The organism is Acidovorax sp. 100 (genome assembly GCF_003688355.1).
Taxonomy (GTDB): domain Bacteria; phylum Pseudomonadota; class Gammaproteobacteria; order Burkholderiales; family Burkholderiaceae_C; genus Acidovorax; species Acidovorax delafieldii.
Genome location: NZ_REFD01000002.1, coordinates 171094 through 224637 on the forward strand (window position 1 = coordinate 171094; position 53544 = coordinate 224637).

Annotated in this window: 48 protein-coding genes and 3 pseudogenes (1 of these 51 only partly in view); 42 read left to right on the forward strand and 9 right to left on the reverse strand. The window is 57.7% G+C overall.

The genetic code is table 11. The annotated features are described in order from the left end of the window. The 22 genes from C8C96_RS24340 to C8C96_RS24460 all read left to right on the forward strand — a co-directional run. Positions 1-476, forward strand: the 3' portion of a protein-coding gene (locus tag C8C96_RS24340; protein WP_147455754.1) for a hypothetical protein. It extends 292 nt beyond the left edge of the window; only the last 476 of its 768 coding nucleotides appear in the window; its start codon lies beyond the left edge, outside the window; its stop codon occupies positions 474-476. A gap of 188 nt (positions 477-664) precedes the next feature. Beyond that, a complete protein-coding gene (locus tag C8C96_RS24345) occupies positions 665-1054 on the forward strand; it encodes a hypothetical protein (RefSeq protein WP_147455755.1) in 390 nt (129 codons plus the stop codon). Between the two features lie 133 nt (positions 1055-1187). Continuing rightward, positions 1188-1868 carry a site-specific integrase gene (locus tag C8C96_RS24350; RefSeq protein ID WP_121944292.1) on the forward strand — a complete coding sequence of 227 codons (681 nt, stop codon included), beginning with the start codon at positions 1188-1190 and terminating at the stop codon, positions 1866-1868. Between the two features lie 306 nt (positions 1869-2174). Beyond that, complete coding sequence (locus tag C8C96_RS24950; protein WP_158605802.1) at positions 2175-2333, forward strand: hypothetical protein; 159 nt, start codon at positions 2175-2177, stop codon at positions 2331-2333. 623 nt (positions 2334-2956) lie between these two features. Then, on the forward strand, positions 2957-3319 hold the full coding sequence (locus tag C8C96_RS24355; RefSeq protein ID WP_233584428.1) for a DUF6283 family protein: 363 nt from the start codon (positions 2957-2959) through the stop codon (positions 3317-3319). A gap of 93 nt (positions 3320-3412) precedes the next feature. Then, on the forward strand, positions 3413-3913 hold the full coding sequence (locus tag C8C96_RS24360) for a hypothetical protein (RefSeq protein ID WP_121944294.1): 501 nt from the start codon (positions 3413-3415) through the stop codon (positions 3911-3913). A 1799-nt stretch (positions 3914-5712) separates the two neighbouring features. Then, the gene (locus C8C96_RS24380; protein WP_008903582.1) at positions 5713-6063 is read left to right on the forward strand and encodes a transposase; all 351 of its coding nucleotides are present in this window, start codon (positions 5713-5715) and stop codon (positions 6061-6063) included. Continuing rightward, positions 6060-6407, forward strand: a complete 348-nt coding sequence (tnpB, locus tag C8C96_RS24385; protein ID WP_008903583.1) for an IS66 family insertion sequence element accessory protein TnpB — start codon at positions 6060-6062, stop codon at positions 6405-6407. The genes C8C96_RS24380 and tnpB overlap by 4 nt, the downstream gene beginning before the upstream one ends. 63 nt (positions 6408-6470) lie before the next feature. Then, the gene (locus tag C8C96_RS24390) at positions 6471-8042 is read left to right on the forward strand and encodes an IS66 family transposase (protein WP_034693102.1); all 1572 of its coding nucleotides are present in this window, start codon (positions 6471-6473) and stop codon (positions 8040-8042) included. Further along, a complete protein-coding gene (locus C8C96_RS24395) occupies positions 8039-8560 on the forward strand; it encodes a hypothetical protein (RefSeq protein ID WP_008903585.1) in 522 nt (173 codons plus the stop codon). Before C8C96_RS24390 ends, C8C96_RS24395 begins: the two co-directional genes overlap by 4 nt. Before the next feature lie 291 nt (positions 8561-8851). Further along, positions 8852-9988 carry a toxic anion resistance protein gene (locus C8C96_RS24405; RefSeq protein WP_121944298.1) on the forward strand — a complete coding sequence of 379 codons (1137 nt, stop codon included), beginning with the start codon at positions 8852-8854 and terminating at the stop codon, positions 9986-9988. A gap of 98 nt (positions 9989-10086) precedes the next feature. Then, a complete protein-coding gene (locus C8C96_RS24810) occupies positions 10087-10800 on the forward strand; it encodes a hypothetical protein (protein WP_147455756.1) in 714 nt (237 codons plus the stop codon). A gap of 400 nt (positions 10801-11200) precedes the next feature. Continuing rightward, positions 11201-11623: a hypothetical protein gene (locus tag C8C96_RS24815; RefSeq protein ID WP_147455757.1), complete on the forward strand. Its 423-nt coding sequence runs from the start codon at positions 11201-11203 to the stop codon at positions 11621-11623. Positions 11624-12089: 466 nt separating this feature from the next. Beyond that, positions 12090-12596 carry a hypothetical protein gene (locus C8C96_RS25250; RefSeq protein ID WP_233584418.1) on the forward strand — a complete coding sequence of 169 codons (507 nt, stop codon included), beginning with the start codon at positions 12090-12092 and terminating at the stop codon, positions 12594-12596. Between the two features lie 693 nt (positions 12597-13289). Beyond that, positions 13290-13598 carry a hypothetical protein gene (locus C8C96_RS24425; protein WP_121944301.1) on the forward strand — a complete coding sequence of 103 codons (309 nt, stop codon included), beginning with the start codon at positions 13290-13292 and terminating at the stop codon, positions 13596-13598. A gap of 71 nt (positions 13599-13669) precedes the next feature. Next, complete coding sequence (locus C8C96_RS24430) at positions 13670-15562, forward strand: DUF4942 domain-containing protein (RefSeq protein WP_121944302.1); 1893 nt, start codon at positions 13670-13672, stop codon at positions 15560-15562. Positions 15563-15855: 293 nt separating this feature from the next. Further along, a complete protein-coding gene (locus C8C96_RS24435) occupies positions 15856-16524 on the forward strand; it encodes a hypothetical protein (protein WP_147455758.1) in 669 nt (222 codons plus the stop codon). Positions 16525-16596: 72 nt separating this feature from the next. Then, the gene (locus C8C96_RS24440) at positions 16597-16875 is read left to right on the forward strand and encodes a hypothetical protein (protein WP_147455759.1); all 279 of its coding nucleotides are present in this window, start codon (positions 16597-16599) and stop codon (positions 16873-16875) included. Further along, on the forward strand, positions 16859-17473 hold the full coding sequence (locus C8C96_RS24445; RefSeq protein WP_121944305.1) for an AAA family ATPase: 615 nt from the start codon (positions 16859-16861) through the stop codon (positions 17471-17473). The genes C8C96_RS24440 and C8C96_RS24445 overlap by 17 nt, the downstream gene beginning before the upstream one ends. Positions 17474-17571: 98 nt before the next feature. Then, a complete protein-coding gene (locus C8C96_RS24450) occupies positions 17572-18204 on the forward strand; it encodes a hypothetical protein (RefSeq protein ID WP_121944306.1) in 633 nt (210 codons plus the stop codon). Between the two features lie 469 nt (positions 18205-18673). Continuing rightward, positions 18674-20398, forward strand: a complete 1725-nt coding sequence (locus C8C96_RS24455; RefSeq protein ID WP_121944307.1) for a hypothetical protein — start codon at positions 18674-18676, stop codon at positions 20396-20398. 327 nt (positions 20399-20725) lie between these two features. After that, the gene (locus tag C8C96_RS24460) at positions 20726-21772 is read left to right on the forward strand and encodes a tyrosine-type recombinase/integrase (protein WP_121944308.1); all 1047 of its coding nucleotides are present in this window, start codon (positions 20726-20728) and stop codon (positions 21770-21772) included. A 15-nt stretch (positions 21773-21787) separates the two neighbouring features. On the opposite strand, the gene C8C96_RS24465 is transcribed toward C8C96_RS24460, so the two are convergent. Continuing rightward, positions 21788-24163, reverse strand: coding sequence for a tyrosine-type recombinase/integrase (locus tag C8C96_RS24465; protein WP_147455760.1), 2376 nt, complete (start codon positions 24161-24163; stop codon positions 21788-21790). A gap of 308 nt (positions 24164-24471) precedes the next feature. On the opposite strand from C8C96_RS24465, the gene C8C96_RS24470 reads away from it, so the two are divergent. The 5 genes from C8C96_RS24470 (at position 24472) to C8C96_RS24490 (ending at position 27144) form a co-directional block, all read left to right on the forward strand. Next, positions 24472-24876 carry a hypothetical protein gene (locus C8C96_RS24470; RefSeq protein WP_147455761.1) on the forward strand — a complete coding sequence of 135 codons (405 nt, stop codon included), beginning with the start codon at positions 24472-24474 and terminating at the stop codon, positions 24874-24876. 23 nt (positions 24877-24899) lie between these two features. Continuing rightward, on the forward strand, positions 24900-25370 hold the full coding sequence (locus C8C96_RS24475; protein ID WP_060985853.1) for a hypothetical protein: 471 nt from the start codon (positions 24900-24902) through the stop codon (positions 25368-25370). Positions 25371-25383: 13 nt separating this feature from the next. Further along, the gene (locus C8C96_RS24480) at positions 25384-25962 is read left to right on the forward strand and encodes an RES family NAD+ phosphorylase (protein ID WP_121944311.1); all 579 of its coding nucleotides are present in this window, start codon (positions 25384-25386) and stop codon (positions 25960-25962) included. Between the two features lie 16 nt (positions 25963-25978). Beyond that, positions 25979-26509, forward strand: a complete 531-nt coding sequence (locus C8C96_RS24485) for a chlororespiratory reduction 6 domain-containing protein (protein WP_121944312.1) — start codon at positions 25979-25981, stop codon at positions 26507-26509. A gap of 128 nt (positions 26510-26637) precedes the next feature. Then, positions 26638-27144: a helix-turn-helix domain-containing protein gene (locus C8C96_RS24490; RefSeq protein ID WP_121944313.1), complete on the forward strand. Its 507-nt coding sequence runs from the start codon at positions 26638-26640 to the stop codon at positions 27142-27144. On the opposite strand, the gene C8C96_RS24495 is transcribed toward C8C96_RS24490, so the two are convergent. After that, positions 27132-28103: a hypothetical protein gene (locus tag C8C96_RS24495; protein WP_147455762.1), complete on the reverse strand. Its 972-nt coding sequence runs from the start codon at positions 28101-28103 to the stop codon at positions 27132-27134. The two genes, C8C96_RS24490 and C8C96_RS24495, sit on opposite strands and share 13 nt — an antisense overlap. 315 nt (positions 28104-28418) lie before the next feature. Here C8C96_RS24495 and C8C96_RS24500 point away from each other — a divergent pair, with 315 nt between their 5' ends. Then, complete coding sequence (locus C8C96_RS24500) at positions 28419-31334, forward strand: Tn3-like element IS1071 family transposase (RefSeq protein ID WP_003049965.1); 2916 nt, start codon at positions 28419-28421, stop codon at positions 31332-31334. 112 nt (positions 31335-31446) lie between these two features. On the opposite strand, the gene C8C96_RS24505 is transcribed toward C8C96_RS24500, so the two are convergent. The 5 genes from C8C96_RS24505 to C8C96_RS24520 form a co-directional block, all read right to left on the reverse strand. Further along, complete coding sequence (locus C8C96_RS24505) at positions 31447-33666, reverse strand: hypothetical protein (RefSeq protein WP_147455763.1); 2220 nt, start codon at positions 33664-33666, stop codon at positions 31447-31449. A 5-nt stretch (positions 33667-33671) separates the two neighbouring features. After that, the gene (locus C8C96_RS24510) at positions 33672-35504 is read right to left on the reverse strand and encodes a sigma factor-like helix-turn-helix DNA-binding protein (RefSeq protein WP_158605803.1); all 1833 of its coding nucleotides are present in this window, start codon (positions 35502-35504) and stop codon (positions 33672-33674) included. Between the two features lie 586 nt (positions 35505-36090). After that, entirely contained in the window at positions 36091-36489 is a 399-nt protein-coding gene (locus C8C96_RS24515) for a hypothetical protein (RefSeq protein WP_147455764.1), read from the reverse strand. 4 nt (positions 36490-36493) lie between these two features. Further along, positions 36494-37099, reverse strand: coding sequence for a hypothetical protein (locus tag C8C96_RS24820; protein WP_147455765.1), 606 nt, complete (start codon positions 37097-37099; stop codon positions 36494-36496). Then, positions 37096-38091: a ParM/StbA family protein gene (locus C8C96_RS24520; protein ID WP_121944318.1), complete on the reverse strand. Its 996-nt coding sequence runs from the start codon at positions 38089-38091 to the stop codon at positions 37096-37098. Before C8C96_RS24520 ends, C8C96_RS24820 begins: the two co-directional genes overlap by 4 nt. 406 nt (positions 38092-38497) lie before the next feature. Here C8C96_RS24520 and mobI point away from each other — a divergent pair, with 406 nt between their 5' ends. Next, a complete protein-coding gene (mobI, locus tag C8C96_RS24525) occupies positions 38498-39112 on the forward strand; it encodes a conjugative transfer protein MobI(A/C) (RefSeq protein ID WP_147455766.1) in 615 nt (204 codons plus the stop codon). Between the two features lie 1520 nt (positions 39113-40632). Here mobI and C8C96_RS24535 read toward each other — a convergent pair. Next, positions 40633-41928 (reverse strand): Y-family DNA polymerase, encoded by a 1296-nt coding sequence (locus C8C96_RS24535; RefSeq protein WP_121944332.1) that lies wholly within the window; start codon positions 41926-41928, stop codon positions 40633-40635. A gap of 7 nt (positions 41929-41935) precedes the next feature. Further along, positions 41936-42355 carry a LexA family transcriptional regulator gene (locus C8C96_RS24540; protein WP_233584430.1) on the reverse strand — a complete coding sequence of 140 codons (420 nt, stop codon included), beginning with the start codon at positions 42353-42355 and terminating at the stop codon, positions 41936-41938. A 478-nt stretch (positions 42356-42833) separates the two neighbouring features. On the opposite strand from C8C96_RS24540, the gene C8C96_RS24545 reads away from it, so the two are divergent. From C8C96_RS24545 to C8C96_RS25265, 13 genes and pseudogenes are all read left to right on the forward strand, one after another. After that, positions 42834-43973: a hypothetical protein gene (locus C8C96_RS24545; RefSeq protein WP_121943784.1), complete on the forward strand. Its 1140-nt coding sequence runs from the start codon at positions 42834-42836 to the stop codon at positions 43971-43973. Between the two features lie 28 nt (positions 43974-44001). Then, on the forward strand, positions 44002-44946 hold the full coding sequence (locus C8C96_RS24550) for a patatin-like phospholipase family protein (protein ID WP_121943785.1): 945 nt from the start codon (positions 44002-44004) through the stop codon (positions 44944-44946). Between the two features lie 13 nt (positions 44947-44959). Then, positions 44960-45853, forward strand: a complete 894-nt coding sequence (locus C8C96_RS24555) for a nucleotidyltransferase (RefSeq protein WP_199737511.1) — start codon at positions 44960-44962, stop codon at positions 45851-45853. Between the two features lie 548 nt (positions 45854-46401). Then, positions 46402-46773, forward strand: a complete 372-nt coding sequence (locus C8C96_RS24560) for a hypothetical protein (RefSeq protein ID WP_056637592.1) — start codon at positions 46402-46404, stop codon at positions 46771-46773. A gap of 45 nt (positions 46774-46818) precedes the next feature. Next, the gene (locus C8C96_RS24565) at positions 46819-47349 is read left to right on the forward strand and encodes a DUF4148 domain-containing protein (RefSeq protein WP_056637596.1); all 531 of its coding nucleotides are present in this window, start codon (positions 46819-46821) and stop codon (positions 47347-47349) included. A gap of 64 nt (positions 47350-47413) precedes the next feature. After that, a complete protein-coding gene (gene czcI / locus C8C96_RS25490) occupies positions 47414-47779 on the forward strand; it encodes a cation efflux protein, CzcI family (RefSeq protein WP_343736098.1) in 366 nt (121 codons plus the stop codon). Positions 47780-47933: 154 nt separating this feature from the next. After that, entirely contained in the window at positions 47934-49292 is a 1359-nt protein-coding gene (locus tag C8C96_RS24570) for a TolC family protein (protein ID WP_056637599.1), read from the forward strand. Between the two features lie 8 nt (positions 49293-49300). Then, positions 49301-50903, forward strand: a pseudogene (locus C8C96_RS24575) (efflux RND transporter periplasmic adaptor subunit). 84 nt (positions 50904-50987) lie between these two features. Then, a pseudogene (locus C8C96_RS25320) lies at positions 50988-51509 on the forward strand (efflux RND transporter permease subunit); the annotation flags it as partial. 121 nt (positions 51510-51630) lie between these two features. Then, positions 51631-52242, forward strand: a complete 612-nt coding sequence (locus C8C96_RS25325; RefSeq protein WP_255424934.1) for an efflux RND transporter permease subunit — start codon at positions 51631-51633, stop codon at positions 52240-52242. 1 nt (position 52243) lies between these two features. Continuing rightward, positions 52244-52732 carry an efflux RND transporter permease subunit gene (locus tag C8C96_RS25330; RefSeq protein WP_255424931.1) on the forward strand — a complete coding sequence of 163 codons (489 nt, stop codon included), beginning with the start codon at positions 52244-52246 and terminating at the stop codon, positions 52730-52732. Beyond that, positions 52689-53153, forward strand: coding sequence for an efflux RND transporter permease subunit (locus C8C96_RS25335; RefSeq protein WP_255424932.1), 465 nt, complete (start codon positions 52689-52691; stop codon positions 53151-53153). Before C8C96_RS25330 ends, C8C96_RS25335 begins: the two co-directional genes overlap by 44 nt. Before the next feature lie 239 nt (positions 53154-53392). Continuing rightward, a pseudogene (locus tag C8C96_RS25265) lies at positions 53393-53544 on the forward strand (efflux RND transporter permease subunit); the annotation flags it as partial.

Genomic DNA, 53544 nt, shown 5'->3' on the forward strand with positions numbered 1-53544 from the left:
ATCATGCGCTCGCGGGTTTCTACATGGGCTATTCAGGTGCTCGGTATCCGCAGCAGATGCCAGTGGAATTGGGCGGGCAGTTTGCGCAGCAGCACCTCGAAGTAGAGATTGACCTTGATGTCGTTGAAGCGCTCATCCAGAACAATCCCCCAGGCCCCTTTGGGAACTCCCGACAGGTCATCTTCGATTTGCTGGAGGTCGAGCACATCGCTCGCAAACGGCGCTGGAAGCGCGTGGATCTGGCCAAGTGGCGTTCGGCTGGCTTGACGTGGCCATTGGTTCGCTTGGAACGGGCACCCCCAGTAGCACCAAGGCCCTTGGTGGCCACCTACCGAGTGTCCGAGCGTCACGCACGGTTGTTGCGTCTGTTTGACCAGGCCGACGAAGCGGGCAAGGGGCGCATCGAACAGGCTGCGGAATCTGCTGTGTCTGCTGCGTTTGCCGTGTCTGCTGAATCGGGTATTAGCGCGCTATGAAGTTTGCAGGGCGACTTTTGCGTCAAGTGAGCGTCTCCGGCAGTGGAGCGGGCTGGAGCTTGGATGCTGAAACTTGGATCTACCGAGCCACGAGCTGGACTGATGAAGCCCTGGAGCATTTGGGGCCTTGCCCAGATCCTGTGAGGGTGGTCATGGATGCACCGGGGAGGCGGGCGACCCGTGTATCGGTGTATGACCGCAATCTGCTGCTTGTGACGATGGAGCGCCCCCCGCTGGCCGCAAGGGATGATGGCTTCTTCTGGCGTTCAGTGCGTGTCGAGTGGCGGGCCCGCATTGCGGGAGATCGCCGGCACTTGGCGACATCTTTGATGATGCATGTCGGCGGTAACCCAAGCATCCATGACACGCATGGTGCAACACACATCGGCTACTCCTACGATCACGAGCGACCGGGCAAGACTTTTGTTTATCCTGAGTGGCCACCCAAGACCGCAGTGCTTTTCCTGCGAATCGAGCGCGCACACGAGCCCCGCGAAGCCATCATCGACATATCGCCAACAGCGGCGCGATGGGGCGAGGTGATCGCCCCCACCATCAGTCTGCAGTTTGTGCCGTAGCCAGTGATCTGGGGGCAGGCCCCGCCTTCCGTCTTTCCTCTATGTCGAGGAACTGCGCGGGATATGATCGAAAAAGAGCCTGCACCGGTCTCTCTCTGCTTTTCGTCCACACCATCGAATTACAGAGAGCCGCATGACCGAGATCACTCGCGCAAAGACCCTGCACCAAGGGCAATTCACCCGCCTCATCAAAATCACCCAGGCCACCTCTCGGTACCCGGAACGTGATGTTCTTGTGCTGATGCTGGGGCACCACTGCGGCATGCGCATCACCGAGATTTCGCGCCTGACCGTGGCCGATGTGATGCATGCGTCTGGCAAGCTGCGCAGCGAGATCAGCATGCGCGAAGCGATCACAAAGGGGTGTCGCCAGCGATGCGCGTACCTGGCCTCCAAGCCAGCCATCAACGCCCTGGAGGCCTACCTGAAGTACCGGATCGAGCGCGGCATCGGCACAGTCGTCGGCTCAGGTCCGTACAGTGGCTTGCTGCCGCATCAGCCGTTGATCTACAGCAGCCGGGGCGACGGTATGTCCCAGAACACCAAGCGGCGAGTGCTTGAGACTGGCGAAGAAAAAGCCTACCGGGCATGCGACTCGCTGCAGGCGCATGTGACCAGGCTGTACCAGCGCGCAGGCATCAAGGGCGGTTCCAGCCATTCTGGTCGCCGCACGTTCGCCAGCAGAGTGCTGGCCACAACGGGCGACATGGAGGCCGTTGCCCAACTCCTTGGGCACTCCAGCATCGACTGCTCACAGCGATACGTGGATATCAATGAGGAGACCATCTGCGACATGTTCGCGAATGCTGTTTAGCTTAACGGCTGGATGTGTATCATCGGGGCTATGAACAAACACCAGTTTGATTTTCTTGCACGCAAGCTGCGATCAAAGGAGCCAGCGATCAGCGCTGCGCGGCTCGTTCTTCTTCACGGAGTTCCCCCAGCAGAGGCCGCAAAGTCCACCGGCATCAGCATTCAGTCGCTTTCACGCAGTCTGAAGTCGTTTAGGGAGATGCACACGGAGATTGTGAATCTCTACTGTGAGCCATCAAAAGATGCTTGACACTTAACGGCTAGAGGATAACAATAGAGCCTCAAACGCAGTCTAGGACATCAGACCATGAAGCCAACAACACTGACCAAGAGCGAATGCGTTCGCCGCGCTCGCAACCTGAACCAGCAGGCGGTTTCATACCGCTTGGGCGGCCAGATGAAGTGGGCTCGTGAACTGGTGCAGAAGCGCAAGCAGTACATGGCCGCAGCGCGGCTTTTTGCTTAACCGAGGCAAGGACGCTAACCATGATTCGGACCAAAGAGCAGCTGGTCACAGCCCTTGGCAACGGGAAGCGCTTGCATGGACATGCGGGTTCGCGTCCTTCGGCTCCATGGAGATACGAGGTTGATGGCGTGACTGTCCATGGGAACGCATTCCACGCTGCGGACAAGGCTGGTTTGCTTGCCTGCGTGGTAAGGCACTGGAACCACAGCACATACCGCGCAAAGCGCGCCCCAAAGGCCACGGCCTGAACCAAGGAAAGACATGGGGCAAATCCACACTCTTACGGTTTCGACATGCAGGCTTGATGCCGGTTGTAGAGCCACGTTGACGACAATGCTGAACAATGGGTGGACCAAGGCGCACACGCCGTATACGACAACCCAAAATGTTCTCTCGCTCGCTGAACTGGGCCACTTACTCCAGCACGGTGGGTTGCCTTTGCAATCGGGGCCCATTTCAACGCTTCAGAGCTACTCATCTCCACGGTTTGGCCCCGGCGCTGGCACCGATGTTTCCTTCCAACTGAACGTTGATCTTGTATAGGAAACCGAATCGTGTCTCGCACAACCCGTATCACGAACATTCGGCCTGCTGGCCTGAACGATCGCGGAGAAGACCATCAGGTGGTCTCTGTTGCCGGCGGCAGTGGGAGTTATCGTCGAACACCTTGCCCCAATTGCCCGTGGCGGATTGACGCTGTTGGTGAGTTCCCTGCAGAAGCCTTCAGACACTCTGCGCGTACAGCATATGACATGGCAAAAGAGTCATTCGCGTGCCATGCTTCGGGCTCAGATAAGCCGGCGACGTGTGCAGGCTTCCTCTTGCGTGGAGCAGATCACAACCTGGGCATTCGATTGAGGCGAATGAAGGACGAACTCATGGAGGTTTGCGATGGTGGTCACGAGTTGCATGAGAACTATCGTGCAATGGCCATTGCCAATGGTGTACCAGCGGATGATCCCGTTTTGGCAGCGTGCCGCGATTGAGCAAGGAAAACATACATGGCCCGCGTTGGCCATGTCTAGGCTCCAGCGCCAAGGTCTGCACCTTGGCATTGCAGCTTGAACAAGGACACAGCAATGGCGCGTATTTCTGGACCGTATGAAGGCTTCTACATCGCCGCGAGAGCGCAACAGATCGAAAGCGGATGGATGGGTGAGGCGAGAGTGTTCTCTGAACGCCCTACCACTTTCGATGACCAATCGTCTGTGGCGAAGTTGGGTGGAGACCACAGCAATTCGCCAAGTGAGTTGGATGCGGTTGAGAACGCCGAACGGGTTGCCCGGGATTGGATCATGACTAACCAACGGCTGTATGTGCAATTTGAGTTGGCGAGATCAGTCTATGCCTGGCACCAAGTTCTGTTGGTTACCACGGCCCACATGGATCGTCGCTTCGTTGCGCAGAAAATTGAAGAGGCAACAGTCAAGTTTGTCGAGAATGGTGGTGTCGCAAAGACCGGGGTTGGCCCCTTAGGTGACAAAGGCCCGGTACTTGAAACCAGTGACGGCAATGAGGTCCCGTACTCAGCTGGAAGTACGCTGGCTGTTCATTACGGCCAGATATTGCGCTCGCGATAGGTGGACATTCTCAAGGGAAAGCCGTATATGTATAAGCCAATTGACGACTCCCCTTCCAAGTTCGTTCGATTTAGAAACGCTGTCATAAAGGAACTACTCAATTCGTATGTTGTTTCCGAAGAAGAGGTTGAACAACTCCTACATGGAGAACTGGACTTACTTTATGACCTCTTTGACGATGGATCGGTTGAAGGTGCTGCTGCCGTCTTGGCTGTATTAAACGACTTGGCTGACAAATAGGAAATCTGTCATGAAGTGTCAGTACGGTTTCGGTCTTTTGAGCGCACTGCTGGTCGCTTTTTTGGCCGTGGTCGCAGCGACCACTGTCTATGCAACCTGGGGACCGGTGTACGAAGTGCAATGCGTAGAGCCATCGGTCCATGAGCTTGAGGGGGCCAAGAGAATCAACGAACTGGTGTCCAGTCCGTTTGGTGACGAGTACATGCCGAAACCGAAATGCTCAAAGGTATTTGTACGTTGAGTCAATGGAAATCACGGTTAGAGAGTATGAAAAAAAACAGTCTTGCACGGTGGAGGGCTTGGTACTGGCTTACATGCGCGTCTCTAGGGGCTGATTTGCGCCTGTCGAGTAGTTAGGCCGAAGAATGCGCGTAACACTTTACATATGCATAGTGACTCCCTTCATTCCGACGATCTGATCCAGGTAAGTGCTGATGGAAAGACGGTTTGGATTCACTCGCCAAATGATGGGTCCACCGTGGGTCGGTTTTCAAAAAAATTCGGCATGGATGTTCACACAACCGTTTCAGAGCAACTTCAAGGAGCAGGTCAATGTCTATGCTGTACCCACGAACCTCCTACTAAATACGAGTGGGAGCATTTCGTTCGGCTGATGCACGAGCATCACGGGATCATCGTTCCTACTGATCTGATCGATTTCCAATAATGAGTATCTTGATCAGCACATGGCAATGCTGGTGACGTGTCAGATCCCCCTTGAGGAATCGGACGCGCGAGTCTAAACGTCACGTTTTTCCTTGCTTTTCGCCCCCCTTTCGCAGGGTCTGGCTCTTCACAATCCTCTTTACTGCATCGGCGGGACAGCACGCAGCAGGACCTTCAGCACTGTCGGTCGGCGGTGGTCTGCTAGACCGAAGCCCAAAGTTCGACTGGAGCTAGAGAATGGAAATAGAAGAACTGAAGAGTGTTGTTCTGCCAGCGCTTTTCGACCAGCCAACCAAAATTGGAGAGTACGGCGCGACGGAAAGTAATGTTGAAGTCCTGAATGACATCTCAAACCTCATGGAAAGCGGGGCGGTTGGAGCCCTAGCCGGTCATATCTCCGAAATCGTTTCAAAGCTGACAGACGCTGACCCAGAGAAAGTGGCCAAAAAGACGAATTGGCTTGGGAAGTTTTTGGGCAACGAAGTTGAACGCCAGGTTCGCTACCAAGTCGCGCGTAAAGCGCTGGACGAACTGCTCTTGGATGCTGAGGTCGTGGCTCAACGAGTCAAGGACACACTGACCTCTATAGAAGTGCTCATAAAGAGCCACGGAATGGAGACGCAACGTCTTCGCAGGCTCATTCAAGCTGGCCGTGAATATCTCGATGAAAACCCACAAGTTGGAGTAGCGAACACAGGCGAACTCCAATTTGATAAGCCACGCGAGCGATTTGCCCGGAAACTGGCCAACCTAGCAACGCTCCTTGCCTCGCACGAGAGTAAGCGTGGCCCCAAGGCCCTTCTTGTGAGGAGCGGAGGGTCAATGCAGGATATGTCCATATGCAAGACAGTGGACACACCCCAGAGTGGAACGGCCCGACGGTGGAGCGAGTCATGCGCAACGGCAAGCGCATCTACGTCTCGGCCTTCAAGGCCTGGCTGGTGGAGCAAGCGCTCAAGCCAGAGGTTTCGGTTGCCGGCCTGGCACTTCGCCACGGTGTCAACGCCAACCAGCTTCGCAGCTGGATGAAACTCGAGCACTGGCAGTCCTCACCTCATACGTTGTTGCCGGTCACGGTCGTCGCAGACGCTCGGCCAGCTGAGGTGGTGGCCACCACAAACGCTCGTCAGCCAACCCAACCCAAGGGGGTGATGGAGATTGAGGTGGGCGGCACTGTCATCCGTCTGCGCGGCCCAGTGGATACCGAGCAACTCAAGGCGGTGCTGGCCGTGGTGCGCGCATGATCGGTTTGCCAGCGAACACGCGGGTGTGGATCGTGGCCGGCCACACCGACATGCGCAAAGGCTTCGACGGTTTGGCGGCAATGGTCCAAGGAGCTTTGAGCGAGAACCCGTTCAGTGGCCACGTCTTTGTCTTTCGCGGCCGGCGCGGCGACATCCTCAAAGTGCTGTGGTTTGATGGCCAAGGTTTGCTGCTGCTGAGCAAGCGGCTCGAACGCGGCCGCTTTGTCTGGCCGCAAGCTGCATCCGGCGGCGTGTCTCTGACCTCAGCCCAACTCTCGATGCTGCTTGAAGGCATCGACTGGCGCATGCCGGCGCGCACGCACCGTCCCGATCTGGCGGCGTAAAGCTTGGCAGTTGCGGGTCATTCCCGATGAGGTGAGACAGCAGAGTTGGGCATACTCAAAACCGTGCCGACGCCCCATCAACCGCCCCAGAACATCGACGAATTGCTGCGCATCATCGCGGCGCGCGACAGCGAGGTGGCCCTGCTCAAGTTGATGGTCGACAAACTCAAATTGCAACTGCTGCGCCGGGTTCGCTCCGAATTCGGTACCTCCAGCGAACAGTGGTCGGCGCAGATGCCTTTGATCGATGGTGGCGAGACCGCGATGGTCACTCGAGCCAAGGCCGCATCTGCACCGGCCCCCGCCAATGACCCGCAGATCGACCGCAGTCTGCCCGCGCACCTGCCGCGCGATGTTCGGGAGCACCTGCCCGAGATCAGCGACACGCACCAGGACACAAATGGCCAGTCCTGCGGGTGCACCGCTTGTGGCGCTCGACTGCGTAAGATAGGACAGGATGTCTCCGAACAACTGGAGTACGTGCCTGCCCACTTCAAGGTGATCCGGCATGTGCGTCCCAAGCTGGCCTGCGTGGCGTGCCATGCCATCTTCCAGGCCAGCGCACCCAGCCGCCCCATAGCGCGCGGACTGGCCGGTGCCGGCCTGCTGGCCCATGTGCTGGTGTCCAAGTACTGTGACCATTTGCCTCTCTACCGCCAAAGCGGCATTTACGCCCGCAGCGGTGTTGAGCTGGACCGCTCAACGCTGGCCGGCTGGGTTGACCAGGCCGGTCAATTGCTTGATCCCCTGGTGGCCGCACTGGGGCGCTACACCCTGGCGGCTGCCAAGATTCATGCCGACGACACCCCCGTGCCGGTGCTGCAGCCCGGGCGCGGCAAGACCAAGACGGGGCGCTTGTGGGTGTACGTCAGAGATGACCGTCCGATCGGCTCAAGTGCGCCACCGTCGGCCTGGTACCAGTACACCCCAGATCGCAAAGGCGAGCATCCAGAGCGCCACTTGAAGAAATATCGCGGCATTCTCCAGGCGGATGCCTATGGCGGCTGGGGCAAGCTGTACGCCTCAGGACAGATCACCGAGGCAGCATGCTGGGCGCACGCGCGCCGACCGTGGTGGGACCTGTACCTGAGCAGCGGCAAAGACGAGACGTCTATCGCAGCACAGGCGCTCAGACGCATTGCCGATCTGTATGCCATCGAGCGTGACATTCGGGGAAAGCCTCCCGACATTCGACAGGCCCAACGCCAGGCGCGTGCCGGGCCGCTGCTGCAGGAGATGCACGTCTGGTTGAGCCAGTTGGTTGGTCGGGTGTCGGCCAAATCGGAGTTGGCCAAAGCCATTGGCTATAGCCTGACACGCTGGCAGGCTCTGACGCGGTATTGCCAAGATGGGCGCATCGAGATGGACAACAACGCAGCAGAGCGGGCATTGCGCGGGGTGGCTTTGGGACGGGGCAACTACCTGTTCATGGGATCGGATGCCGGCGGCGAGCAAGCGGCGGCGATCTACAGCCTGGTGCAAACCGCCAAACTCAACGGGATTGACCCCGAGGCCTACTTGCGGGAGGTGCTCGGCCGCATAGCCGACCACCCCATCAACCGCATTGATGAGTTGCTGCCCTGGAACCTGATGCGGCAGTCCCGTCAGGCGGATCAACAACGCAAGGCGGCATGAGCGTGTCTGGCATTGACCCGCGGGTGCTGGACGCCCTGCAGAACGCAAGCAGCCTGGAGCTGTTCCAGCTCAGCACGCTGATCGAGCGGCTGCTGGCCGACCCACGCCGCATCATTGCCGTGCGCAAGGACATGAACCTGGGTCAAACCGTGCGCTTTGTGGACTGGCGCGATGGCAGTCTGCGAGAAGGCAAGGTGGTGGCCATGCGTGACACGCAGGTCACGTTGCAAGACCTGCGCGAGCGCAAAGAGTGGAAGTTGCCTTACGCCGCGATCGAACCGCCCTTGCCCGATCCTGCAACACGCCCTCAAGCTGTGGCGCCAGAGCCGCCGGCCGCCCCCCGACCGACGCGCAACGACTTTCGCTGCGGCGAGAAGGTCGCCTTTGAGGACAAGTACCTGCAGACCGTGGTGGGCACCATCGTGCGCATCAACAGCCGCACTGCAACCATCGACCCCGGTGATGGCACGCAGTGGCGCGTAGGCTTCGGCTTGCTGCGACACATCCTGGACGTCTGACTATCCCATAAGGACCTCGTCAAGAGGGTGCTGAGCTGACGCTTACGCACGAGATGAGCGTGACACAGATGATGCTCACGCGTGCCCAAGCGGTGGACATGCTCGATAGATTCACTGAGACCTCTAGTGTCTTGGTGCCCGTCTGGCGCCAGCACACCCTCGCCCTCATCTCAACGAAAAGCATGAGCCCATCGATGGTGGCTGAGGCAAGCAAAGCGCACCAGGCCTTGATGCGCAGCCTTTCTCAGAGCCTCGAAGGCATTGAACACTAAACAGACTCAGGATTCGACTATGACCAACGCCCTTCAGACCGCTTCATCCGAAAAATTCCAACTCAGCGCCACCACTCTCAAGGAACTCGGCCTTCAAGACTCCGACGCTGGTGACGTTCGCCAGGTGGCCCAGAAGATTCAACCATCAAATCCAGCGTCAGTTTCTGAATTTGGACGTGCAGTTGCAGAGCACACTTCGCGCTACGCAGACAGCCTGCTCGATCAGGTGCGTAATCGGGATCTGGATGAAGCTGGTGTGAAGTTAACTCAGGTCGTAAACATAGCTCGCTCGTTGAATGTCGGCCCGCTCTCGGATAAGCGATCACGACTGCCGGTAATTGGACCTCTGCTCGATAAATTCCGACTTCGCACATCGAATCTGATGAGTCAATTTGACACTACTCGTAGTCAAATTGAAGCGTTGATTGAAGAGGTTAAAACCACACAAACTAATATTCAACAGCGTAATGCTGGCCTCGAAGACATGTTCTCTTCAGTGCGAGATGAGCACAGGCTGCTAGGTATTCATATTGCTGCTGGACGCTTACGCCTTGATGAATTGCGCGAATTGGCCCAAGAGCAGCGCAGCGACATTGGGAATGATCCTGGACGAGTCCAGGCTTTGTCAGATCTGGACGCTGTGATCGCAAATCTGGACAAGCGCATTGGAGACTTGGTGGCGCTCCAGCACTCTGCGATGCAGAGCTTGCCGACCATTCGCATGGTTCAAGCGGCGAACACGATGCTGGTTGATAAATTTCACACTATTCGTGAAATTACTGTTCCGGCGTGGAAAAGGCAGTTCATGCTTTCATTGACACTGAATGAGCAAAAGAATGCCGTTCAGTTGGCAACCCATATTGATAATACGACAAACGATCTTTTGAAAAGAAATGCTGAGTTACTTCATCGCAATTCTGTCGAAACAGCCAAAGCTAACCAGCGCCTTGTTATCGACGTTGAAACGCTGAAGGATGTGCAGAACACTCTGATCAAAACTGTCGAGGATGTCATAAAAATTCAACAGAGTGGCGTAGATCAGCGAAAGAATGCAGAGCGTCAAATCGAAGCGATGCGAGCCGATCTGCGCGCTCGATTGACCCGCAATCCTGGCAAGGAGCAAATTGCCTCCGAGGTCACCGATGAGCGTATTTGATCCGGTAGTTGCGCAACAAATTGATGTTTTGCGGCAAAGCAATGCAAATGTGAAAAGAATCGTGAAGCTTACTGCGCGCAGAAACCGGATTATATAAAATGCCTAGAAAGAAACGCAAAAGCCCACCAGTTTCCTTTCGCGAAATTCTGCATACCGGCTCCGGGATTAAAAATGCCACCATAGCGAAGCAACTGGAATGGCTGGATCTGCGTGGTGCATATCTTCAGCGTGCTGGTTGGTTCGGGTTCGCCTTGATCGCGTTGGCGATTGCATTTACCTTACTGCATCGTGAATGGGTCCCAGGCGAAACGACCAAAATCTACTATCCAGCACCGCTGCAAGTCTTGTTTAATGTTGAGCTTGCGCATGGTGTGCGGAGGCCCACCGAAAACCTCATCAGGCGCGCAGAGGCTGGTGATGTAAGTGATGTCAAAGCAATACTTTCCGAAAAGAAGCTCCTGGCGCAAGGGTATGCTCATTTGCTTCTCTTTCAAGTGGCTAAACAATCAAATTCTTCACTTGCCGGGATAGATCTGCCTCTTGCAGCTAAATATGCCTTTGACAATAAGGAGGTGCCAACTGAAGTACAGATAAACATTGAGTTGGCTGCATTTGGCGAGGTTAAAAGTGTGCGTGCCATAGATAGGTACAAAGAGCTAAAAGAAGTTGTTGATTCAAAGGTATATCGAAAAAGGAACGCAATCATCTTTTCATCAGTAGGCGGAATTGTCTCACTTTTACTTCTATTGGTTGGGGGTTTGCTTCAATTCAAATCTCGCAGGATTTCAACTCTTCTCAAAGCCTTGCAGTGAAGAAAGATCAGAAATGAAAATCGAAGCTAGTGTCACGCTGTAAGAATTTGAAGAAATGGAGACTGATGCAGATAGGTTGTCTTAATCAATCCGCTATGTGATTGAGGGGGGGTATAAAAGATGAGACAGGTACCTTGTATTTGTCGGGGGTGGCCCTTGCTGTTCACGTTAAGAATGATCAATAGATTCATCAAAACTGCTCACAACTGCGAAAACCCGTCTACTGCTTACTTGTGCTGGCACTGCCGTAAGGGGGGCTGCTTGTGGATTTCTGGAGTCCTTCGCAGACCTCCTCTCTCTTGGCTGTATAGTCAAAAGTTCGTGACAGATGTAGGCTGAAATGTAGGCGGGCTCTAGTCGGACCATCCTATCGAATTTATAACCACCAAAGGGGACTGCCGTGAGCGCTGAAAATAAAGTATCAACAGAGTCTGTTTTGCAAGATGCGCTGCTTCTTTTGGATGAGGTGTCGTCGTATCTGAAACGGCTTCCTACCGTTCCTGTTACTCTGCAATTGGCTCGGAAGGTGGATGGTTTCACCGCAGATCCTCACCGAAGAACGGCCATCCGAATTGCAAAAGAGACTGCATCGGAGCTTGAGATGAGGAGTCAGACGCGCTCTGCTGTAACATTCACCCCGGCCGGGTTGCCATTGATTAAAGTCGCAGTGAATGGTGATGTCGTCAGGATTTCCCTTGCAGAAACTTTTGCAAAACATGCCGATGTTGGGAGAAATATAGACAATGGATTAGTCAATACTGCCATACGTCAACTTGAGTCTGGAGTCGAACTAACACTTGATCAGAAGAAGCTTGATTTCTGACCGAGACAATTCAAATTCAAAATGGTCAATAGGATTTACTGCGATAGAGATGGTCTTGCCCATCCATGCAGGGCAGGGCAGTTTTGACGCCAACCGACGCTTCAGGTGGAGGATCACTTGCAGACAGCGGGCTCGGCCAGAAGTACCAGGGTGTGCGTGGCGTAGAACGCCCCAGGCGATCTGGAAGGTCGTTACACCGATTGCTACCTTGCTTCGGTGGACATCCACTACCCCTCGGATACAATGAGGAACGGTCCATGGGGCCCATGAAAAGTGACTTCGAAAGCTGAGCATCCTTCGATGCTTCCGAAGACACTTTTTTGGTGAACGGGGTAATCCTGTCCATCTTGAACCTCGCAACCACCGAGGAAAACGTGGCCATCAGTGAGGTTCGCCTCACAAACTTCAACCTTCGCGGGGCACTTCCCCGTGTGGGTGTGCTCCGCGCTAACGCTAGGAGCACTTTATGGAAATCCGTTACTGGTTTCAGGCCGCAGGCCTTCAATACGAGGACTATCGCCATAGTCCTATCTATCGCGCACATTGCGTGACAGCCAACTTTATGGCGCGCTGCCTGCGAGACCGGGGAGAGCGCTTGAATGCTTGGATGCCAGACAACGCTGCGTCACGCTTTCGAATGCTTCGCCCTCATCGCACCGATGGGGCAAATGCATTGCGCCGGCAAGTAGCTGCCATGGTCCGCGCTGAGCGACGCAGAATCCGTCAATACGGCCATGTGATGCGAAGCCTTCCTCCTGAAGCAAATAGCGCCTACCTGGCAGCTCATGCTGAGGCATCGAAGGCTTTAGCGCGTGGCGAAATTCGCGCCTTCTCTGTTTGCAATGATGTGGCCCTCGGCCGCGTGATTCACTACGAGACACACCAAGGCTGGATGCCAGATCCCGTCTACAGCGATCTGCATGACGACAGCACGCAGCAAGAAGCTGTGTTCGAGTCTTCAGCTGGGTTCTGATTCCTGAGCACTTCACCTGCTTTCTGAGCGCCCTGGTCGATGACTGGGGCTTTTCAGTCGGCTGTCTCCCTCAACGGGCCTATACCGCCTTTGAGGGGGTGTAGGCCATCTGTCCTACGCCATATGGAAGTTCTCGATCTCAATCCAGCCATGCTTGTTCGTGCCCCCTCCACAACCTCTGCAGAGGAGCATCCCGATGCTTCCCAGAAAGTGGCCATTCTGAAGTGCTGCTGCTGCGGCGGTTTCACGCGCGGTCGCCAATTCAGCAACCAAGATCTGGGCTTCGGCCTTGGCTCTTGCTGCGTCGAATTTGTGAGGCCTCGTGTAGATGACATGGAGGCAACCTATGGAGTCCTTGGAGTCCACTACTTTGCAGCCGTGCCCGCGCCAACGCCCGCACCACTTCCACCAGAACCCCTGCGCCGATAGGCCCATGTAGCGCCCCTTGGCTACCTGGTGCGCATCGGCTCACTCTGGTTTTCAAGTCAAAGAAGCTCAGGCTTCTTTGCATGCCACCTTCGATGAGGAGGGCATGCAAAGACGCTTTGAACGGCAACAGGTAATCTGTTCCGACAAACCTCTGAGCTGTGGAGGACATCACAGCATCCAAAGCAGAACTTGTTCTGCGACATCAACCCTGACGGGCGTTCGCTGCCCGAGGGGTCAGCACGTCTGTCTCATTCAGGAGGCAGTATGCAAATTTCGGAATCTCGATCCATCGAAGACGCCAAGCGCATCGTTGCGCAGCTATCTTTTGGCGCCCGTATCACCCCTTGGGAGGCAAGCAATGCACCCCAGTGGGAATACGCTGATTTCATCGTTGGTGATCACACCCTGCGTGTCGGTGTTTCGACTGGGGGAGTGATTTCTTTCAACGGTGACCCTTTCACTCTGTCGAAGCGCCAGATGTGTGTGACCTACGAGACTGCTCGTCAGTCTCTTGCGGAACGTCTTGCCCAAAAGGTCCTGCAGAGCAGGCCTGTTGGCGCGGCAATTCAGTAATCATTTTTCCAACCCCTGCGGGACCTTCTTCCCGCATTGGGGGGTGGTCTCGCTTACCCAAGGAGATCACCATGAGAGATCAGCTTCAGTATTACCCCACTGGCGTGCGCACTGCAGCAAAGGCCTGGGCCAAGTTTCGACGGCCTGTCCGTCACCTGTGCGACCCGAGCGCCGGCAAAGGGCACCTGATTCGCCATGCCCAAGAGGGCTTCCCTGGCGTACCCGACGATGAGTTGCCATGGGTAGCTGAGATCGAGGACACCGAGTTACAGGAGGGTCGATTTAGAACGCGCCTGCGCGACTACGCGCGGATGAAGTTCTCCAACCTGAAAGAGGTATCTGCGATTGAGATTGACATGCAGCATCACTCGTCGCTGAAGGAGTTGGGCGCCAAGATCATTGGCTACGACTTCCTTCAGGTCAGTAGCCTGGCAACGGTGTCAAATCTGATCATGAACCCCCCATTCCAGCAGGGATGTGCTCATGTGCTTCACGCCTGGGATGTCCTCTACGACGCTGAGTTGGTGGCCATCATCAACGCAGAGACCATTCGAAATCCGTTCTCCCAAGATCGGCAGCGCCTCTGCTCTTTGATTGAAAGCCATGGGTCCGTGGAGTTTCTTCAAGACGAGTTCACTGACGAGGTTGAGAGAACGACCAGCGTTGAAATCGCGCTGATCTACTTGGAGAAGATTCCCGGCCAGTACCTGGATGTCGATGCGTTGATGGGAAACCTGAAGCGGGGAGACAACCGGTACAGCGAGATCGATGTGGACACCTGCAATGCACTCGCACTGCCAGGAAATTTCATCCAAGACACATGCTTTCGCTTTGAACAAGCGGTTGCAGCAGCACGCCGCGCGAGTGAAGCTATCGCCATTTCCGATCACCTATCCGCAGGGTTGGGTGTGACCTTGGAGGAGATGCAAACCAAGGGTGTGGGAAGCGACTTCCGAGAGGTCTCTGGATCGATACGAGAAGCCGCCAACAATGACTTCAAAGTCCGGTATGACGACCTCAAAAAACGGGCGTGGGCGCAAATTCTGCGATCAACGTTGTTGACTGACAAGCTGAGCAATCAGGCGCGTCGCAAGGTCGAGGCCTCCTCTCAAGAGATCTACAACCTGGAGTTCAACGCGGCCAACATCCACGGCTTTTTGAGTGGGGTTGCACAGTCTCTCGGCGACATCTACCAGGAGATGATCCTGATGCTGTTTGACAGCATCATCGAGCGCTCTTCGGACAACGCGGTTTTCTACAAGAGCTGGAAGTCAAATCAGAAGCATCGGATTGGGATGAGACTGCGCAAAACGCGTTTCATTCTTCCAAGGTTTCGGGTCGGCTTCTCAAAAAACTTGGACTATGAAGACGAGCGGTTTTTGGCCGACATCGACAAAGCCTTTCACTACCTCCATGGTGGAGTAGGGGAGTTCGACGGTTTGGTTCAAGCGTGTCGAAAGAATCCTCTTGGAACGGGTGAGCGCTTCAGTTCGCGGTACTTCGAGTTTCGCCACTACAAAGCCGGGACCATGCACTTCTACCCTAAATCGGAGGAGGTCATGAACAAGCTCAACCGCTTTGTCGGCAGGCTCAGGAACTGGCTACCAGGTGACATGGAGGAGGCCAACAGTGACTTCAAAAAGCAGTACGAGAAGGGTGAGTCCTTCACGGAGGAGTATCTGGCAGCGTGCCGAAATGCTCGCACCAGTTACTACGACCGGGACAACCAGGCGTACAAGCTTCTGCGAATCGTGCAGGGCAAGGATTTCGGCGAGGGAACTCCTGAGCTGGATCGACTTGAACAGGCCATTGACCTGATTCACGAAAAGCATGGTTTGCACTGTGGTCCTGCCCTTACCGGCTCGACTGCTTCTACGGCCATCGCTTACCAACCGCAAATTGAAGAAGGTGCTACTCGCTCTACTACGAACGAGCCTGAGCAACTGCTTCTTTTGGCGGCTTGACCCTTACAGCCTAGAGATAGGCTGATTTCCGGCGCAGATGCTCACCTCACGGTGTGCGTCTGCGGCTGGGCCTCCTCAATCGAGAGGAGGGTTTTCAGAGGGCTCCACGAGTCCTGTGAAAACCTGATTTTTCACCCTAGCGTAATGCTCAGGTGCAAAGCGGAGTTGACCGCGCCATTCCGGCAATCAACATCACCGTCCTGATTCAGGGCATTTCACCCTCAAACGAGGGTTTCACCGTCCGCAAGGTACTTCCCTTGTGGGGGACCTGGCGGCTCACCTGTGAGGTTCCTATGACGATTTATCTTGGCTCCACGCCATGCGAAGAAGAGTGCGCTTCCGTTGGCGATGAACACTACCAATCAGATGCTCGCATCGAGATCGGTGCGTACATCGACCAACTCAATCGGACCTTCCATTTCCACCGCAGTGATCTGGGGATCATCTTTCGGAAGAAACGAGAGCCACATGATTTCGGCGGCTACTACGAGGTAGTCGTGGATTTCGAAGGCTTCAACTGGCTCAGCTCACCGCTGGCCTATGTCATCGAAGAGCACACGCCGACAGAGTGGGATGTGATTGCCCTGCAGGAGATCATCTTGCGGACAGTCTCGACCCATTTCCAACCGGAAGATCTTGGCCTTGACGGGCCTCTTGCTTGGATGAAGACGCCAGTGGTCTCTGTGCCGCAAGGGCGCCGGATGCTGGACCTTGTTCGCAAGGTCCGTACTGGGCGCTGTGTCTCCACCAATGAAGTGTCGGCAAACCTTGCGCTAGATCCAGCAGAGGAGACCTCGGAGCAAGCAGGCACACAGCAATTTGTTGTGGTGCTTGACGACCGCTCTGAGCGGCATTCCTTAACTGAGTTTGAATGCACTGCGCCTAGCGCCGAGCTGGCCATCGAACAGGCGAAATCCACTCATCCAAGCAGTGAAGTGCTGATGCACTTTACGCGCGGATAAACCATCTCTCACCACCCCAACGGGCACACAGTCCGTTGGGACTGGTGCCTTCATTTCTGAAGGAGCTACATGATGAATTTCCTGCTTGAGCGAGGGATCACCTTGACCAGGAGACCCAAACGGCTTACTCTGCACCGCATGAGCAAAGCACAAGCAACGGCTTTCGGTTTGAACACCGCCCAATTGGCAGACCTTGCCAAACAGGCTGTTCGCGAAGCCGTGGCTAAGAACGTCCAGGCGGGCGTTCCAACGACCATTCTTCTCGATGGCCGAGTGCAGACGCTCGATGCGACTGACCCACGGCTGATACCGCTCGTGACTGGTCGGAGCGTCAATGTCCGCGCGTCGTAGCGGACCAAAAGAACCCCCTGTACTCACCGTTTTTGCTGGGCCGAATGGCTCAGGAAAATCAACTCTGACCAGCAAGCTTGTGTCTCAGTCTCGCATTGGCATTCTTGTCAACGCGGATGAGATTGCAGCGCGCATGGCTAGCGATGCAGGACTCGTGTCTGCTTCGGCCGACATGCAGTACAAAGCTGCTGTTGCGGCCGAGGCAATGCGCTGGTCATTGCTAGAGCAGGGGGTTTCGTTCACCACCGAAACGGTCATGTCAGATGAATCCCGATGGCTCAAGTTCTTTGTGAAGGCGCGCTCGTGCGGCTTCTTCATGAACCTGTTCTTCGTCACTACATCTGACCCGGCCATCAATGTGCATCGTGTCGCCGAGCGTGTTCTCCATGGGGGACATTCGGTAGATGCGGAGAAAATCGTGTCGCGCTATCACAAGACGCACGCTTTCCTTCCTCATGCACTTGCGTTGTTTGACCAGGCCTGGCTGTTTGACAACAGTCTTGAACCTGACCTGGTTCTTCAAAAAACAGTTGAGGAGGGGCTCACGGCGGTTGTTCCACGCGAACAGTTGCCAGCATGGGCCAACACCTTGATTTAGGCCCTACTGGGCTTTCCTGGGCCCTTCGCGGCCCAATCACAACCCTTGCGGGCGTGCATCCCGCCTGGGATGCCGCTCGCTCCTTCTTGGAGATTTCAATGAGCATTTCAAACTATCACCTTCCCGCCGACCCCTACGCTGACTGGAAGGGCAGCGAGGCGCCTGGCTACGTGCCAACGGCTCGCCAGCAACCGCTTCTCGATGCTTTTGCAGCCGCGCGTGCTTCGGGACTGCGCTACACCGCAGATATCGCTCAGTTTGTGAGCAAGCAACTTTGCTTGACTGCTGAGGTCCTTGGACGGAACACGACCAATGTAGATGGTGGCGACTTCGGGCATGACTTGTTTTATGCCCGCTCGTGCTATGAGGCCATGCGTAAGCGTCAGAGCCAGATCGATGCCGCTGCTGTCATGGGCAACCTGCCAGTGGATTTGCCTCTGGGCGTCCTGGTCTTCAATGACCACAAACGCACCACTGGGGTGGTCGTCGTTGATTCCTCCGATCCTGAGCACATCCGACTGCGTGGCACACGCGGTAAATTGCGCCTGGAGTTCACCACTGATGCAGTCAGCATCAAGGGTGCCATAGAGCGCGCAGCTAGCAAGGGCTTGCGCAAGGACTCATTTGAGGTCTTTGTTGCAGGCCTGGCCACATCGGCTTCGGTTGAAGCTGATTTTGTGAAATGTGCGGAATCGGCACCCTCCGATTGCGACCTTTTCGCCACCTGCTGAGGCTCGGATATGAAGAAGTCCCCTGCCTCTCTCACTTACCGCAAGGCCCTGGACCGTGCCAAGACTTGCTTGTACATCGGGAGACCGGTCGAAGGTGATGATTTCAGTCCTCTTGAGATCGCAGTCGCTCAGATGCTCATTCATCAGCGACGACACCCGGACGTTTTGCAGCTTCGCCTGTCACGATTCACTCCTGACTCTCGCTCACGCATTCGCCTCTATCCCTTGCTTGCGAGGTGATTGAGTCACTGCGTTGACCTAACCCCTCGTGCTTGGCACGGGGGGCTTTCCACAGCACCCTTTGCGGATGCTCTGGAAAGCCAGAATTAGCCCCCCTGCGTAATGCTGGAGGGATATGCGGTCACTGCCCGCGCCATTGGCAAAGCAGCTTCGGCGTAAGCCATAACCCACCCATTCGGGGCACCAGCTCCGAGGGGAGAGGTGTCTCGGTTTCATTACGGAGGCACCTATGCAAACTCAAGATCTCTTCGAGGTCGAAAAAGCGGCCGACACTCAACACTCACTGGTCCAGTTCTCACGAGAACAGCCAATGGACCGCGCTATGCGGCTCATCCGCGAGGTGTTTGATGAACGTCACATTGCCGTTTGGGCGTACAGCGGGGGCAAAGATTCGAGCGCGACGGCTTGCTTGTTGCTCACAGTTGCTGCGGACTATCGGCGTAGGGGGCTCAGCCTCCCGCCGATCTATGTGACTCACAGCTCTACCGGGGTTGAAAATCCTGTTGTCGCAGCCTTGGCGATGGCCGAACTCACAAAGATGAAAGCCTTTGCTGCAAAGCACGACTTCACACTCATTGTGCTAACGGGCGAGCCGGATCTGAACTCAAGCTGGCCTGGGCGCGTACTCACGGGGCGAGCCCTTCCAACCTATCCGTCATCCCCCACGATGGACTGTAGTCAGTCATGGAAAGTTGACGTGGGCCAGCGATTGCTGAAAGAGGCAATGATCAAGGCTGACGGCCACAAGGGCTGGAATAGACCTGTCGTGATGACTGGGGTTCGTTCTGGCGAATCTGCAGCGCGCGACGTGCGAATTGCCGCAAGGCGCGAGCATGGGGATGGGATCTGGTCAAACTCTGATGGAGATCTTCGGTTGACACCCATCTTCTCGTTCAGCACGGACGATGTGTGGGAAACCCTTGGCTATGCTGCTGCAGGTTTATTGGAGTCCTACTCGGACTTTTCTGAGGTGATCGAGTTTTACCGAGACGCCGGCGGCGGCTGCGTGGTGCTCTCTGCTGATGCAGTACGGGGCTCTTCGACTCCCTGTTCCACGCGCAGCGGCTGCTGGTCATGTACTCGGGCTGGGAAGACTGATCGTTCTGCCGAGCAATTGGTCGAGTCGAACCCAACCAAGTACGGACAACTGAAGCCGTTGAATCGGCTCAGAACATACCTGGTGAACATTCAATACGACTGGTCACTACGGAATCATCTTGGACGCACCATTGCCAAGGATGGTCACATTGAAGTAGTTGCCGACGCCTTCACACCGGAGACGTTACGCAAACTACTGATTTACACCCTGACTGCTGAGAGGCTGTCAGGTGTACCGATCATCTCGGCTGCTCAGCTGATCCTCATTGACGCCAAATGGTCTGCCAGCGCATTTTTCCCCCCCTTCACGGCCATCAAGACCTACTTTGATGTTGTGGATCGGCGGATGTACGAGCAGGCGCCTGAAGTGCCTTATATGCCACCATCACCAGTACCAAGAGTCGGCCGCATTTTCGTCGGCGAGGATTGGTATCAAGTGACGGGTATCAACAGCATGGCTGGAATGCGAGATCCGCTCATGGAGTTGCATCACGAGTCTTGTGACATCAAGCTGAAGGCGTTGAAGAACGGGGCTCTTGTCTGCGACTACGAGGAGGGGCGTAAGCGCGCCGTGGACGAAGATGGAGCCATGGACTTCCTGGCCTTTCTTGCGGAGGACTACATTCGGGATTACTGTCGTGACGACAACCCGGATTGGACAGAGGGGTACCGCATATACCAGCGGCTAGGCATCCTCACCAATGGACTTGGCCACAGCCGCATGATGGACGAGATCCTGAGGCGTAGCCAATGGCTGCAGTCAAAGGATCTTCATGGCCAGCGCAGCGTTGATGAACTCAAGGCTCGCTGCACTGTGCTTTATGAGTCCCAAGCAGCTCTTTTCGATTGCGTTTAAGCTATTGATTGTTGCTTTTTCTACCAATATAAAACCGGCGCACCACTTACGTGGGCGCCGGTTTTTTTTCGCCTGTACCAGTAATAAGAAAATTTGGATTACATGCACCGGCCATTCCCGGCGTTAGATAGGTCGTCAGTTGTAGGGAATTACAACTAAATCAAAGCATTGATCGCAATAGGGGCACTGCACAACACCCGCAATTGCGTGCAATCTTACAGGTCAATTGAGGCTCTTACCCGAAGCGCTTTTGCAACAGCGGATGGACCCTCTGTCGTGTTCTCGCAATTGCTCATAGCACAATAAGTCACGACAATTCAGTTGATCATGAATTCCAAAGTCGAATTGAGCGCAGATGAGTTTTTCGAGCAATGGCTAGAGCATTGCGCGAATGATGACCAGCGGGCCATCAACGACTTTGTTTTCTACAGGTACTTTTGGATATCTTGGACCAAGTTTTTGACAACCGGTGGGGACAAGGAAAACCCCAGGTGGGTTCACTGGACTGATGCAGACCCCGTACTGGTCAAGGGTTATCTCGCTTCCGGTATCGAGACTCGCGCCAACGGCGACACCAAAATCAGCGTGATCACCGAGCGTCGGTACTGGCGCCTGCTGGAGCGGGTGTATGACTACGCTGTGGAGCGCGGGTTGGTTGCAGAAAATCCTGCTGCTGGCATTGCCGACAAGGAAAAGCCTCCTTCTGAAGATCCCAAAGGGGCCATCCTGTCGCCCGTTGTCTGGGAGCAGTGCTTCAAGATCCTACGAGATGGCTCCGAAGATGCTGCGGGCCTGAAGGCCATCGACATCCGCAACCGAGCGCTTTTGCTGGTGCTTTTTGAGTTGGGGCTCACCTCCGCTGAAATCCGCGCGCTTACAGTCGAGTCCTTCGTAGACGGCGTGGCAGGGAAGGGCGCCTCGATCCGCATTACCTCGGGTGGCGTCAACCAACTGCGCACGATGGTCGTGTCCGACGAAGTGCGCTCGGCCATCAAATCCTGGCTGCAGGTGAAGGCGACAGCGGGCAAACACGCTTTGGCACCAGCACTTTTCAGCTCGCAGACGGGCAAACCGATGACCGACGAAAACCTGCTGGTGCTCGTGCGCGCGCATCTGCTTGCTGCCAGTCGAGCCGCTGGCCAAGATGACCCGGTTCGCGCTGGGCCGCAGATCGTCAGGAACACCAGGCTGGTGCAATGGATGCTGTCTGGCATGCCCCAGCCGGAAGTGGCACTTCGCGCTGGTCTCAAAAACGTCCGGGGGCTCCTGCATCTGCGCCTGCATCTGCCTGACGGTCCCCGCCTGGAACTCGCACGCGCGTCCAGCCGAAAAGACGACGAACCGCTGCGCCCCGTTCTCCAGCGGTTGGCCTGAGCAACCCGCTGGGGCTCAGATACTGGTCTTCATCTTGTCCACCGCCCTGATGCGCTCTCCCATGCCGGCCTTCACATAGATAGCGGTGGTGTTGATGTTCTTGTGCCCGAGCAACTCCTGCACCACACTGAGGTTTCCACCAGCCGCCTCCAGCGCTTTGTGCGCGTAGGTGTGGCGCAGCCAGTGGGTCGAAGCCCGCATGAAGGGCGCCTTCCCTTCACCCGCCATCTCGTGGGCATTGTCGGAGCAGATTTTGAAGAAGCTCTTGAGGATGGTGTACAGCATGTGACTGGACAAGGCCCCATGCTCATTGACCGTGTACTTGATCTTGCCCACCTCGGCCTCGCGTTCGATCTCGATGGTGGGCAGCGCCTTGTTGGAGCGCAAAGCCATCTGCGCGCGTTCAATGGCCAATCCCTTGTCTCTGGTGGAGATCCATCGATCATCCAGCACGCCGATCAGCGGCTGGTCTTCAGGTTTGACCTGGGTGAACAGCGCGAGCTTGCCCTGAGCCATCAGCTCTTCGCGGTCCTTGCGGTGCTCACGCAGCGCTTGCATCGTGGCCGTGTTCAGGGGGACCGTGCGTTTGCGCATGCCTTTGCCCAAGACTTCCAACACTCGGGACTCCACGCCACGTTCCAGGGCTCGGTCGGTTTGCACATGGGCCCACCGCGCTTGCGCCACTTCCGCCCGTCGCAGCCCAGCGTTCTCGATCAGCCGAAACAGGGCGCGCAGCCTGCGCTTGGCGGGTCCATCCGGCAGATCTGCGAACGTGTCACCCACCACCTGCAGGTCGGCCTCCGTGAAGGATCGGAACACATCCATCCTCACCTCATCGCGCTTTTGCCCGTCCACCGCCAGGGCTGCGTTGGCACTGATGTACCCTGATTTCTTCCAGTGCGTGTACATGGCCCGCACGGCGGAGAAAGTCACGTTCAGACTCTGGGCGTTGAGGGGGCCACGCAGAGGTCTCCATCCATCGGTGTATTTCTGCTTTGTGCCTTTGGCCACTTGCACCCAATGCTCTGGCGGGTTGATGAGGAAATTCTTGAACGCAAAGAAATCGTCTTCCGTGAGGGACGACAGCGCCCGCTTGCGTTCATGAATGGCCCAGAGGATCAATCGTTCTATGGCCCGTTGATAGGCTTCTTGGGTGTGCGGTGACTTTTGCTGGATCTTTCTGAACCAGGCCTGTACCGCGTCAACATCATTCGACGCTTCCATCGTATTGGCCGCGAGTGCCCGGAACACTCCGTCGCTCCCGTCCAATTCTTCTGGCCACAGCATCGATGTCAGAGGCTGCATCTCATAGGGCGAAGAGATCTGCAGTTCACGGCTGTTGGCCAACGCGGGGAGTCGCGAAAGACCTGGTGCCGGCGTCAGCGTCCAGCGATGCAGCCAGGCCAGCAGGTTTTCTGCCCGCCTGACGCCGTAGCCAGGCAGTTCGTCGTACCAGCTGTCGCCCTTCAACGAGATCCAGTCCACCAGGTTTCCCAGCGTGATCACGCCCGCCTTGCCCAGTGCCTCCTTCTGACTACCGGACATTACAACCCACTGTTCGACGCGGTGAGCGCGCTCGGGCTTGGTGCCCAGGTGTTCATCCAGCCAGTTGATCGCATGCAAGACATCCGCCATCCGCTCGGCCGCACTGCGGCCTGCCTGAAGCACCTGCACCGCCCCGGTCTGTATTGAGGGTTTGGTCTCGGGCGTGATGGGGATCTCTACCTGACTCGGGGAGGGCGCCAGGTCGGGAGCAGGTTCGGCCCTTGCTTCTGCCAGGGCCTCCTCGTACCGCTCGATCAGCTCAGCCTCCGAGAACATGTCCGGGTCGAACTGGGCCGCGAACTCTTCCAAGCTGAGCACCTTGGGTGCCTTCTCCGTCACGGGTTGGGCCTGCACGGCGATGTCCACTTGTCCACTGGTGGGCGCTGGAGGCTCGGTGTTGCTACCGGGTAACCCAACCGGCACTGCGATCACTATGGTCTGGTGGTCCCTGAGGACCCTCACCATAGCGCGGGCCTCTTGGGACTGCTCGATGCCGTTGGCTGCAGCCTCAATCCGGTCCAAAAGTTCCTGGTACTTCTTGACGAGCGCTGGACGCTCGGGCGCACGACCCGGCCACAGCATGTACTGGCGAGCTGCTACAGTGAGATCCACACCTTGGGCGATGGCGCGCAGCATCGCGAACTCGTCGGCCGTCGCATTGTTGTGGGCGATCCGGGTCTGCGAACCTGGTGGGCGTCCGCGTCGGCGAGCCGGTTGGACGCGCTGCGCGGGCTCCAGCGGCTGGCCACCGTCCAGATCCACAACCGCCAGTTTTCCGGGCTCGGGGAGGGCGCCGGATTCGGCGGGCGGTTGCGCTTCAGGAATTTCGGGCGTAGAGTGGGTCATGACCTTGAAAGACGAATTGTCCTCGTGCACTAGCGGCTTGGCCAACTGGCCGCAGCGCCAGCCCAGCCGGAACAACTAAGCGAAAAAGGAGCGGGAAGTCCCCTCCTATTTTTTTGAGCCTCGTTTAATGCTCCATAATGGATATTATGGAACAGTAAATATTAAATGTAAAACGATTCCGAAGCGCCAAAAACTTAACGAACTTAACGGATTGATCGGGCGCACTCAATTCAACGTAGCTATCCAATCTTGCGAAGTTTTCAGGAGCGATGTACAGTTCCCCTTGGATGCACCGGCCTGGACGAGCGATGTCCAGCCAGCGACCACAGGAGAACGAGATGCTTGTTTGGATAGACGGCCCGAGTGGGCCTAGCGCACCTGCAGCGCCTAATCACTACGCGATCATTCGCCGCAACGGCAACCTGGTTCCCTTTGAACCGCAGTTGATTGCTCAGGCCATGATGAAAGTGTTCCTGGCCGTGCATCAGACGATGCGCACGGGTAGCACCTGGAACACGCTTTCTTTCCTGCGCAACCCACCGTCCAGCCCCGTCTCCCAGTGGTACAGCCCCGAACGCCTGGAGGTCCGCCTTGCGAAGAGGGGCGGTGGTGCGCGCCTGAGCGCACGGCGCCGCAACAACACAGACCTTCGCGACGGATCTACTTCTGGCACCTTCTCGGCGGCAAAGCCCAACCTGCGCAACGCGCCATAAGCGCACCACGGTTTGAAATTCCCATGAACACCCTGTCCATTTCCTCACCGTTTGCCCACCGCAATGCCCCAGACCTCTCGCAGGCGTCTCCTGATCCCTACGCGACAGCGGCCCAGTCTGCCGCTGTCTTGCGCTCGGGGGCGCAGTACCGCCGCGAGCGCATGGAAGCCGACGACATGATCACGACCGACGACGCTGCACTGCTGGCGGGCGCCAGCCGGGTGACCATCAACGCCTGGATCAAGTCGCGCCGCTGCATCGGGGTTTCCCACCTGCGCCGGGGTTTCAAATTGCCACGCTGGCAGTTCGAACCCAACCTGTGGCCCATCCTGCAGCCCTTGGCATCGGCCCTTGGCGCGTCCGATGGCTGGCAGGTGCTCACCTTCCTGGAGACGCCGGCATCGGCCTTGGACGGTCAGACACCCCGCGCCGCACTTGAGCAGGGCGTCCCAGCGAAACACATCCTGGCATTGGCAACGGCTGAGGCTCACTGAATGACCTCGCCCCATGAACCTGACAGACCTCAATCCGCCGTTCATTGAACTTCCCGACCGCCAAACTTGGCACCGCATCCAGCGCACCAGCTGGCGCAAAGACAGCGTGCGCACGCGCGGGTTCATCCTCCCGCCCTTCGGTGTTCCCTCCGGCCGCTTCGATCTGTCCGACGAACCCACCGCCTACCTCGCCGATAGCGAGTTGACCTCGTGCTACGAGGCGCTCTTTCGGCGGGACACGCGCAGCTACACCCTGGATCAACTCCGGCAGCGCTCACTAGTCGCCTTTCGCACGGCGGCAGGCATGCGCCTTGTCGATCTGCGTGGGCTGGAGGAGAACTACCCTGTGCTGCAATCTCTGCGTTACGAGACCACGCAGGCCTTTGCCGCCGACGCCCGGAAGGCCGGTGCCCATGGTGTCATGTACGCATCCGCGCAGCACCCCTACCATTCCTGCGTCTGCCTGTTTGAACGCGGTGTGGCCAGCATGACCAAGGTCTCAAGCACACCGCTCGTGCAACCCGGCAGTGATCGCCTCCACCTCAGCGTTCTGCGCGCAGCACTGGGCTCCCAAGTGGCCATCGTCTCGTAAATCAGGAGCGCAACCCATGCCCATGACCCCCAAGCCGTCAGTTCTCCGCACCGATGCCGCTGGCCTTGCCGCCTTTGAGGGTGACGCTCTGCTGGTGTTGGAGATCTCCAAGCGCGAGATTGAAACCGCCAACATCGCCAGCGCTTTGGAACGTCTCCATGCAATCGCGGAGTCCAGAGAGACCGCCCTTCGCTACCAGGAGTGCCTGGTCATCCAGGTGGTGGGTTACGACACCGACCCGCGCGAGCTGGCGGAAATCCCCGAGGTGCGCGCCTTCTTTGCCCGCCTCGCCAAAGAGTGGCCCCACTGGATGTGGTTCCTGCACAGGCGTGTAGGCGCGATCCATCTGCTGATGGCGCTGCTTTGCAAGGTCAAAATCCATCGCCGGGGGGCCAGTACAGGGACCGAGTTTCTTGACCGCTACGAGCTTGCCGCCCAGATGGCAGACCTGTTTCAACGCGGCAACGCCATGTTCGAGGCGTTCGGAATCAGCGAAGGTGAGGCCGAAGCTTCATGCGAGAGCGCTTGCGCTGAATTGGTCCCCTAGAAGACACCTGCCCAGGCTTCACTAGATGGTCAAACCAACAGGATCGCAGGGACACCAGACCTCGCGCGATATCAGCGGATCTTCTGGGCTCGTGTGCCCACTACCATTTCCAAAAGATTGAACCGCCCATGACAACAAAAACCGACTTGTCGCCTGAATCGGAACCCGCAAAGGCCGACAACAGCAGCTCCTTTGGGCGGCGACTGAAATTGGAGAGGCTCAGGCGACAGCTATCTCAGCAGGAAGTGGCGACACATTGCGGCGTCGCGAGGACAACGCAGAACAGCTATGAAAATGACAAACGCTCACCAGGTTTGGACTACGTGCAAAAACTTGGAGAGCTAGGATTCAATCTCCCCTACCTGCTGAACGCAAAACCACCGCCGCCATCTATTTCAGAGGGGCTTCAGGCAACCCCTGAGGCACTTGGGAACGCGTACCGCATCGTTGACGAATTCTGTGTAGACAGCGCTGGCAATCGATTTCCCCTGGAAAGTAGGCTTCAATTCTTTCAGCTTTTGTGCATGACCATGCACGAAGACTGTAGAAAAGATTCGACCATGGGCACGCTGCGAGATGCGATCAAGAAATTGCCCGCGAAAGGATCTCCCGAGCGAAAAGGTCAGTCCTGGTAGACGGACACACGCCGCAGCGTTTTCCCCAAAACGACCACCTCCACACTGCCGACCGTGTAGCCACCGAGCTGCCATCGGCGGCTTCCATCTGACGCCCGCTGCTGCTCCCCAAAGGCACCTGCCATCCGCTGCTCGAACGCAGACATGTCCTCGGCCGTGACGCTGCAGGTGACACCCACCATGCCCCGGCGCGGCTGGAAGTCGAATTGCACGGGCCGATCCACTGAGCAGGGAATGAAGCCGTCGCTCAAGCGGATCGGCGGCTGCATGCCGGCCTGGTAGCCCATGCCACACCCGATACCGCCTCCAAACGAATAGGCACTGCAGTTGCGGACATCGAAGCCATAGAGATCACCAGCTTCTCTGGGCGACATCCCCAGCGGCGCTGCAACCGACACGCCAGCCTCATCACCAGGCTTGGCGATGTAGACCATCTGGGCCGAACCGCAGCCAGGGTACAGCCGCACCTTGTAGCTGGTACCGTCCTTGAGCTGGCTGGACACGTCGAAGAACCCCTCCTTCGAAAACGAGGTCTTTACGTTCCACGGACCCTCATGTTCCAGCACCTTGCTGATGGCCTCGATCAGGCTGGACTCACGGCAGGAGCCGCTTTGGGTCGCGGCGAACCAGGTTGCCTTGGCCTGCGCCGATTTCGTCACGTCATCGGCGCAGCGCAGCCAAGACTTGTCCGAGTTGGCGGCGGCATAGGGCCCCCAGCACCACCCACGGGATTCAGCCATCTCCTCCGCAAGGTTCGCGCGGCTGCACGGAGATCCTGGCTTGTCCGAATCCTGTGTCGCCGCGCGGCACTCTACCCGCTGGTGCAGGGCCTCGGCCTGCAGCTTTTCGTCGCTCATGGCGCCGTAGGCCTTGCGCACATCTTCGACGGTCGTTTCGCCGCAACCGGTCAGCACCAAAGCTGCGGCCGACACCAAAGGCAAGAGGACAGGAAGTTTCATTGGGCTGGACGGTAAGGGGAAGTGGCGAGCTTAGCCCGGAGCGTGCTCAACAAGCGCCCGCTGGCGTCCAGTTCGGTGAAGTCGTTCACGCTGCCCGTCAAAAAAAAGGCGAGCGCAAAGAGGCGCGAGGTGGACCCGCGCTATCAGCGTCAGGCCAGCCACCCCAGCTTGGGGTCTCCTCGTTTTCAGTGCAATAAGTGACGGTACGCAAAGCTAGCACTGGCGCGGGGGTGGTCTGGGTAGACCGTTGATTTCATTGACTTTCCTGTTCGCTTTGTAAACGGGTATGGTGGCCTCCCACTTTTGAGGTTCACGATGCAGGGTTGGCACACAACGTTTTTGGGGATGCGTGGGCTCCCCCGCGATATCAGCGACTTCGAGATGAAGGCATTTTTCACCTTCGATGGTGCCGAGCGCGACGCAATCAATGCACGCCGAGGTGATTCCCACAAGCTTGGTCTGGCGCTCCATATTGGTTTCCTGCGCATGAGTGGGCGTTTGCTCGGTGCCTTTCGGGTAATTCCAGTAGCCTTGTGGCGCCACCTTGGCAACGAGCTTGGCATTGCAGCACCAGAAGTCGCCTCGCTGAGAGCCATGTATGAACGCGGGCGCACGCTATTCGATCACCAACAAGTAGCCTGCACGGTCCTTGGATTCCAGTGGATGAGCGAGCACCAGCGCCGCTCACTGGTACGTGAACTGCGCGACGAAGTGGCGCGCTGCGCCGACCGCGATCAGCTACTCGTGCGGGCGCGTCAATGGCTGTACAAGAACAAGCTGGTGATCGTGCACGAGCGGGCAATTCGGACACTGATTGCGGCGGCACTTGCCCAGCTTGAAGTTGAAACAGGCACCGCCATCGCCGCCAGCGTTGATCCAGCAACACTTGATCGCTGGCGAGCCTCAGTTTCAGAGCTGCGCCCAGATGGACAAACCCAGCAGAGTTGGCTATGGGCTGCACCGGCGAAACACTCAACCCGCCAAATCAGCGAGGTACTGGAGCGCATCGACCTGCTTTACACGCTGGACGTTCATAAGCACCTGGCAGACATCCCCGATCTCATCTTGCGCCGCTACGCGCGCCGACTTGTCTCCAGGCCGCCCTCAGCCGGAGCCAAGATCAAAGAGCCAGCGCGCACCGTGGAGGTCGCATGCTTTCTTCGGTATTGCCTGTTCACCACCACAGACCAGTTGATCCTTATGGTGCAGCGCCGGATCGCCGATCTGTGGCGTCAGGCTGCCGCCGATGTCCCCGCTACCGTCAATTGGGCCGCAATGTACAAAACGCTGCTCGGCGAACTTGTTGCCTTGAGCGCGCAAGGTGCGGTGCCAGATGCTGAGTTGCGTGCCCGTCTTGAAGCCTTGATCACCGAAACCCAGAAACGCAAACCACCGAGCAGGGCCTCCCTGGTCCGCGAGGGATTGATTGATGGAATTCGCCCCGTGCGGTCGTTGCTCGTCGCCATTGCAAAGCTGCCCTGGCAGGCCACCGGCGAGCATCCTGCCATCGAGTACCTTGCCAAGCTGCAAGCTTTATATCTCAAAGGATCCAGAAAGCTGCCAGTTGAAGTGGTGGCACCAAGTCTGGGAATGATCTGGCAGGTTTCGATCTCCAGCCCAGACCGGGAACGGGCGTTTCAGGCGTTGGAGGTGGCCACCCTGTTTGCCCTGCGCCGCGCGGTGCGCAATGGCTCGGTCTGGATTGAGCACAGCCTGAGCTTTCGGGGTCGTGCGCGCTTGTTCTTCACGGACGAGCGTTGGCAGGCAGAGTCCAAGAAACACTATGCCCGTCTATCGTTACCCAGCAAGGCTGCCACTTTCTTGAAGCCTTTGCTGGCCAGAGTAACTGCCGGTGTCGATGCGGTGGCCGCTGCAGCCCGCAGTGGCGTACTGCGCGTGGATGATGAACTCCATTTGTCGCCATTGCCCGCAGAGGACGAAGACCCAGAAGTGACCAAGCTGCGCGCGGCTTTGGATCACCGCATCGGTGAGGTTCAATTGCCGGAAGTGATTCTGGCCGTTGACGCCCAGGTGCGCTTTAGCTGGATCATGCTCGGACGTGAGCCGCGCTCTACCGACGAGCTGCTGATGGTCTATGCCGGCATCATGGCCCACGGCACCAGTCTGACTGCGGTCGAATGCGCGCGCATGATTCCGCAATTGTCTGCCACCAGCATTCGCCAGGCCATGCGCTGGGCGCGGGACGAACGGCGTCTGAGCCAGGCCTGCCAGGCTGTGCTGGAATTCATGCAGCGACACCCGATTGCCGCCACCTGGGGGCGGTCCGATTTGGCATCTTCTGACATGATGAGCATGGAGACCACCAAACGGGTGTGGCAAGCCCGGCTTGATCCTCGGCGCAACACACCTTCCATTGGAATCTACTCCCATGTAAAAGACCGGTGGGGCATCTTCCATGCGCAGCCCTTTGTGCTCAATGAGCGCCAGGCGGGCGTGGCCATTGAAGGTGTCATCCGCCAAGAAAAGCTGGAGACCAGCCAGCTTGCTGTGGATACCCATGGCTACACCGACTTTGCCATGTCACATGCCCGTTTGCTTGGTTTTGATCTTTGCCCGCGGTTGAAGGAACTCAAACAGCGCCACCTCTTTGTGCCACGCGGCACCAAAGTGCCCGCAGAAATCGCTGCGGTGTGCGAAGCCAATGTCGACGTCGCTTTGATCGAAAAGCATTGGGATAGTCTGGTGCACCTGGCAGCCTCGGTCATGAGCGGACATGCCAGTGCGGTGGCAGCTCTTGCGCGGTTCGGTTCTGCCGCCCAGGGCGATCCAATCTATGAGGCTGGCGTGCAATTGGGGCGGTTGCTGCGTACGGCGTTTTTGGCTGACTACTTTGTCAAGGACGCTTTCAGGAACGAGTTGCGCCGGGTGCTCAATCGGGGCGAGGCTGTTAACGCCCTCAAGCGCGCCATTTATACCGGCCGGATCAGCCCGGCGCAGGCCAAACGTGTCGATGAAATGCAGGCTGTGGCCGATGCGTTGAGCCTGATGGCCAACATCGTGATGGCGTGGAATACCTCACAGATGCAGGCGGTCCTGGATCGCTGGTCGAACCGCCGCCAGGTCATTCCACCGGAACTGATCGGGAAGATTGCGCCCACCAGGCTGGAGAGCATCAACTTGCGGGGTGTGTTTCGCTTCCCGGTTGACCGCTATGCTGACCAAATCCTGCCTTCGCGGCCAAATGCATCGATAACTGGCACCAATGGATGAAACCGACCACGGTTTGACGCCACGAATCGCAGATTTGAAAGTGAACAGGAAAGTCAATGAAATCAACGATCTACCAACACCACCTCCGCGCCAGTGCTAGCTTTTCGTACCGTCACTTATTGCACTGAAAACGAGGAGACCCCAGCTTAAGCAGACTTTTGAGGGCGTGCACCTGGTCAGGATGGTCGAAGTGTTGCCCCTGAAACCAGTCAATCAGCGTGGTGCCCATTTCCCGCGCGTTCCATGCAGAGGTCAGCACCTCCCGAACGTCCACTCCGTAGGCGTTGAATCGTTTCGCAGCGATTTTCATATCGTGGTGGGCAAGAATCTGTTCGACATCGCTGGCGAGACCCAGCTTCGCCTGCCACCCTTGCCGACTGACATTGAAAATGGCCTGGTTCACGGCTCGTCGGTTTTCCTCTCGCTTCATGGCCGCTTCCAGTGCCACGCGAGACACCCGCGCCTGCTCGATCCGAGCACTCTCTCGTTCGCGCTTTGCTTTCTGTAATCCCCTGGCATGCTCCTGAGTCCCGAACTCTGCTTCCAGGCTGGAGGCGAGTTCGGGAAACAACGCGGCGATGAGCGCGTCAAACTTGCGTGAACGAGCAAATTGGATTTCGCCAGCCTGCAGTGAGTTTGCTACGTGCAACCGCATAGATTCCATTTCAGCACCAGGCGCTCCCCGGATGACTGGCTTGTAAACCTTCAGCCCTATCAAGCAGTAAGTGATGAGCGACCGGAACTCGCGTGAGTGCGCAAGAGCGCTACACATGTCGGTCAGCGAGATGTTCGCCGGCACTGGTGCGTGGCTGTGTGATCTTGCCAAGTGGAGGAAGTGAAGAACCCCAGTTCTTTCGACAAGGGCGCTCTCGTCGGCATCTGGGAACCCGATGTCCACCAGCCGCTGGTGGAGGTCATGCAACTCAATGAAGTGACCGGATACGACCCCAGCGCGGCCCCACTGCCAATGCTGGACCAAGGCCTGACGGTAGACTTTGAGCAGTTGTTCCTGCGTCAATGAGTCCAGCCATCGGCGCGTGCGGTGCTCTCGGGCGAGGGCTTCCTTTCTGGACTTATCGACTTCATCAAGCGCCTGGTGTACTTCAGCGCGCAGCGCGGCTACTAGCGGATGGTAGACCCAGCGCTTGTTGCCAGGATTGCGCAACACCTCGGCCGTCAGTTCATCCACCGTGACGCGGCCTTTTTGGCGAAACCCGCGCACATCGATTTCAAGGCAGGCAACACCCATCGCCTCAATCTTCTTCAGCTTGACCTCATCGACCCTGTGTGTCACAGCAACTTCAATGATGAGATCGAATGGCTCTCCACGGGTGGGCCGCACTCTGCAGAAGACATCCGCAACGATGCCAGCTATCGGCCACTCTGAAACGGTGCCACTCAGGCCCAGATCCCCCAGAGCAAGCATGACCTCACGGGAGATGGTTTCTCCGTCCGCCATGTAGCGGTGCAGCGGCTCCGAGTAGACCGGTGAAACTATCGAGTGCGCCTGCAGCAGGATTGACTTGATCACATGGTGAAGAAGGCTCTCCGATTTTTGTGCTGGCGTCAGGCCATCAAGGTCCCCAAGCACGGACGGGAGCAGATCCAGGTACTTCGTGGCTTGCTGCTCGGCGTCTTGGGTCGCCATGCTTTGGAGTTCTTCATCTTCCCAATGCTTGTCCCAGCACGACTGCACCTCATCGCCGATCTTCATTTTGGCGAGTATTTCCGCCATGTCCCACGACGCTACATCCGGGTTATCTACTGTGATCGTGATGATGGCGTCATAGTCGCCCTCGTTTCTCACAGTGCGCTGCGTGTCCAGGCGCAGCAATACGGTGTGTCCGTCATCCAGGGTGATGGAAGCCAGCTGCGAATCGATCCACGTATGTTCGCTCACGTACATGCGTCGGCGCGTTGCTGTCGCCTCGCCCTGGTACAAGTGACCAGAAATACCGGGTACCAATGCCCTGCGTGTCGGCGGGGGCAGATCAATCTCACGCTGCTCCACCAGCAACTGCAGCGCCGCAAGCCGCGCGATGACGACTAGGCAGTTGTCACGCTGCTGGCCCGTCTCGTGGCGGAAAAACTGACCGAGGGTATTGGCGCGCAGGAAATGCTCCCGGCCCACCCCCGCATTGACAGCCTGAAGAGCACTGCCGCACGCGGGACAGGTGCACTTGCATGCAAGGCCAGTTTCATCACGGCGAAGGTCGCAGATGGAGACCGCCTGGCCGGAGACGTTGCGTACCGCCCAACGCATGGGCTTTCCGGCTATGACTTTCGCCTCTTCTGCCGTTGGGGATCGCACTTTCCCCTGCTTCACGCTCATCCTGGTCATGGGATCGCAAGCTCATAGGTGCGGCTCTCGACATCGAAGACCACGTTGAAGGATTGCTTGGGACCGATGCCCTGGTCTGCGGCCACATCCGCGAGCTTTGAGATTTGCAGGTTCGAGCCGATGGCGATGGCTGGCCAAAGCCTTCGCGCGTGCTCGAAGGTTCCTGAAAGCAGCCCACCGAAGGCGCTTGGTAGATAAACGACCCGCCTCACCGGGGGCAGCGAACCAGACTGCCTCAGGGTCACTGACAGGGGCATGCTGGCGTCTAAATCCTCCGGCAACACCGCAGTCCTTGTCTCAATCAACCGTCGCTTTCGTGCCTCCACCAGGCCTTGCACCTGCAATGGCCTGCCATTGACGCGGTACACGGCATGCTCGACCTTCGCAAAGATGGGCGATGTAGACAGGGCGGCGCTCAAGGCCATGTTGCTCACCCCACCCTCCCCTACAACAGCCTTCGCCAGATCTGTTCGGGTCGCCACGTCATGGTGGGCCTCCATCACTTCCAGTGCCTGCAACTCAAGCGCGGAAAGAACATCTTGCCTCGGAATCGGCTCTCGCGCCCTGTATTTATTGTGGCCGTCTGCGTGCAGCCATGGCCACCCTGAGAGCAGCTCGACCAGGATGTGAAATGGCGGCAAGCTGAGGGTACGCCCCATTTCAAAAAAGAGCCTGTCGTCCGTCACGATGGCAGCGAGCAAGTCATCGATCCCGACACTCTGCGTCGATACGCACAGCAGCTTTTTTAGACGAGTAGCCAATGCTGACTCCAGCCCCCCTGGCAACGTGAACCAACTCCACTCTTCCTCAAGAAGCCTGAAGCCTGGCAAGCCTTTGAAAAGCGCGAGCAGTTCTTCAGGATCTGCAGAGACCCTTTCTTTCAGACTCAGATGGCCCGCGACTCGCAGCAGATTCGTACACCCTACCGCCTTGCATTCCCTATGGGCAAAGGAGATGGCCTTTTGAAACCACTGCAGCTGGGCGGCATCACTGTGAAGGACCCGCACAGCGGCGTAACCATCGGGGGTCCTGGTCTTGGCAAAGGCTGATCGTGCGACCGTCTGCCTACCCGTCAACTCAGCAAACTCAAGGGCAGCTCTGAGGCCGACCCCAGGCCCGAGCAGATTGACCAGCTCTACATCCGCCTCGTCAACATGCACTGGGGCAATTCGCGCAGCCGCAGCCATCAGTTTGTCCAACGCGGGCATTGCTATCGGACGGCTCTGTAACACCTGGATCACGGCGTCGCAGATTTGGCGTACTCGCTCACGGGTCAGGCCGTACTCGTCGCCCACCTGCTGCAGGGTCTTGCCGGTGGGTCCGCTGAAGCGGCTCAGGAATATTCCAACCCACCGCTCCTTCGCCAACTCGGTCCCCGGACGCCGCTCAGATACACGCATCGCCACCCGTGTAATGGCCTCCAGCTCGGTCCGCCAATCGCACTTGTCGGCCGCGATAAGCTGCTCGCAGAAAAACATTGAGGCTGGCGAGATCTCTGACGCACCGGCCCGATCTAACAGCCATTGCGCTACCGGCAGAGAACTTTGACGGGGAAACCGAATGTCTTGAATGTCTAGGTTGGCAACCCAGCTCGAACTGGCGGCAATGCGAACCCTCGTTCTCCACTCATCCGTGACTTCGCGGGTGGCCTGAGCCTGTTCGTCCACCTGCTCAGCTTGCCGCAGTTGGTTCGCAGCAGGCGTCCAGTAAAGCGCCTCAAGTCTTGCAAGTACGCCCAAAACATCCCCTACGGATCTACTCAGCGCAGTCTTCACATCCCTCAGGGTGAGGGTTGCAAATTCGGCGGGAGTTTGCAGGGTGGCAACCAAGGCCCGTATGCGGTCACGGTCGGTAGGGGCTACGGCTTGCTCCCACCCATCCGACAAACGGACCCCCACCGGGTGATTCCAAATTTCTGCGAAGCGGTTTCGACGCCCATCCACAAAGATCGTTCGAATCTCAGCGGCACGCCGTTCGCTGGGCAGAGTGCCACACCACGCCAAAAGGTCATCACCTGAAATCTCGCCCGCCGAACAACGAATTCTCCTCCGTACCATGTGCGCGGCAAAACTTGGTAAAACTCCAGCATGCCGGGGAAGCAAGCCCTCACCAAAAGAAGTCATCCGCTTATCTCCGTGTCTGAAGGGCGCGCGACGCACCGTCCCACCTAATCATCGTGAAAGCGGCTCATAACCGCGACTCACTAGGTAGGCTTGCACTGCCGTGAACCTTGACTGGGCCACTCCCAAATCTGTGAATAGTTCCTGCCTGCGCCCATGACGGCGATTTGTCTCACCATACCAATGTCGGTTGATTACGCAGGCCTCGAACAAGTCAATATCCAGGCTGAGGATGTACCGGCGCTTTCCACGCACAAACTCTTGACGCATACGCGCTCCGCAGAAACAGGCCTGCCTACGACGACTTGGCGCGCTTGCTGGCGAGTCCCACAGCCAGGTCTGTCAAGACCGCAGCTTGCAGGTTCTGCAATAAATCTTCAGGCACTCGGGTCCAGGCCAGAATGGAATTGGGATACGCGCCTACTGGCATTCCGTGTTCATTGAGGATGCAGGTGGTATTCCCCTGGGTGAAAACACTGCCATAAATGACGGTAACCGATGGCTTCATCATCATTTCCAGGCCGAGGGACTCAAGGTACATCGAAGGGTCGTGGGCAATGACCTCCACATACCGCTCGTTGTGCATACCGAACCACTTACGGCAAGCCATGGCGACTCGGACTCCCTCTGGGGGTATGCCCACGGTCCAGGAGCCAAGACTTGCGGACTGAGTGTTTTTCAGATCTTCATTCATTCCATTAACCCAAAGAACGTGCAAAGCTTCGAACACCTTTGCCAACCCTATTACTGGCGTCGGTCGTAGGCGATGCAACTGGAGCCATCTCGGTATTGCTTGGACTACCTGCAACCTCTTTTACCCGGTCAACAGGCTTCGGAAGAGACTCCACGTCATCTGCATTCGTCGGTATCGCAGGTTGTCTTGAGCGCGGGCTCCCCGACGAAATCTGAGATTTAGGTTCAGCCGCCATAGATACTTGTATTGCTGGCTTACTCCCGTCCACTACAAGTTTCCCCGTCTCTGAATAGAGCGCCAGAAGTGCCAATATCCTCAAACGTTCGGCTCTAGCGCGCTTAGAAATACTGCTCAACTGATCCAGCAACTTGGGCTGTGTTTCGCCAATAAACACTGCGAACTGGATCGGTTCGAGCTGCCCGTCAACAACCTCCATGTTGACCGGAATGCCCCTGAAAGTTTCTGATCCGCTTTCGAGGTACATACCGATCATTGCCAAAGCCCGAAGCCGTTCTGATCTGACATTAGCCGGAATCCGCGCAAATGCACTATGCAAAAGCGGGTACGCCTCGTTAATTTCGACAACGACTTTCAGGCTTTTGCCGCTCATACAGAAGCACCACCGAGCAGCCAAAATCCACGCGCATTCGAAAGCACAGGATTTTTAGGCGATACCACTTTCAGACGAGGGAATGCCTCCTGAATTGCCTGTTGGAAGAACGAAGATCCACCGCCGACCAGAACAATAACGTCAGGAGACATACTTTCCACGCGGAGAGCCTTTTGAATCGAAGTGGCTGTGACAGACGAAAGAGTTTCACTTGCCTTCTTGAGGAAAGGAGCAAGTTCGACACGCTCACCCATCAGCAAGATGCTTTCCTTGCCGGAGCGAATTGCATTTTCAAGCGTTTCGACACTCACTTTTGCTCCGTGCTCTTCGGCAATAAAAATGCCTGCCTGCTCCAGCAAAACAGAAGACGCTTTGATGCTCGTACCGCTAGATTGCCGCTGCAATTGACCGTTGCTTACCAATACCCAATCCAGCGAGTAAAAGCCAGGATCAACTACGAGGATTCGATGCTCATCCGTAATGCGTTGATCTTCAGGCCCTTCTTCCACTTCATTGACGTAATCGAGAAGGCCACCAATTGGCTGCGCGACGACCTTGACCTTCTTCACGTTAACCGTGCGCTTCTTGGTCACCTGATGCTCACCTGAAAACCGAGCTTCCAGATCTGCACGCAGCGACTCATCTTGAAACTGAGAAACTGGAAGGCCGGTGACAAGCAGGTCAATCTCCTTCATTTCAGTAAGGAGAAGACCAGCATTGAAAAGTGCTTTATACGAATCAGTTTTTGCGTAATCAGCATGGAGGGAGCGTTCCCACATTTCCGCACGATCTGTGGAGACGCCAGCAACAAACTCCTGTCCATTTACCTGAACATGCAAGAAGTCATCTTGCGAACGACCGTCAAAACGACTCCCGAAATGCTCTTTGGGTGCTGCACCAGCGGGGCGAATTACGGTTTTCAACGCGCCATCTGCAGGACCATACGCAAGCTTCAGATTCGAATACCCGACATCAATGCCAACTACGTTCATTACACGATCCTCTAAAATTAATTGCAATTGAATTGTACACGAATTGCAATTTCTAGCAATTCTTGCGGAAGTACAGCCGCAGTCCAGTCGCACCAGCGTATAGCCGTATCGCCGGGGCTTGTCGCACTACAGAGTGACTTCGGGCATCACCCGAGGACCGTGTATGGCGTCAAACCTTCAGAACAGTCATTGTAAGCATGTTGATCCTAATAGGATGGATTCACCCTATGGATTCATCCTGAAAACGATCTACTGGGGGTGTTTGACGTGGTTGCGCAACCATCAACGCTGTACAATGCGCAAACACGGCCAAAAGTGGTTCATCCTAATAGGATGGTTTTGGGGGGTACATCCATCCTATTAGGATGAACGAGTTTTTGGCGCCGTCCCTGGCGAACACCGGAACATGGGTAAGTTCATCCTACTAGGATCAACCTGCCTAGTAGATTCATCCCTTGAACCGCACCTGCAGAAGGCATCCTCGCTCGGGATGGAGGTACAGGGTAGGTCAATCCAAAGTAAAGAAGTGAATGTACCCATGAGTGAACAGTCTTTGTACGACGCCTCCATTGCGGCCCTTGAACAGTGCATCAGCGACCTCTATGACCAAGCCCATGAAGTCTCGGACAGCTACATGAGTTTTGTAGACGGTGTGGAGGGGAGCGCGAAGGGCTGGCAGTCGAGGAGCACGCTGCAGCTCTCATGCACCAGGAAGGGCAACCACTTGGATTTGAAGTGGACAGGAGTTAGGTGGTTTGGAAAGCAATCCGCTAGAACCAGTATCAGAGTCCATATTGCAAAGAACGCAACAACACTAGGCTACACCGAAGACAAATTGAAAGTCTTCGCTAAAGAGTGGGAAATTGCTGAGGTGATGAAGGCGGAACAGAAGCTTCAGGTTATTAGGCGTCAAGCAAGGCATATTGTTAAGGCCATCATCTCGGTTCGAAATGCCATCAAGGTCGCAAAAGCCAATCCGGGCGACTCAACCCTGGCGGATGACGAGACCGACAGCGAGTAGAGCGTCGAAGGCCCTCGGGCCTATGTAAAAGCAATAGAACCCGCAGCTTGACCCACAATCGTCTTTTTCACTTGCACTTAAACCTGGGCCCTATGTAGATGCACATGGGGCCTTTGACATTTCAGACGGGGATGGATGTGCTAGCTGGGTATTTCCCTCGTGGTGTTCGTGCTCTACCGCCTCCGTGCTTTGTCCCCTGCCTTCTTTACCCCGAAGAAATCTACGCGCCGTAGTTTGGCTCCCTGCGTCTCGGGGTTAAGCGCTCCCACGGGCTCCTTCTCTATACCTTTTGCGGGCTTCCGAGGCTTTTATTGACGGGGCGAATCCCCCCTCGCGGAATCGTTTCAATCGCGGCGATAGCTGAGGCCCTATGTAGATGCATTTCTATGTAGTTGCGCATCGATTTTGAAGACGGCCCACGTCGCCCCATCAGACCGACAGCGTTTAGTGCCGCCCCTTCATTTCCGTAGATTCAATTTCCCCCCTCAACCGGTATCTGCACCTTTTGGCGCTCGGTATTTGTCCTGTTTCTAGGCTTCAGCACCCTGGCTCCCCGTTCGGAATTCGCATACGAATTCGCTGGCCGCACTTTCGACCACAGTAGGATTGCGATAGATGGTTTTTGATACGACGAGCTACGCGTAAGCCATTGGGCTTGTGGCGACTCTGGCGGTTTGTCCCGCGTCGGGTTTTGATTCGGTGGTAGCCCAAGAAGAAATCGTCTCTCTGGGCCCGGTGAGGCGCGGCGGCGCTGAAATCGCTCTTGCGACCTTTTTCACCGACAAGCCGCCTTTTCCGGTCTTAGTGGCGCAGCCCCCCGGCGCGACCATATAAAGCGGGAATTGCTCACCGCTGCTCTCTGGTATTTCTGCGGGCTGAGGGTTTGCCGTCTCTTGTAATAGAGCCCCCAGATTCATTGATGGGCGTCCTCGCGCCCAAAAAGCCTTCAGAGCCCCCAAGTAATCCCCCCCGGCTGGAGCTTGAAAGTTTGTTTTTGGGGCCTCCTGCGCCTCATTACAAACCCGCCCGTTTGGTTAGACCGGCTCTATTTCGGAGTGTTTTTAAAAGGTGGCAGCAATTTTCTAGCGTAGCCCCCAGAGAAGAGCAAAGCTTCGCGGATTTCCTGCTCCCCAAGCACCCGCGCATGGTCCATAAGCCCCCGCCAGACGGAACCATCCTCAAAATCGCGGACCTTCACGATTTCAGCGTCTAAATCTGCGGCTATGACTTGCCCATACGAGGAACACCCCGGCCCGCAGTCGTATTCGACCAAATCAAGCCTTTTCATCCTTGCATCCCCCGCGAAAGATTCAACAGAAGCCCAATAGTCATTATCTGTTTTCACCGGATAAGGCACAAATACAAACCAGCGATTAAGCCGCAAATCATTTCAACAAGGCGGCATATGAATGCAGGATTATTTCTCAATACGAGCTATCTAGAGGCAATAGCCCCCTGCAAACGCCCTCCCAACCGCGAAAATGGCTTCTCTGGCCGAGGCTATTACCTCGCTGGTGCGCCTATGCGCGAGCGACTGGGATATCCTCAAGGCGCGTGGTGTATTGCGGTGTGAGCCGCATCTGCCTGGCTCCCCATGCGCGTTCAGTACCCACTCCCGTTCCCCCGACAAAAACCGTGCCCCGCCCGTATCGCCGATTCAATCGGTCAATCGTGGTCATCAAATGCGACTGGTCTTCTGGCTCGGAATCTTCCAAATCGAGTTCACCTTGGTGGAGCGTGGAACTGGCCAGATCCAGCAATATCACGCCTGCTTTTTGCAGCTGGTATCCGTCTTCATAAATCCGGCGCACTCCCGCGCGAGCTGCTTGGACCAGAATGGATGTGTCTGCAGTAGGCCTGCGCAAAGGCACGACTACTCCGCGCGAAAACTGGGGTGGTGGGCGAAAAGGCGAACTGTGGGCAAAAACATAAAGCTGGCCCGCGAAACTCCCCTGCTTCCTGAGTTTTTCTGCCGCGCGTGACGCAAACTCACTCACGGCCTCCAGTAATGGCTCCAGTGTTGTCACCGGACGGCCGAAGGACCGGGTTACCGCGATTTGCTTTTTATCGGTGGGCACATCTTCCAGGGCCATGCACGATTGACCGCACAACTCGCGCACGGTCCGTTCGAGCACCACGTTCCAGCGACGCCGAACGGTACCAGGGTCCATCCTCGACAGATCCCAAGCAGTGAGCACGCCGGCCTCTACGAGCTGCGCGCCTATCTTGCGGCCCACCCCCCACACATCCCCCACGGCGGTCGCCTGCATGATCGCCTTCAGCTCGTCAGCACTCAAGGTCGCGAGGTTGCACACCTGCGCCAGGTGCGCCGGATAGCTGCCCGGTTTCCTCTCTGCGTCCTTGGAGACGTGGTTCGCGAGCTTGGCCAACGTTTTCGTCGGCCCGATGCCCACACCGCACTGCAGACCGATCCATTGGCGTATGCGGGCCCGGACCTTGAATGCCCTCTCGGTCAGGTCACCGGGGATACCGTCGCAGCCGGAGAACGCTTCATCGATTGAATAGACCTCCGTCCGATAGCCAAAACCCGCTATGAGGCTCATCAGGCGCGAGGACATATCACCGTACAGGGTGAAGTTTGCCGAGAGCCCCAGCAGGCCGTGGGACTCGCTCAAATGGGAAATCTTGAACCAGGGAGCCCCCATCTTGATCCCGAGTGCTTTTGCCTCTTGGCTTCGGGCAATTGCACAGCCATCGTTATTGGAAAGTACAACGAGAGGACGGCCTTGCAGGGAGGGACGAAAGCTCTGTTCTACCGAGGCGTAGAAGTTGGATGCATCAAAAAGCGCGAACATGGCCACCTCACCTGCCGCCCCCGCGAAAGCGCTTGATCGAGGCCGTCACGACGCCCCAGATTTCGACTGTCTGCCCGTCTTTCGGGACGATTTCAGGGTACGTTGGGTTCGCTGCCACCAGCTTCATGCGCCCGTACTTGAGCCACAGCGACTTGCAGGTGAACTCTCCGTCCACCACGGCGACCACCACATCCTGGTGCACGGGCTTGAGGGCGCGGTTCACCACCAGCAGATCCCCGTCGAAGAGCCCCGCGTCCTTCATCGAGTCCCCGCGCAGCCGTAGCAGGAACGTCGCCTGGGGATGCGTCACAAGGATGGCTGTGAGATCCAGGCGATCAACATGGAAGTCCTCAGCGGGTGATGGAAAGCCTGCACGCACCACGTCACCGCCCACCGGCAGCACCAGCGGCTGGTCGGAGATGAGGATAGGCTGTGGGTCATGCTTCACACTGGATAAATATACAGCATCCGACAAAACCAGCAACTCCAAGGCCTATGGCCGGTGACTCCAACAAATAAAGTGCGTCGGACGTAAATAAAGTCCGTCGGGGAAATTCCGTATTGAGAAATTAATGCCGCCTCATTTGAGGCGGTTCATGTATCGATGCATGTGGAGGGGAGGGGCGGTGGGCTGCTTCAGGCTGGTTGCAGTCCTTCGCCTCAGCGGTTTCGGGTGACTGCTTCCGCCCCTGAGCGGAAGCAAAACAATAAGGGAGTGGTCATGCCCGATCGGGTGTGTTCGTCGTGCTTTGGAGATGAGGATCTGCACCAGTGGCATCAGGACGCAGCGCACAAAGGGGCGGGGGTCCCTGGAACACCGCTAACATCGCGGTTCATGCCAAGCAACTCCTAGGGCGCAAGAACGCTCAGGGGAGTGCCAGAACGAGTAAGTCCAGGGAGGACGCATGGCCGACATACAGAAGCGGTTGATCCAACTGCGCGCCCGACGCGTGGGTGATGACCGTCCAACGCGGACGCTGCTGGACGCGGCGGAGACCCGCGACGCGTTGATCAAGTCGCTGACGCCATCCAACGAGTCGTGGGAGGAGAAGCGCCAGAGCAAGCCGTTCACCGCCTATGCGATTGGGGCCATGCAGCCCGTTGACGCGCAGTACACGCGGGTGAGCCTTGAGGAGGCCAAACGGGTTGAGGATCAACTCAAGCCGCGATTGGCCGCGCGAGGAATTCCGACCGAGTACCGCATCCAGGGCTCGGTCGCGCTCGACGTCCATATCCGACGAGTTAGCGACGTCGACCTCTTAGCGCTAGACAGGAGTCATCTCACCTACGACCGCCACGGCGTCATGGCCGGCCGCGGGGTGTACCTTGGCCTGCCTGCCAGGATGTCTTCCACGGTGCTGACGAATCTTCGTCGCGGGATCATCACCTGTCTGGAGGACGCGTTTCCGCGGGCTACGGTGGAACCTGGCTCCAAGGCGGTCAGCATCTCGGGGGGATCACTTCGGCGCTTTGTCGACGTTGTTCCATCACACTGGCATGACACCGCCGAGTACCAACTGTCGCAGCTCGAGCGAGACCGCGGCGTCACCATCCTCGATGTCAAAAACGGCAAGACGATCGAGAACCTGCCGTTCCTGCACATCCACCGAATCACCGAGCAATGCAACGCCACCTATGGCGGTTTGCGCAAGGCCATCCGCCTGTGCAAGCAGCTCAAGGCCGACATGGAAGCCGACGGCCGCACCGTCGCGCTGCCCAGCTTTGATATTGCGGCCTTGATGTACCACGCCAACGAGCTGTGGCTCCGCTACGGCATCGTCTCCGAGATGTCCATTCTTGGAGAGGCACAGCGCCACCTCGACTATCTGGCGGTGCACCGCACCGAGGCCAAAAAGCTCAAGACGCCGGATGGACTTCGCACCATCCTGGATACCGAGAAGAAGTTCGAAGGGCTCACAAGCCTGTCGGTCGAGATGGACGACCTGGTCCGCCAGGTCGCGAGAGAGCATGGCGTCGCTGACCCGGCCAAGCAGACGATGGACGGCCTAAGGTCCACGCTGCGATCCGTGACGGCAACCGCCTGACGTGGCGGCGATACCGAGTGAGGGAACAATGACTATCCTGGATACCGTTGACGCGCCGGCGAAGCCGCTGCGCGTTCTGACGCTGGACGGCGGTGGCGCCAAAGGCTTCTACACCTTGGGGGTGCTTAAGGAGATCGAGGCGATGAGCGGCTGCCCACTTCATGAAAAGTTCGACCTGATCTTCGGGACCAGCACCGGGTCCATCATCGCGGCGCTGATAGCACTGGGTAAAACGGTCGAGGAAATCCTGGCGCTCTATCGCGAGCATGTGCCCAAGGTGATGTCCAACCGAAGGCGAGCGACACGCACCAGGGCGCTCAACAAGCTGGCCAACGAGGTGTTCCTCGACGCTGCGTTCACCGACGTCAAGACTCGCGTTGGCATCGTTGCCGCGAAGTGGCTGAGCGAGCGGCCCATGATCTTCAAGGGCAGCGTCGAGCAGGCGCACGGCCGGCCTGCGACGTTCGTACCAGGCTTCGGCGTTCGAATCGCTGACGCTGTGCAGGCATCCTGTTCTGCTTATCCGTTCTTCGAGCGCACCACAGTCAAGACGTCAACGGGCGAGCAGATCGAATTGATCGACGGTGGGTACTGCGCCAACAACCCGACCCTGTATGCGATCGCCGACGCTGTGCACGCGCTCAAGCGGGCGCGCGAGGACATCCGCATTGTCAGCGTCGGCTGTGGCGTCTATCCGGAGCCCAAGAAGCTCAGCATGTGGTTCGCCAAGAACTTCCTCTACGGTGTCGAATTGCTGCAGAAGACGCTGGAGATCAATACCCAGTCCATGGACCAGCTGCGTCAGGTGCTGTTTCACGACGTGCCAACCATCCGCATCAGCGACGCCTTCACCCAGCCGGCCATGGCCACCGATCTGCTGGAGCACGACGTCAGGAAATTGAACGTCCTGTTCACGCGCGGCCGAGAGTCTTTCTCGGCGCACGAAAAGCAACTGGCCACATTCCTGCTCTGAAAGACCTCGAACCATGGCCATCCCTGAATCCCAACTCGATACGTGGTCGCACCAAGGGTCCATCACGCAGTCGTCGACCACGTACAACAGCATCAAAGGCATCCTGGAAGGCAGCGGCACGCCGTACACCGGCAAGAACTTCAAGGTCTTCCTGCAGGGCTCCTACGGCAACGACACGAACATCTACGCCGAGAGCGACGTGGACATCGTCATCTGCCTCAATGACTGTTTTCAGAGGGACATTGATCGGCTTTCCGAGGAAGACAAGGCGGCCTACCAAGCAGCCTTCACCGGCGCCACATACACACACGTGGAGTTCAAGGCAGACGTGGTCAAAGTGCTTGTCGACCAGTACGGCAATGCAGTCCAAGTCGGCGACAAGGCCATCGCCATCGACGCCAACGGATCCCGGCGCAAGGCCGATGTGATTTCTGCCATCCAGTTCCGCCGGTACACGAAGTTCAAATCGATCAGCGACTCGGAGTTCACCGAGGGCATCTGCTTCTACAACGCCAAGGGCGAGCGCATCGCGAACTACCCGCGACAGCATTCCGCCAATCTGACGCAGAAGCACAAGGACACCTCCAAGTGGTTCAAGCCGGTCGCGCGAATCTTCAAGAACATGAGGAGCCGGTTGGTCGACGACGGCATGATCGCCAAGGGGGTCGCCCCGTCGTACTACCTCGAGGGGCTGCTGTACAACGTGCCGAGCGAAAAGTTCCACACCGACTACCAGACCTGCGTCGTCAATGTGATCAACTGGTACCGCAGTGACGCCGTCAAGAAGGATCTGGTCTGCGCCAACGAGCAGTACTACTTGCTGCGGGATGGCCACCACGTGTGCTGGAACCAGGCCAACTGCGATGCCTTCGTCGATGCGGCAGCCGACCTATGGAACGCTTGGTGACGGGCGGGGTGACTTACCCGGAGGTGGCCAAAAGCCAGTGCCCGCTTCTTGGCGGTCAGCGGCCAGCCAGCGACATAACCCTGACCGACTGCAATCGCTGCTAAACCGACTTTCAGCGTGGCAGCTCCAGGTCGGCAGAGACCATTCTGATCTTGCGTCGGCAATGGGGGCTTTCGCATTTAACGCGACATCAACTGCAAGAAAAGTAACGAGTTTGCCCCTCCGAAATTACCTGATTGCTTGCCATCCACCTACTCGGCCTGCTCGCCGACAGGCGCACGGAGGCCTGGCCCCGTGATCGGCGCGACCGCTTCGATCTTGTATGTTCTTTGGGGACTGAGCGACTTTGCTATCAGGAGCCCTCCCGCCAGCCCCAAGGTTTCAGGTTCGAAGAGTATCCAACTCAGCAGTGGAGATCCAAGCTGTCAAAAGCGTAATCCGGCAGTCACTGCCTTGATAGGGCGAGATTTTTAGACTTCTCTTCGTGATGCAAAGCGTGTCACCCCGGTAGCCAAAAAAAGAGGCGTCCGGTGCAACTGGAGAACATCATGAAAGTTCGCAACGCACTCATCATCGTTGGCCTGGCCACCGTCGCTACGACTTCGTTCGCCGCGTCGGCCTATCACGCCAGCCCAGTGCAGGAGCAGGGAGCTGTGTTTACTCCCGACCACCTGGGTAACACCGTGAGCCGGGACTCCGTTCGCAATACCGTGCTTGTAGCCCAGCAAGACGGCTCGCTCCAATGGATCAGCCGTGGCTATCCCGCCACCTACCCGCTCGTCAAAGCGCCGACCCTCACCAAGAGCCGGGACCAGGTGCTGCAGGAGCTCGAATATGCCAAGCGCAACCCGATCACAGCAGATGGCATGCGCGACATGGGCGGCGAAGCTGGGTGGGTCAACGCCCAACAGCTGCCGTAATCCGCCCTTCATTTATTCAATCACATTAACTCAAAGGACCACACCATGAAATTCAAGACCGCACTCCTTCTCGCCGCTCTGGGCGCCGCACCTCTGCTCGCCTCTGCGCAATCGGCTCCACTCACCCGTGAACAGGTTCGCGCTGAACTGTTCCAAGCCATTCGCAGCGGCGACATCATGGGCAGCGGTGAGTCGAGCATGACGCTACGCCAAATGAACCCCCGCGCCTATCCTGCGCAAGCAGCAACCGCGCCCAAGAAGACGCGTGAGCAAGTGCAGCAGGAACTGGGCCAAGCGATCAAGTCAGGAGAGATGATGGCCGCTGGCGAATCTGGTGCTAAGTTGAATGAGATCGCTCCAGGGAGCTATCCTTCGCAGGCAGTGGCGGCTGTTTCGCCGAAGTCGCGCGACGAAGTCAAACATGAACTGGCCGAGGCAATTCTTCACGGAGAGATCGTCGCCAATGGTGAAGACGGGCGCATGCTCAAGGACGTATTTCCAGGCATGTACCGTGGCAGTCACACTGCGGACGTGGCAGCGGAACGCGGCTACACGGGGAGCGTCCGAGGCATGTGAAGCTGCGGCGCTGTTCTTCGATACCTAGTGCTCAGAATTCAACTTGCCATGCTAGACTGAAAAAATGAGTCGCTGGGTCGTCGCTTTGATGCTCGTACTGCTACCGCTCCAGTTCAGCTGGGCTGCGGTAGCTTCGTACTGCCAGCATGAGCGCGCTACGTCCGCCTCTACTGTGCAGCACGTGGGTCATCACGAACACCAGCATGAATCGGATACGACCGTTGGCAACGCCAAAGTGGGCGAGAAGAATCTCGACAAGTTCGACCCCGATTGCCGCTCATGCCATGGCCTTGGACTCGGTGCAGTCTACGTGCCAGATTCCAAAATGCCTGCAGATCGCGGTAACGGAATGAACGCCCCGGTCTTGTCACCGCTAGCAGGCGTCAGCCCCATCCCCCCAGACCGCCCTCAGTGGCCCTCCCTCGCCTAATCGGCGGGGCTTCTTCCTCGATCCATTCTTTATCCGCCTTCGATAGGGCGGAGTCGCCGCGCGCGCCGCAGCCGAAATGGACTTGAGCAGCTAGGTGACGTTGTTGTTGCCATCCCGCCGATTTCCCCGTGTTTCAAGGTCACTGGAGAATCGGATGTTCAAGGGAATTCATGTTTCAAATCGCCTGGTCGCTGTACCCGGCCGAAAGAGTTTTGCGGTCACAGCAGTTGTTGCCGCCACGATTTTTGCGAGCGGATCGGTCGCGCTCGCCCAGGGCGTGCCCGCAGGCACCCAAGGAAGCCAATCGATAATTGCTCACAGCGCGTTGGCGTCGTCCGCAGCCCCGTTGTCGTTGGCCAGGGCCATCGACTTGGCACTGGAAGGGAATGCAGACGTTGCCGCGGCCATGCGCCAGGTCGAGGCATCAGAAGGGCAAGTCATTCAGGGACGCGCGCGCCCAAATCCGGAGTTTGCGTACTCGCTCGAAGACACCCGGTCCAAAACGCGCACGCAAAGCTGGCAGCTCAACCTTCCGATTGAACTCGGCGGTAAGCGCACGGCACGGACCAAGGCCGCGGAAAGGGCCCGGGAGCAGGCACAGGCTCAGCTCGCTGAGGTGAAATCCACGGTGCGTGCCAATGTGGTTGCCGCCTACTTCGAAGCACTGACGGCCCAAGAGCGGTTGGCCTTGGCAAAGGACAGTGCAGCGCTTGCCAAGTCATCCACTGACACCGTTGCGAAGCGTGTGGCTGCGGGCAAGGTCTCCCCCGTCGAGGAGACGAAGGCACGCGTTGCGGAAGCCGGCATACGCGTGGAGTTGGCGCAGGCGGCGGGCGAAGAGCGCAATGCACTGACCCGCCTCTATGCACTGTTGGGCCGAACCACCGGGATGACCCTCCTGCTGGAAGGCGAGGCCGAGAGCCTTCCTGCCGTTCCTGATATCGCGGCGCTGCAATCCCTGGTTGCGTCATCCCCTGCCGTTGTTGTCGCCAAGGTCGAAGTGGATCGGCGCATCGCCTTGACCGAGGTGGAGCAGAGCAAGCGGGTGCCGGACGTCACTGTGAGCGCAGGTATGCAGCGCAGCAATGAGACACAGCGCAACATGCTCCTGCTCGGAGTGTCTGTGCCTCTACAACTGTTCGACCGCAACCAGGGCAACCTGCTGGAGGCCCTGAAGCTTGAGGACAAAGCAAGGGACGAATTGCAAGCCACCACCGTGCGGCTGCACAGCGAGGTGACCCAAGCCCACGATCGACTGGCAACGATCACTACCGAAGTGCAGGCGTTGCGAGGTGACGTGCTCCCTGGTTCCAAGTCGGCCTACGACGCAGCAACCGTGGGGTTCGAGAACGGCAAATTTAACTTCCTCGAAGTTCTCGACGCACAGCGCACGTACTTCACAGCCAAGTCGCAGTACCTCAAGGCGTTGGCCGAAGCCCATCGAGCAGCCGCGGAGATCGACCGACTCCTGGGCAGCCAGACGCCCAATGCACCGACCAACAAGCAAAACTGAGATCGACCATGAACTCCATCAAATCAAGCATCAGCAAGAAGCACCTGATCGCCATCGCCGTCGTCATCGCGATGGGCGTTGGTGCTGGCGCCCTCATTCTGCAGGGAGGCAAGACGAAGGCTGCGGCCGGTGAGGGAGATGGCCACGGCCACGGCACCCACACTGAAGCCAAGGGGCACGGAGGACGGCGAGCACCATGGCAAAGCGGATGGCAAGGGCCATGATGACGACAAAGGCCATGCCGACGGGGAGCATCACGAGAAGAGTGAGTCCAAGGGACGAACGGTGGCAGCCTCTTCAAGGAAGGCGACTTCGGCCTGGAAGCTCTGCTTGCGGAAGACGGCGGCGAGCCGCGCCTTCGCGTCTGGATGTTCGACAAGGACACGCCACTGCCGCAGAGCGCCGCCACGGTCGCCGCAACAATTACCCGGCCGACGGGTGAAAAAACAGACGCTCTCGTTCATCCAGGAAAAGGACGGGTGGGTGAGCCGCGAGAGCGTGGCAGAACCACACGCGTTTGACATCGAGATCATTGCGCAAAAGGGCAATGAGCCTTTCATGTTCGTGATGAGCAAGGAAGAAGGCAAGGTCGAGCTGACCGATGCCCAGATCAAGGCGGCAGCCATCGGCGTTGACTCGGCATCTGCTGCGAGCATCAAGTCTGCGCTGCTGCTGCCCGGCGAGATCCGCCTCAACGAAGATCGCACCTCGCACGTGGTTCCACGCCTTGCTGGCGTGGTGGAAAGCGTTAACGCCAGCTTGGGCCAGGTCGTCAAGAAGGGGCAGGTGCTGGCCGCTATCGCGAGTCCCACAGCATCGGAGCAGCGCAGCGAGCTGCAGACGGCCCAAAAGCGCATGGCCTTGGCAAAGACGACCTACGAGCGGGAGAAGAAGCTTTGGGAGCAGAAGGTCTCGGCGGAGCAGGACTACCTGCAGGCCAAGCAGGCACTCAACGAAGCCGAAGTTGCTGTCGCCAACGCCAACCAGAAGTTGGGGGCATTGGGTCTGTCGTCCTCTTCCGCCTCGGGCCTGAACCGGCTTGAGCTGCGTGCGCCCTTTGATGGGATCGTCATCGAGAAGCATCTGAGCCTCGGCGAAGCCGTCAAGGAAGACGCCGCCGTGTTCACGATTTCTGATCTGAGCCAGGTGTGGGCGGAAATCAACGTTCCAGCCAAGGATCTCCCTCTCGTGCGGGTCGGTGAGAAAGTCACCATCAAGGCCACCGCGTTCGACGCTTCAGCGACGGGCACTGTGGCCTTCGTGGGCGCGCTCATCGGTGAGCAAACCCGAACCGCCAAGGCGCGGGTGGTGTTGGATAACCCCAAGGGAGCATGGCGGCCAGGCCTGTTCGTGAACGTCGAGGTCGTGGCTGATGAGGCAACTGTGCCCGTGACGATCGCTGCAGACGCAGTCCAGACGGTTGGGGACAAGCCTGTTGTCTTCCTCAAGGTCAATGGAGGCTTCATTGCCCAGCCCGTGCAGTTGGGACGCAGCGATGGCAAGCGTATCGAGGTTCTTCAGGGCATCAAGCCCGGAACGCCCTACGCAGCGTCCGGCAGCTTCGTCGTGAAGTCCGAACTGGGCAAGGCGTCCGCCGAGCACACGCACTGATCACGGAGCCTCACACATGTTTTGAAAAACTGATTCGATTTTCGATCGAGCAGCGATGGCTGGTGCTGCTCGCTGCCCATTGCAATGGGTGCCCTGGGCGTCTTCAACTACCAGAAGCTTCCCATCGACGCTGTTCCGGACATCACCAACGTCCAGGTGCAGATCAACACGCAAGCCGCCGGTTACTCACCACTGGAGACAGAGCAGCGCGTGACCTACCCCATCGAGACGGTCATGGCCGGTCTCCCCAATCTGGAGCAGACCCGGTCGTTGTCACGCTACGGCCTTTCCCAGGTCACGGTGATCTTCAAGGACGGCACCGACATCTACTTCGCGCGCCAGTTGGTGAACGAACGCATCCAGGAGGCCCGGGATAAGTTGCCGGCAGGCATCACCCCTGCGCTGGGACCTATCTCGACCGGCCTGGGCGAAATCTACCTGTGGACGGTTGAAACCAAGGATGGAGCCAAGAAGCCAGACGGCAACCCCTACACCCCGACAGACCTGCGTGAAATCCAGGATTGGATCATCAAGCCGCAGCTGCGCAATGTTCCAGGCGTCACCGAAATCAACTCCATCGGCGGTTTTGCGAAGGAATACCAGATTGCGCCAATCCCCGAGCGCCTGGCATCCCTCGGCGTGACGCTGCAAGACATCGTCACTGCTTCTGGACCGCAACAACGGCAACGTTGGCGCGGGCTACATCGAGAAGCGCGGCGAACAGTACCTGGTTCGCGCCCCTGGCCAGGTCAAGTCGATGGAAGATATCGGCAACGTGATCTTGAGCAGTGCCAACGGTGTCCCTGTGCGTGTGCGGGATGTCGCCGACGTATCGATCGGCCGGGAACTGCGCACTGGCGCTGCCACGGACAACGGCCGTGAGGTCGTGCTCGGTACGGTCTTCATGCTCATCGGCGAGAACAGCCGTACCGTGTCGCAAGCCGTGGACAAGAAGATGGTGGAGATCAACCGCAACTTGCCAGAAGGCGTGCACGCGGTCACCGTCTACGACCGCACTGTCCTGGTGGACAAGGCCATCAGCACGGTGAAGAAGAACCTCATGGAAGGCGCGATCCTGGTGATCGTGATCCTCTTCCTTTTCCTGGGCAATATCCGGGCTGCGGTGATCACGGCAACGGTGATTCCGCTGTCGATGCTTTTCACGTTCACCGGCATGGTGAACTACAAGGTCAGTGCCAACCTGATGAGCCTTGGAGCGCTGGACTTCGGCATCATCATTGACGGCGCGGTTGTGATCGTGGAGAACTGCGTTCGCCGCCTGGCGCACGCCCAAGCCCACCATGGTCGACCACTGACACGGGCCCGAGCGCTTCCATGAAGTGTTTCTGGCATCGAAAGAGTCTCGCCGCGCCCTTCTGTTTGGTCAGCTCATCATCATGGTGGTGTACCTGCCGATCTTCGCCCTCACTGGCGTCGAAGGAAAGATGTTCCACCCGATGGCGTTTACCGTGGTCGCGGCACTTGTCGGCGCAATGATCCTGTCGGTGACTTTCATCCCCGCCGCAGTCGCACTGTTCATAGGCAACCGGGTCAGCGAGAAGGAAACTTCCTGCTCGGCCATGCGAAGCGAATCTATGCGCCGCTCCTGGGATCGCGTCATGTCCGCCAAGGCAGTAGTGCTCTCCATTGCCGCAGTGGCCGTGGTGCTCTGCGGATTGATCGCGACCCGAATGGGCAGCGAGTTCGTTCCCCAACTCAATGAGGGTGACCTTGCCATCCAGGCGCTGCGAATCCCCGGTACCAGCCTCTCGCAATCTATTCGCCATGCAGCGCCAGATCGAAGGGACGCTGAAAGAGAAGTTCCCTGAAATCGACCGGGTATTTGCCAGAACCGGCACTTGCAGAAATTGCCTCGGACCCCATGCCCGCCGAACATCTCGGACGGGTTACATCATGGCTCAAGCCCATTGGACCAATGGCCCGAGCCACGCAAGACTCGTGACGAACTGCTTTACCGCCATCCAAGAGGTGTCGGCAAGATTCCCCGGCAACAACTACGAGTTCTCGCAGCCGATCCAGTTGCGCTTCAACGAACTTATCTCCGGCGTGCGCAGCGACGTCGCGGTCAAGACTTCGGGACGACATGGACGTCCTGAACAAGTCGGCAGAAGAGATCTCTTCGATGCTGCAGAAGATCCAAGGGCATCGGAGGTGAAGGTCGAGCAGACAACCGGGCTGCCGATGCTCACGGTGAATATCGACCGCCAGAAGGCGCTCGCTATGGCCTGAACGTGGCCGACATCCAGGACACGGTGGCCACAGCCATCGGTGGACGTGAAGCCGGAACGATGTTCGAGGGTGATCGGCGATTTGACATCCTGGCGCCTGCCCGAAGCGATCCGCAATGACATGGAAGGCATGAAGCGACTGCCCATCCCGCTGCCTCGCTCAGCGGGCACTGCGGAAGCGCGGACCAACTTCATCCCACTTGCCGAAGTCGCTTCCTTTGAGCTCGCCCCGGCCCTAACCAGGTCAGCCGCGAGAACGGCAAGCGGCGCATCGTGGTGAGCGCCAACGTGCGCGGCCGCGATGTGGGCTCCTTCGTTGCAGAAGCCGAACAAGGCCTGGCGCAGATCAAGATCCCGACGGGCTACTGGACAAGCTGGGGCGGCACGTTTGA

Coding starts and splice junctions, on each gene's coding strand:
- C8C96_RS24350 (WP_121944292.1), top strand. CDS start 1,188: ATGACCGAGATCACTCGCGCAAAGACCCTGCACCAAGGGCAATTCACC.
- C8C96_RS24950 (WP_158605802.1), top strand. CDS start 2,175: ATGAAGCCAACAACACTGACCAAGAGCGAATGCGTTCGCCGCGCTCGC.
- C8C96_RS24360 (WP_121944294.1), top strand. CDS start 3,413: ATGGCGCGTATTTCTGGACCGTATGAAGGCTTCTACATCGCCGCGAGA.
- C8C96_RS24380 (WP_008903582.1), top strand. CDS start 5,713: ATGCGCAACGGCAAGCGCATCTACGTCTCGGCCTTCAAGGCCTGGCTG.
- tnpB (WP_008903583.1), top strand. CDS start 6,060: ATGATCGGTTTGCCAGCGAACACGCGGGTGTGGATCGTGGCCGGCCAC.
- C8C96_RS24395 (WP_008903585.1), top strand. CDS start 8,039: ATGAGCGTGTCTGGCATTGACCCGCGGGTGCTGGACGCCCTGCAGAAC.
- C8C96_RS24405 (WP_121944298.1), top strand. CDS start 8,852: ATGACCAACGCCCTTCAGACCGCTTCATCCGAAAAATTCCAACTCAGC.
- C8C96_RS24810 (WP_147455756.1), top strand. CDS start 10,087: ATGCCTAGAAAGAAACGCAAAAGCCCACCAGTTTCCTTTCGCGAAATT.
- C8C96_RS25250 (WP_233584418.1), top strand. CDS start 12,090: ATGGAAATCCGTTACTGGTTTCAGGCCGCAGGCCTTCAATACGAGGAC.
- C8C96_RS24425 (WP_121944301.1), top strand. CDS start 13,290: ATGCAAATTTCGGAATCTCGATCCATCGAAGACGCCAAGCGCATCGTT.
- C8C96_RS24430 (WP_121944302.1), top strand. CDS start 13,670: ATGAGAGATCAGCTTCAGTATTACCCCACTGGCGTGCGCACTGCAGCA.
- C8C96_RS24435 (WP_147455758.1), top strand. CDS start 15,856: ATGACGATTTATCTTGGCTCCACGCCATGCGAAGAAGAGTGCGCTTCC.
- C8C96_RS24440 (WP_147455759.1), top strand. CDS start 16,597: ATGAATTTCCTGCTTGAGCGAGGGATCACCTTGACCAGGAGACCCAAA.
- C8C96_RS24445 (WP_121944305.1), top strand. CDS start 16,859: ATGTCCGCGCGTCGTAGCGGACCAAAAGAACCCCCTGTACTCACCGTT.
- C8C96_RS24450 (WP_121944306.1), top strand. CDS start 17,572: ATGAGCATTTCAAACTATCACCTTCCCGCCGACCCCTACGCTGACTGG.
- C8C96_RS24455 (WP_121944307.1), top strand. CDS start 18,674: ATGCAAACTCAAGATCTCTTCGAGGTCGAAAAAGCGGCCGACACTCAA.
- C8C96_RS24460 (WP_121944308.1), top strand. CDS start 20,726: ATGAATTCCAAAGTCGAATTGAGCGCAGATGAGTTTTTCGAGCAATGG.
- C8C96_RS24465 (WP_147455760.1), bottom strand. CDS start 24,163: ATGACCCACTCTACGCCCGAAATTCCTGAAGCGCAACCGCCCGCCGAA.
- C8C96_RS24470 (WP_147455761.1), top strand. CDS start 24,472: ATGTCCAGCCAGCGACCACAGGAGAACGAGATGCTTGTTTGGATAGAC.
- C8C96_RS24475 (WP_060985853.1), top strand. CDS start 24,900: ATGAACACCCTGTCCATTTCCTCACCGTTTGCCCACCGCAATGCCCCA.
- C8C96_RS24480 (WP_121944311.1), top strand. CDS start 25,384: ATGAACCTGACAGACCTCAATCCGCCGTTCATTGAACTTCCCGACCGC.
- C8C96_RS24485 (WP_121944312.1), top strand. CDS start 25,979: ATGCCCATGACCCCCAAGCCGTCAGTTCTCCGCACCGATGCCGCTGGC.
- C8C96_RS24490 (WP_121944313.1), top strand. CDS start 26,638: ATGACAACAAAAACCGACTTGTCGCCTGAATCGGAACCCGCAAAGGCC.
- C8C96_RS24495 (WP_147455762.1), bottom strand. CDS start 28,103: ATGAAACTTCCTGTCCTCTTGCCTTTGGTGTCGGCCGCAGCTTTGGTG.
- C8C96_RS24500 (WP_003049965.1), top strand. CDS start 28,419: ATGCAGGGTTGGCACACAACGTTTTTGGGGATGCGTGGGCTCCCCCGC.
- C8C96_RS24505 (WP_147455763.1), bottom strand. CDS start 33,666: ATGAGCGTGAAGCAGGGGAAAGTGCGATCCCCAACGGCAGAAGAGGCG.
- C8C96_RS24515 (WP_147455764.1), bottom strand. CDS start 36,489: ATGAATGAAGATCTGAAAAACACTCAGTCCGCAAGTCTTGGCTCCTGG.
- C8C96_RS24820 (WP_147455765.1), bottom strand. CDS start 37,099: ATGAGCGGCAAAAGCCTGAAAGTCGTTGTCGAAATTAACGAGGCGTAC.
- C8C96_RS24520 (WP_121944318.1), bottom strand. CDS start 38,091: ATGAACGTAGTTGGCATTGATGTCGGGTATTCGAATCTGAAGCTTGCG.
- mobI (WP_147455766.1), top strand. CDS start 38,498: ATGGGTAAGTTCATCCTACTAGGATCAACCTGCCTAGTAGATTCATCC.
- C8C96_RS24535 (WP_121944332.1), bottom strand. CDS start 41,928: ATGTTCGCGCTTTTTGATGCATCCAACTTCTACGCCTCGGTAGAACAG.
- C8C96_RS24545 (WP_121943784.1), top strand. CDS start 42,834: ATGGCCGACATACAGAAGCGGTTGATCCAACTGCGCGCCCGACGCGTG.
- C8C96_RS24550 (WP_121943785.1), top strand. CDS start 44,002: ATGACTATCCTGGATACCGTTGACGCGCCGGCGAAGCCGCTGCGCGTT.
- C8C96_RS24555 (WP_199737511.1), top strand. CDS start 44,960: ATGGCCATCCCTGAATCCCAACTCGATACGTGGTCGCACCAAGGGTCC.
- C8C96_RS24560 (WP_056637592.1), top strand. CDS start 46,402: ATGAAAGTTCGCAACGCACTCATCATCGTTGGCCTGGCCACCGTCGCT.
- C8C96_RS24565 (WP_056637596.1), top strand. CDS start 46,819: ATGAAATTCAAGACCGCACTCCTTCTCGCCGCTCTGGGCGCCGCACCT.
- czcI (WP_343736098.1), top strand. CDS start 47,414: ATGAGTCGCTGGGTCGTCGCTTTGATGCTCGTACTGCTACCGCTCCAG.
- C8C96_RS24570 (WP_056637599.1), top strand. CDS start 47,934: ATGTTCAAGGGAATTCATGTTTCAAATCGCCTGGTCGCTGTACCCGGC.
- C8C96_RS25335 (WP_255424932.1), top strand. CDS start 52,689: ATGCAGCGCCAGATCGAAGGGACGCTGAAAGAGAAGTTCCCTGAAATC.